62 protein-coding genes, 1 pseudogene and 1 riboswitch (2 of these 64 only partly in view) are annotated in these 57671 nt (G+C 34.5%); of the genes and pseudogenes, 54 read left to right on the top strand and 9 right to left on the bottom strand.

The window, feature by feature from the left end:
• The 3 genes from JK636_RS23995 to JK636_RS04885 all read left to right on the top strand — a co-directional run.
• Positions 1 to 1384, top strand: the 3' portion of a protein-coding gene (locus JK636_RS23995) for an adenine deaminase C-terminal domain-containing protein (protein WP_338025752.1). Its footprint begins 155 nt before the window's first position; 1384 of the gene's 1539 nt are visible here — the last part of the coding sequence; its start codon lies off the left edge, out of view; it ends in the stop codon at positions 1382 to 1384.
• Between the two features lie 29 nt (positions 1385 to 1413).
• Positions 1414 to 2730 (top strand): amidohydrolase, encoded by a 1317-nt coding sequence (locus tag JK636_RS04890; protein WP_202747710.1) that lies wholly within the window; start codon positions 1414 to 1416, stop codon positions 2728 to 2730.
• 507 nt (positions 2731 to 3237) lie between these two features.
• On the top strand, positions 3238 to 4032 hold the full coding sequence (locus JK636_RS04885; RefSeq protein ID WP_202747709.1) for a sugar nucleotide-binding protein: 795 nt from the start codon (positions 3238 to 3240) through the stop codon (positions 4030 to 4032).
• Between the two features lie 421 nt (positions 4033 to 4453).
• On the opposite strand, the gene JK636_RS04880 is transcribed toward JK636_RS04885, so the two are convergent.
• Together JK636_RS04880 and JK636_RS04875 are read right to left on the bottom strand one after the other, a co-directional pair.
• Positions 4454 to 5614: an IS91 family transposase gene (locus JK636_RS04880; protein ID WP_202747708.1), complete on the bottom strand. Its 1161-nt coding sequence runs from the start codon at positions 5612 to 5614 to the stop codon at positions 4454 to 4456.
• Positions 5607 to 6470: a tyrosine-type recombinase/integrase gene (locus JK636_RS04875; protein WP_202747707.1), complete on the bottom strand. Its 864-nt coding sequence runs from the start codon at positions 6468 to 6470 to the stop codon at positions 5607 to 5609. The genes JK636_RS04880 and JK636_RS04875 overlap by 8 nt, the downstream gene beginning before the upstream one ends.
• A 209-nt stretch (positions 6471 to 6679) precedes the next feature.
• On the opposite strand from JK636_RS04875, the gene JK636_RS04870 reads away from it, so the two are divergent.
• Positions 6680 to 7171 (top strand): NUDIX hydrolase, encoded by a 492-nt coding sequence (locus tag JK636_RS04870; protein ID WP_202747706.1) that lies wholly within the window; start codon positions 6680 to 6682, stop codon positions 7169 to 7171.
• A gap of 157 nt (positions 7172 to 7328) precedes the next feature.
• Here the strand turns inward: JK636_RS04870 and JK636_RS04865 are convergent, their stop codons facing one another.
• The 3 genes from JK636_RS04865 to JK636_RS04855 are packed head-to-tail and all read right to left on the bottom strand — an operon-like array spanning position 7329 to position 10080.
• The gene (locus tag JK636_RS04865) at positions 7329 to 8840 is read right to left on the bottom strand and encodes a recombinase family protein (protein ID WP_202747705.1); all 1512 of its coding nucleotides are present in this window, start codon (positions 8838 to 8840) and stop codon (positions 7329 to 7331) included.
• Between the two features lie 59 nt (positions 8841 to 8899).
• Positions 8900 to 9736 carry an ImmA/IrrE family metallo-endopeptidase gene (locus tag JK636_RS04860; RefSeq protein WP_202747704.1) on the bottom strand — a complete coding sequence of 279 codons (837 nt, stop codon included), beginning with the start codon at positions 9734 to 9736 and terminating at the stop codon, positions 8900 to 8902.
• On the bottom strand, positions 9736 to 10080 hold the full coding sequence (locus JK636_RS04855) for a helix-turn-helix domain-containing protein (protein ID WP_202747703.1): 345 nt from the start codon (positions 10078 to 10080) through the stop codon (positions 9736 to 9738). Before JK636_RS04855 ends, JK636_RS04860 begins: the two co-directional genes overlap by 1 nt.
• Positions 10081 to 10399: 319 nt before the next feature.
• On the opposite strand from JK636_RS04855, the gene JK636_RS04850 reads away from it, so the two are divergent.
• The 40 genes from JK636_RS04850 (at position 10400) to mmsB (ending at position 43958) form a co-directional block, all read left to right on the top strand.
• On the top strand, positions 10400 to 10546 hold the full coding sequence (locus JK636_RS04850) for a hypothetical protein (RefSeq protein ID WP_202748819.1): 147 nt from the start codon (positions 10400 to 10402) through the stop codon (positions 10544 to 10546).
• A 100-nt stretch (positions 10547 to 10646) separates the two neighbouring features.
• On the top strand, positions 10647 to 10847 hold the full coding sequence (locus JK636_RS04845; protein ID WP_202747702.1) for a helix-turn-helix transcriptional regulator: 201 nt from the start codon (positions 10647 to 10649) through the stop codon (positions 10845 to 10847).
• 21 nt (positions 10848 to 10868) lie between these two features.
• Positions 10869 to 11015, top strand: a complete 147-nt coding sequence (locus JK636_RS04840; RefSeq protein ID WP_202747701.1) for a hypothetical protein — start codon at positions 10869 to 10871, stop codon at positions 11013 to 11015.
• A gap of 57 nt (positions 11016 to 11072) precedes the next feature.
• Positions 11073 to 11210 carry a hypothetical protein gene (locus JK636_RS04835; RefSeq protein ID WP_202747700.1) on the top strand — a complete coding sequence of 46 codons (138 nt, stop codon included), beginning with the start codon at positions 11073 to 11075 and terminating at the stop codon, positions 11208 to 11210.
• A gap of 208 nt (positions 11211 to 11418) precedes the next feature.
• Complete coding sequence (locus JK636_RS04830; RefSeq protein WP_202747699.1) at positions 11419 to 11949, top strand: hypothetical protein; 531 nt, start codon at positions 11419 to 11421, stop codon at positions 11947 to 11949.
• The gene (locus tag JK636_RS04825) at positions 11949 to 12071 is read left to right on the top strand and encodes a DUF2800 domain-containing protein (RefSeq protein WP_202747698.1); all 123 of its coding nucleotides are present in this window, start codon (positions 11949 to 11951) and stop codon (positions 12069 to 12071) included. The genes JK636_RS04830 and JK636_RS04825 overlap by 1 nt, the downstream gene beginning before the upstream one ends.
• A 10-nt stretch (positions 12072 to 12081) precedes the next feature.
• Positions 12082 to 12303, top strand: a complete 222-nt coding sequence (locus JK636_RS04820) for a DUF2800 domain-containing protein (RefSeq protein ID WP_202747697.1) — start codon at positions 12082 to 12084, stop codon at positions 12301 to 12303.
• A 192-nt stretch (positions 12304 to 12495) separates the two neighbouring features.
• Entirely contained in the window at positions 12496 to 13095 is a 600-nt protein-coding gene (locus JK636_RS04815) for a DUF2815 family protein (RefSeq protein ID WP_207751695.1), read from the top strand.
• Positions 13092 to 15065 (top strand): DNA polymerase, encoded by a 1974-nt coding sequence (locus JK636_RS04810; RefSeq protein ID WP_202747696.1) that lies wholly within the window; start codon positions 13092 to 13094, stop codon positions 15063 to 15065. Before JK636_RS04815 ends, JK636_RS04810 begins: the two co-directional genes overlap by 4 nt.
• 216 nt (positions 15066 to 15281) lie before the next feature.
• The gene (locus JK636_RS04805) at positions 15282 to 15719 is read left to right on the top strand and encodes a DUF5301 domain-containing protein (protein WP_202747695.1); all 438 of its coding nucleotides are present in this window, start codon (positions 15282 to 15284) and stop codon (positions 15717 to 15719) included.
• A gap of 165 nt (positions 15720 to 15884) precedes the next feature.
• The gene (locus JK636_RS04800; RefSeq protein WP_338025728.1) at positions 15885 to 16409 is read left to right on the top strand and encodes a hypothetical protein; all 525 of its coding nucleotides are present in this window, start codon (positions 15885 to 15887) and stop codon (positions 16407 to 16409) included.
• A gap of 81 nt (positions 16410 to 16490) precedes the next feature.
• Positions 16491 to 16904 (top strand): DUF3997 domain-containing protein, encoded by a 414-nt coding sequence (locus tag JK636_RS04795; protein WP_202747694.1) that lies wholly within the window; start codon positions 16491 to 16493, stop codon positions 16902 to 16904.
• 113 nt (positions 16905 to 17017) lie between these two features.
• Positions 17018 to 17329 carry a hypothetical protein gene (locus JK636_RS04790; protein WP_207751694.1) on the top strand — a complete coding sequence of 104 codons (312 nt, stop codon included), beginning with the start codon at positions 17018 to 17020 and terminating at the stop codon, positions 17327 to 17329.
• A gap of 95 nt (positions 17330 to 17424) precedes the next feature.
• Entirely contained in the window at positions 17425 to 17691 is a 267-nt protein-coding gene (locus tag JK636_RS04785) for a hypothetical protein (protein WP_202747693.1), read from the top strand.
• A 139-nt stretch (positions 17692 to 17830) separates the two neighbouring features.
• On the top strand, positions 17831 to 18652 hold the full coding sequence (locus JK636_RS04780) for a GNAT family N-acetyltransferase (protein ID WP_202747692.1): 822 nt from the start codon (positions 17831 to 17833) through the stop codon (positions 18650 to 18652).
• Positions 18653 to 18771: 119 nt separating this feature from the next.
• A complete protein-coding gene (locus JK636_RS04775; RefSeq protein ID WP_202747691.1) occupies positions 18772 to 19101 on the top strand; it encodes a hypothetical protein in 330 nt (109 codons plus the stop codon).
• A gap of 125 nt (positions 19102 to 19226) precedes the next feature.
• Complete coding sequence (locus JK636_RS04770; protein WP_202747690.1) at positions 19227 to 19721, top strand: CBO0543 family protein; 495 nt, start codon at positions 19227 to 19229, stop codon at positions 19719 to 19721.
• A complete protein-coding gene (locus tag JK636_RS24120) occupies positions 19684 to 20172 on the top strand; it encodes a CBO0543 family protein (RefSeq protein ID WP_420839262.1) in 489 nt (162 codons plus the stop codon). Before JK636_RS04770 ends, JK636_RS24120 begins: the two co-directional genes overlap by 38 nt.
• A 1048-nt stretch (positions 20173 to 21220) precedes the next feature.
• Positions 21221 to 21667: a hypothetical protein gene (locus JK636_RS04765; protein WP_202747689.1), complete on the top strand. Its 447-nt coding sequence runs from the start codon at positions 21221 to 21223 to the stop codon at positions 21665 to 21667.
• A gap of 212 nt (positions 21668 to 21879) precedes the next feature.
• A complete protein-coding gene (locus tag JK636_RS04760) occupies positions 21880 to 22020 on the top strand; it encodes a hypothetical protein (RefSeq protein ID WP_202747688.1) in 141 nt (46 codons plus the stop codon).
• Between the two features lie 177 nt (positions 22021 to 22197).
• Complete coding sequence (locus JK636_RS04755) at positions 22198 to 22716, top strand: DUF3888 domain-containing protein (protein ID WP_202747687.1); 519 nt, start codon at positions 22198 to 22200, stop codon at positions 22714 to 22716.
• Positions 22717 to 22975: 259 nt separating this feature from the next.
• The gene (gene dnaN, locus JK636_RS04750; RefSeq protein ID WP_202747686.1) at positions 22976 to 24070 is read left to right on the top strand and encodes a DNA polymerase III subunit beta; all 1095 of its coding nucleotides are present in this window, start codon (positions 22976 to 22978) and stop codon (positions 24068 to 24070) included.
• A 165-nt stretch (positions 24071 to 24235) separates the two neighbouring features.
• On the top strand, positions 24236 to 24583 hold the full coding sequence (locus JK636_RS04745) for a cupin domain-containing protein (RefSeq protein ID WP_202747685.1): 348 nt from the start codon (positions 24236 to 24238) through the stop codon (positions 24581 to 24583).
• Positions 24584 to 24678: 95 nt separating this feature from the next.
• Positions 24679 to 25221 (top strand): NUDIX hydrolase, encoded by a 543-nt coding sequence (locus JK636_RS04740; RefSeq protein ID WP_202747684.1) that lies wholly within the window; start codon positions 24679 to 24681, stop codon positions 25219 to 25221.
• 26 nt (positions 25222 to 25247) lie between these two features.
• Positions 25248 to 25532, top strand: a complete 285-nt coding sequence (locus JK636_RS04735; protein WP_202747683.1) for a hypothetical protein — start codon at positions 25248 to 25250, stop codon at positions 25530 to 25532.
• A gap of 107 nt (positions 25533 to 25639) precedes the next feature.
• A complete protein-coding gene (locus JK636_RS04730; RefSeq protein ID WP_202747682.1) occupies positions 25640 to 26161 on the top strand; it encodes a GyrI-like domain-containing protein in 522 nt (173 codons plus the stop codon).
• Between the two features lie 119 nt (positions 26162 to 26280).
• A complete protein-coding gene (locus tag JK636_RS04725; RefSeq protein WP_202747681.1) occupies positions 26281 to 26712 on the top strand; it encodes a GNAT family N-acetyltransferase in 432 nt (143 codons plus the stop codon).
• A 46-nt stretch (positions 26713 to 26758) separates the two neighbouring features.
• Complete coding sequence (locus tag JK636_RS04720; protein WP_202747680.1) at positions 26759 to 27652, top strand: alpha/beta fold hydrolase; 894 nt, start codon at positions 26759 to 26761, stop codon at positions 27650 to 27652.
• Positions 27653 to 27930: 278 nt separating this feature from the next.
• Entirely contained in the window at positions 27931 to 30351 is a 2421-nt protein-coding gene (locus JK636_RS04715; protein ID WP_202747679.1) for a virulence-associated E family protein, read from the top strand.
• A 537-nt stretch (positions 30352 to 30888) separates the two neighbouring features.
• A riboswitch (FMN riboswitch) is annotated at positions 30889 to 31002 on the top strand.
• A 163-nt stretch (positions 31003 to 31165) separates the two neighbouring features.
• Complete coding sequence (gene ribD, locus JK636_RS04710) at positions 31166 to 32254, top strand: bifunctional diaminohydroxyphosphoribosylaminopyrimidine deaminase/5-amino-6-(5-phosphoribosylamino)uracil reductase RibD (protein ID WP_202747678.1); 1089 nt, start codon at positions 31166 to 31168, stop codon at positions 32252 to 32254.
• 17 nt (positions 32255 to 32271) lie between these two features.
• Positions 32272 to 32922, top strand: coding sequence for a riboflavin synthase (locus JK636_RS04705; protein ID WP_202747677.1), 651 nt, complete (start codon positions 32272 to 32274; stop codon positions 32920 to 32922).
• 13 nt (positions 32923 to 32935) lie between these two features.
• On the top strand, positions 32936 to 34156 hold the full coding sequence (locus JK636_RS04700) for a bifunctional 3,4-dihydroxy-2-butanone-4-phosphate synthase/GTP cyclohydrolase II (RefSeq protein WP_202747676.1): 1221 nt from the start codon (positions 32936 to 32938) through the stop codon (positions 34154 to 34156).
• 38 nt (positions 34157 to 34194) lie between these two features.
• Positions 34195 to 34656 carry a 6,7-dimethyl-8-ribityllumazine synthase gene (gene ribH / locus JK636_RS04695; protein ID WP_202747675.1) on the top strand — a complete coding sequence of 154 codons (462 nt, stop codon included), beginning with the start codon at positions 34195 to 34197 and terminating at the stop codon, positions 34654 to 34656.
• Positions 34604 to 35332 (top strand): HAD family hydrolase, encoded by a 729-nt coding sequence (locus JK636_RS04690; RefSeq protein WP_243428118.1) that lies wholly within the window; start codon positions 34604 to 34606, stop codon positions 35330 to 35332. Before ribH ends, JK636_RS04690 begins: the two co-directional genes overlap by 53 nt.
• A 705-nt stretch (positions 35333 to 36037) precedes the next feature.
• Entirely contained in the window at positions 36038 to 37027 is a 990-nt protein-coding gene (locus tag JK636_RS04685; protein ID WP_202747674.1) for a substrate-binding domain-containing protein, read from the top strand.
• Positions 37014 to 38510: a sensor histidine kinase gene (locus tag JK636_RS04680; RefSeq protein WP_338025727.1), complete on the top strand. Its 1497-nt coding sequence runs from the start codon at positions 37014 to 37016 to the stop codon at positions 38508 to 38510. Before JK636_RS04685 ends, JK636_RS04680 begins: the two co-directional genes overlap by 14 nt.
• Complete coding sequence (locus JK636_RS04675; RefSeq protein WP_202747672.1) at positions 38488 to 39768, top strand: response regulator; 1281 nt, start codon at positions 38488 to 38490, stop codon at positions 39766 to 39768. Before JK636_RS04680 ends, JK636_RS04675 begins: the two co-directional genes overlap by 23 nt.
• A 174-nt stretch (positions 39769 to 39942) precedes the next feature.
• Complete coding sequence (gene chvE / locus JK636_RS04670) at positions 39943 to 41043, top strand: multiple monosaccharide ABC transporter substrate-binding protein (protein WP_202747671.1); 1101 nt, start codon at positions 39943 to 39945, stop codon at positions 41041 to 41043.
• A gap of 156 nt (positions 41044 to 41199) precedes the next feature.
• On the top strand, positions 41200 to 42735 hold the full coding sequence (gene mmsA / locus JK636_RS04665; RefSeq protein WP_202747670.1) for a multiple monosaccharide ABC transporter ATP-binding protein: 1536 nt from the start codon (positions 41200 to 41202) through the stop codon (positions 42733 to 42735).
• A 44-nt stretch (positions 42736 to 42779) separates the two neighbouring features.
• Entirely contained in the window at positions 42780 to 43958 is a 1179-nt protein-coding gene (gene mmsB / locus JK636_RS04660; RefSeq protein WP_243428159.1) for a multiple monosaccharide ABC transporter permease, read from the top strand.
• Positions 43959 to 44084: 126 nt separating this feature from the next.
• Here mmsB and JK636_RS04655 read toward each other — a convergent pair whose 3' ends face one another.
• Positions 44085 to 44612 carry a hypothetical protein gene (locus JK636_RS04655; RefSeq protein ID WP_202747668.1) on the bottom strand — a complete coding sequence of 176 codons (528 nt, stop codon included), beginning with the start codon at positions 44610 to 44612 and terminating at the stop codon, positions 44085 to 44087.
• Positions 44613 to 44816: 204 nt separating this feature from the next.
• Here JK636_RS04655 and JK636_RS04650 point away from each other — a divergent pair, with 204 nt between their 5' ends.
• The gene (locus JK636_RS04650; protein ID WP_202747667.1) at positions 44817 to 46193 is read left to right on the top strand and encodes an MATE family efflux transporter; all 1377 of its coding nucleotides are present in this window, start codon (positions 44817 to 44819) and stop codon (positions 46191 to 46193) included.
• 141 nt (positions 46194 to 46334) lie between these two features.
• Here the strand turns inward: JK636_RS04650 and gatD are convergent, their stop codons facing one another.
• From gatD to JK636_RS04635, 3 genes are all read right to left on the bottom strand, one after another.
• Positions 46335 to 47657, bottom strand: a complete 1323-nt coding sequence (gatD, locus tag JK636_RS04645; protein WP_202747666.1) for a Glu-tRNA(Gln) amidotransferase subunit GatD — start codon at positions 47655 to 47657, stop codon at positions 46335 to 46337.
• 52 nt (positions 47658 to 47709) lie between these two features.
• A complete protein-coding gene (gatE, locus tag JK636_RS04640; protein ID WP_202747665.1) occupies positions 47710 to 49677 on the bottom strand; it encodes a Glu-tRNA(Gln) amidotransferase subunit GatE in 1968 nt (655 codons plus the stop codon).
• Between the two features lie 394 nt (positions 49678 to 50071).
• On the bottom strand, positions 50072 to 50254 hold the full coding sequence (locus JK636_RS04635) for an H-type small acid-soluble spore protein (protein ID WP_202747664.1): 183 nt from the start codon (positions 50252 to 50254) through the stop codon (positions 50072 to 50074).
• A 233-nt stretch (positions 50255 to 50487) separates the two neighbouring features.
• On the opposite strand from JK636_RS04635, the gene JK636_RS04630 reads away from it, so the two are divergent.
• The 9 genes and pseudogenes from JK636_RS04630 to JK636_RS04590 all read left to right on the top strand — a co-directional run.
• Complete coding sequence (locus JK636_RS04630) at positions 50488 to 51099, top strand: HutD/Ves family protein (protein WP_202747663.1); 612 nt, start codon at positions 50488 to 50490, stop codon at positions 51097 to 51099.
• Positions 51100 to 51226: 127 nt separating this feature from the next.
• The gene (locus JK636_RS04625) at positions 51227 to 52147 is read left to right on the top strand and encodes an ABC transporter ATP-binding protein (protein ID WP_202747662.1); all 921 of its coding nucleotides are present in this window, start codon (positions 51227 to 51229) and stop codon (positions 52145 to 52147) included.
• Between the two features lies 1 nt (position 52148).
• On the top strand, positions 52149 to 52985 hold the full coding sequence (locus tag JK636_RS04620; protein WP_202747661.1) for an ABC transporter permease: 837 nt from the start codon (positions 52149 to 52151) through the stop codon (positions 52983 to 52985).
• Between the two features lie 33 nt (positions 52986 to 53018).
• A pseudogene (locus tag JK636_RS04615) lies at positions 53019 to 53129 on the top strand (arginine deiminase family protein); the annotation flags it as partial.
• Positions 53130 to 53140: 11 nt separating this feature from the next.
• On the top strand, positions 53141 to 53458 hold the full coding sequence (locus JK636_RS04610) for a hypothetical protein (RefSeq protein ID WP_338025726.1): 318 nt from the start codon (positions 53141 to 53143) through the stop codon (positions 53456 to 53458).
• A gap of 721 nt (positions 53459 to 54179) precedes the next feature.
• Positions 54180 to 54956 carry an EFR1 family ferrodoxin gene (locus tag JK636_RS04605; RefSeq protein ID WP_202747660.1) on the top strand — a complete coding sequence of 259 codons (777 nt, stop codon included), beginning with the start codon at positions 54180 to 54182 and terminating at the stop codon, positions 54954 to 54956.
• A 92-nt stretch (positions 54957 to 55048) separates the two neighbouring features.
• A complete protein-coding gene (locus tag JK636_RS04600; RefSeq protein ID WP_202747659.1) occupies positions 55049 to 55438 on the top strand; it encodes a MerR family transcriptional regulator in 390 nt (129 codons plus the stop codon).
• Between the two features lie 638 nt (positions 55439 to 56076).
• Positions 56077 to 57045 (top strand): Wadjet anti-phage system protein JetD domain-containing protein, encoded by a 969-nt coding sequence (locus tag JK636_RS04595; protein WP_202747658.1) that lies wholly within the window; start codon positions 56077 to 56079, stop codon positions 57043 to 57045.
• Positions 57035 to 57671 carry the 5' portion of a hypothetical protein gene (locus tag JK636_RS04590; protein WP_202747657.1) on the top strand. Its footprint extends 971 nt past the window's final position, so 637 of the gene's 1608 nt are visible here — the first part of the coding sequence; it begins with the start codon at positions 57035 to 57037; its stop codon lies off the right edge, out of view. The genes JK636_RS04595 and JK636_RS04590 overlap by 11 nt, the downstream gene beginning before the upstream one ends.

Raw genomic sequence — 57671 nt, 5'->3', positions numbered from 1 at the left:
GAATGCCGTAAAATGCAAGGATTTAGTTGATATATTTTACGGCATTCCAAGCTCTGTCCCTTCTACTTCTTTTAGCTTGGAAACCTCAGGTTCCAGCATAGATGTGGAAGATGTGGAGAAACTTCTTCATATGGAGGATATAGTTTGTCTTGGAGAGGTCATGAATTTTAAGGATTTAGTACAGAATAAGAATTCTAAAATTAATAACATAATAAATCTCATAAAAGAAAAGAAACCGAATTTGTTAATAGAGGGGCACTGTCCTAAAATATCAGGTCTGGAGCTTTCAAAATATATTTACAGCGGAGTAGATGCAGACCATACTCAGCAAACTGTTCAATCCTTAGAGGAAAAAATACAAAACGGCATGTTCATGGAAATACAAGAGAAATCCATGACAAAAGAAAATATTGAGTATCTTATTGAAAACAATTTATTCGAGCATTTTTGCTTTGTCACTGACGATACGATGGCAGACAAGCTTTTGCACTCTCAGCTTAACGGCTTTGTAAAGAAAGCTATCAGTATGTGCATGCCTCCTGAAATGGCTGTATATGCAGCTACCTATACTCCGGCAAGAAGAATGGGACTTGCAGACAGAGGAAGCATAGCACCTGGTAAAAAGGCAGATTTTATTTTACTTGGCGATATTAAAGCATTTACTGTTGAGGCAGTATATAAAAATGGTACAGAAATTACTAGGGAAACTATAAACAAGTACAGCAGGTCTATTCATAAATTCCCGTCCCATTTCTACAACAGTGTAAAACTTCAGAGATTATCGGCTTCGGATTTTAATGTTGCTGCTCCTGTAAATGAAAAAAGTGTTATGTGCAGAATAATGAAGGTGCAGTCAGACAGCACCTTTACTGAGGAAATCCATGATAATATACTTGTAGATAATGGCCTTCTCAAGTGGAAGGAATCCGACTACTGCCTTATTTCACTATTTGAAAGATATAATAAAAACAGCAGCAGAGCCTATGGACTGGTTGGCGGAGATATAATAAACAGGGGTGCAGTAGCTTCAACCTATGCACATGACAGTCATAACCTTATGGTTCTTGGAAAGTCCGCTGAAGATATGGCATTGGCAGCCAACTGGGTTATTGAAAATAACGGCGGAATTTGTGTAGCAAATCAAGGCAGGATAATTGCTTCTTTAGAGCTTCCTGTAGGAGGCATACTGTCAGAAGAACCGATAGCTGTATTAGCCGATAAGCTGCAGTCGGTCAGAGATGCCCTTAAAGCTTTAGGCTATAATCATAATAATGAAATAATGTCCTTAAGCACTCTATCTCTTCCAGTGAGTCCTGCATTAAAGATTAGCGATAAAGGTTTAATAAGAGTTAAGGACCAGGAACTAGTGAGTTTGTTTTGCTGATAAACATTAAAAATACGGCAGGTGATCTTATGAATAGGAAAATTATAAAAAATGTAAATATACTTACCATGAATAAGGAAAAGGAAATCATAGAAAATGGTGTTGTAGCTATAAGGGACAATTTAATTGAGGCCGTTGGAGGAGCAGAGATACTTGAGAAATATAAAGCAGAAGAAATAATAGACGGCAGAGATGGCATATTAATGCCTGGAATGATTAATACCCATACTCATGCTGCTATGGTAGTTTTTCGAAGCCTTGGAGATGATGTTGCTGACAGACTTAAAAAGTATATATTTCCTCTGGAAAATATGCTTGTAGACAGTTCTTTGGTGTCTTTAGGCTCCAGATATGGAATAGCAGAAATGCTTCTTTCGGGAGTAACTACCTTTACGGACATGTATTATTTTGAGGACGAAGTAGCAAAGGCTGCCAAGGAGCTTGGAAGCAGAGCTGTACTTGGAGAAACTGTTGTGGATTTCCCCTCTCCGGACTGCGAGGAATCTTATGGCGGGTTAGGCTACGCTGAATGGTTTATAGAGAAGTGGAAAAAGGATGAACTTATTACTCCTGCAGTAGCCCCTCATGCACCTTATACTAACGACAGCCAGCATCTTCAAAATGCCTTTCTGCTCTCTAAAAAATACAATGTTCCTATGATTATGCATGTTGCAGAAATGGACTTTGAAATTGAAAAGTACAAGTCAGAGTATAATATGACACCTGTACAGTACCTGGACAGCATCGGTGTATTGGACAACAACTTTATTGCTGCTCATTTAATACATGTTACAGAGGAGGATATTAATATTATTGAAAAAAGGGATATAGGAATTGCACATAATATAGGCGCCAATTCAAAGGCCGGCAAAGGAGTGCCGCCCCTAAAGGAAATGTACGGAAGAGGACTTAAGGTTGGGCTTGGCAGCGACGGCCCTATGAGCGGGAACACTTTAGATATTATAACTCAAATGTCTCTTGTAGGTAAAATTCACAAGCTGTTTAATAAAGACAGAACCCTCTTCCCTGCCAGAGAAATAGTTGAAATGGCAACCATAGGAGGAGCCAGAGCGCTTAACATGGACAAATATATAGGCTCTATAGAAGTTGGAAAAAAGGCTGATATGGCCATACTTGAAACTTCTTCTGTTAATATGCAGCCTATTTATGATTATTATTCTACCATAGTCTACTCTGCCAATGCGGGCAATGTGGATACAGTCATAGTGAACGGGAAAATTTTGATTAAGGACAAGAATTTCACTGAATTCAATTTTGCTGAAGTCAGAGAAGAATTGAAAAAATTAAGGGAAAAGATTAAAAAAACAGCGGAGAAACTAGTTTAAGCTTCATAATTTTTTCCTCATAAAACAATTCCATTCTATAAAAAAATGTATGACATGGGAGAATATTATATATTCAGAAGTCGGATTATTCTTAAGAGATGCTCCAATCATGGATTAAGGATTGTTGTAACCCTTTAAAATATTATGGATTATCAAATGGGGAAAATAATGGGGAAAGTAAAAAAGGATTAATTGCTCAAATATTGAACTGCCAGTTTTTGAGTTTAGTAGTGAAGAAGAAGCTATAAATGAGGCAAGTAAGGTTTTCAAGGATACGCTTAAGTTTTACGTTCCCGATAGGGAACACTGTTACGGTGAGACATATCACAAGTAGTGTGTCTACCAACATCGCATTAGGCTAATAATGGGAAGTTAAAAGTTAGTAAGTTTTTTTATTCAGTATTGCAATTGTGGTATAATTTTAGATAGATAGAGTTCTTAATTAATACGGAATAGTAAATTATGACGTACAAATGATAGAATTTTTAAAATACGAGGAGAACGTTTATGAAATTATTGATAATAGGAGCAAGTGGATATTTAGGAAATACAATATATAAGAAAATTAGTGAGTATAGTAATGACGACATTTATGGAACTTGCAATACCTCAACTAATCACGAACTTTTACAAATTAATGTATTGGATAAGTTAGATATAGATAAAATACTGTCATTGAAACCAGATATAATTATTTGGAGCATTATGGATACAGAAAAAGAAATGTTATTATCAGAAATAGGTTTGAATGCGATAGTTGATAATATTTCTAAAGATGTACGCTTTATTTACGTTTCTACTACAGTTGGAAAAGGAAAAGACCAGATTGAAGATATAATTCCTCATAAACGTAAATCTGATGAATATTTACATAAATATATTAATGGTAAAATTGAAGGGGAAAACATTGTTAGAAAGCACCCTAATCATGTAATTGTAAGACCTGGGAGTATATATGGGTATGATTATGATGGCAAAATGGATTGTAGAATGAAAGGGTTACTTGAAATTTCAAAAATAGGCAAAAAGTATTCAAGAACAGCAAATATGTATGCCAGTTTTGTTAATGTAGAAGATTTAGCAGACTCAATAATTGAACTTGCATATAATTATTTTACAGGAACAATAAATATATCAGGAGAAAAGCCAGTGAGTCATTATATTTTTAATAAATATTTAGCAAGTCTAATGAATATTGATAACAGTTTTATAATACCTGATTACAAGGAAGAAGCGATATATCATAATTTAAGTAACGATAGAAGAAAACTTCTGCTAAATACCATAATACAAGACATTTGAATGATAATAACAATATAAGTGAATTTTAATACATAATATTCTTATATTGTTCACCAATGAGGTTTTAAATAATGTCAACAATTATATGATTTGTTGAATAACCAAACCAGTAGATATCAAATTTATCAACTTCCCATTATCCTTAGCAAATTATACGAAGTTAGGCTGAAAAAAGCTCAAACCCTGAATAAGAGTTTGAGTATAAAAGATAGAATAATCGCCTAACTTTGGATAATTCAGATAGCGCGAAACCGCTGAATTACAAGAGAATCTATGGGAATTGAATAGTTCTATGCCTCGCTAATTCAATAGTTTTCTGAGATTTTAGTTAAAGGTCAAGAGATAAATACACAAAAATATCAATGAAATTTTAATTAAAAACATAACTTCCCCCTCCCCAGGATAGGGTATTGTTACTTTTTTATACAGTTTGTAAAGATGAAGGGGGAGACTTAGAAAAGCAACTACGTCGTATAAGTTTGTCTGATCCACAGTTAGGACACTTAGATAGATCTCTGCCAGTAAGTTTTTGAATTAACTTGATGGTAGAGATTTTTTCTTTTAGTAAGATTGGGGTATTCGTAAGTTGCTTGCAAGTCTTTAGTTTAGTGTTCTTATTTCGATTTCCAAGTAAGCCATAATGCCTGATTTTCATGAATCCATTTGGCAGTATATGAACAAGAAACCTACGGATGAATTCTTCTGCAGAAATAGTCATTAGCTTACATTTACTATTATCCTTGTAGTCGTGCCACTTAAACGTAACACTATTATTTTCAATACTAACAATACGTTTGTTTGATATAGCAACTCTATGAGTGTATCTACCCAAATATTCAACCACACAGGCTGCGCCTTTAAAAGGTGGCTTGCAGTATACAATCCACTCTTTGGAATAGACAAAGGAAAGCAGAGTTTCAAATTTAATGGTATCAGAAAGATACGCTTCGCTGCCATGAAATTCAAGCTTATTTTGCAAATAGAGTTGTTTAAGATAATACAGAAATTTACCTCTAAATTTGTGCGATAGCACTTTAACTGGGATAAAGAATTTCTTTCTACTGTTTACCCATTTCCCTGTTGAAGAAAGTCCGCCGCCAGGCACAATGCAATGGATATGTGGATGATGCATAAGGTTTTGGCCCCAGGTGTGCAAAACAGAGGTAAACCCTAGTTTAGCACCGAGATATTTTTTATCGGATGCTAATTCTGTAAGAGTTTCGGCAACAGCTTTAAACATCAGAGTATACAGTTCTCTTTGATTCTGATATACCATTAGATTCAGGGTGTCTGGAATAGTGAAAACTATATGAAAGTATCCGATATCAAGCAAATTGGCTCTTTGGTTTTCTATCCATCGCTCTTTAGCAAGTGTTTGACACTTTGGACAATGCCTATTCCGGCAGGAATTGTAGGATATTCGGGTATCTCCACAGTTTTCACATATATCTATATGTCCGCCTAACTGGGAAGTTCTGCACTTTTGAATTGCAGACATGGCTTTATGCTGGATATATGAGAGTTTATGTTTTTCTACATAGGCTACGCCATATCTTAAAAAGATATCTTGAACCTCAGCCATTAGTTTTCTCCAGTTTAGTAAAAGTATCGAGAGGGCTCGTTGCGTTTAAAGATTCAATCTTAAGTAAATGCAAATAAAAACAAGTTGTACTGATATCTGAATGCCCAAGTAATTGCTTAATGTGAAATATGCTTGTACCTGATTCGAGAAGGTGAGTAGCGAAACTATGTCTTAAACTATGAATTGTGACTTTCTTAGTTATTTTGGCTTTGTCTATGTATTTGTGGAACATGTTCTGAACAGCTTTAGGAGTAATGTGTGTTCCGGTATTTACTCTACTGTAGAAAAGCCACTCTTTTGGACGGTACACCTTCCAGTAATCCCTCAATATTTCGAGGGTAGCTTGAGAAAGTAGTGCATATCTATCTTTTGATCCTTTTCCGGATCGTATAAGCAGCTGCATTTTTTTACTGTCAATATCCGAAACTTTTAAACAAGCGACTTCATTAAGTCTAAGTCCTGAACCGTAGGTTGTCATTAAGATACTTTTATCTCTCAAATTATCGCAGGCATCAAGAAGAGTTTGAATCTCCACTCGAGAGAGTATTTCAGGAAACTCACGTTTCTTCCGATGCCGAGGTATTTGTTTGCAGTTTAAGTTAATATTTAATGTTACTCCGTATAAAAAGCGAAGTCCACTATTGTAGGAGTTTACACTTCCAGAAGTAAGCTTTCTTTCAGTTGAGAGATAGTGAAGAAACTCTCTTATATCCCTTTCACCTAGTTCAGTTGCAGGCTTATCATAGTAATCTTGAAAGATTTTAGCTTTAGTGTAGTACTCGTCTTGTGTATTTTTGCTTAGCCCCCTAAGTTCAATATCAAATTTTAATTTTTCTAAAACTTGTTCTTTTGTCATAAAAAATCATCTCCTCTAGTGACAGATTATTTCCACTTAAAGAAGATGCATACAAAAGAAATTAAAGTATATTATGGAGTTGAGAAAACCACCGCGCCAGCGGTTTAGTGCTATCCATATTATAGGAAGTTACTAAAGTTTTTAATTCGGCAAATAATGTGAATTTAAGGTTTATTTATATAAATAGTAATTTAAAGAGGTAATAGATAATGGAAATATGGGATGCATATAAAGAAGATGGAACACTTGCAGGATGTGAATTAATTCGAGGAGAAGAAATTCCTAAAGGGTTATTTCACTTGATAAGTGAAATAATAGTTAAACATAAAGGTGGGATGTATCTGCTTATGCAGAGAGAGTGGAAAAAACCTAATTATCCAGGTTTATATGAGGCAGGTGCTAGTGGTAGTTCACTAAAAGGCGAAGAACCATATGATGCAGCGGTTAGAGAACTTAAAGAAGAAACAGGAGTTGAAGCTGAAAAATTAGAAAGTATATACAAATATATTAGCAACGATACTTTATACTACGGATACTTGTGTGAAACTGATTGCGATAAAGAGTCTATTATACTTCAAGAAGGAGAAACAATATCATATTTGTGGCTGACTAGGGAAGAATTCTTAAAATTTGTTGAAACTGATATGTATGTACAGCCATATAAAATAAGAATGAGTGAATATTTAGATTCTATTAGATAAATTTCAACTTATTACTGATATTATCAATATAATCTTTACTACACAATTTTATTTTGTCCCAATTTATTCACTAAATCTAACATTACAAAATCATAATTAGAAACTGCTGCATCATCGTCTTTTTAAAACAACCAAATGCGTTAGGCCCACCATCTGCCTAACGCATTAATTTCGGAAACAACTTCACCTCAAAATCATCATTCTTCTGATGCTTTTCTTTTTTATATTCAGCCTTAATCAAAACACTTTTAAGCAGCTCATTTTTATATTGCACATTTTTAGAAGCTTTATAAGCAAATACAACCTCTCGAAGCCTTTGACTGTATTCGGTTCGGTCTATTCTTTTTTCTTGTTCAATAAGGTTATTTAGTCCTTCTATGCCTGACATAATTTTAGAGACTTTATCCGCTAGAAGATTGGACCTTTCAAGAAAGGTGGCATTGTCATAAACTCCTTGTTCCAGCAAATCGAATAATTTTAGTTTTTGATTATTGCAGGTTTCAAGTTCTTTCTTTAGATTTACAAGCTGTAATTCATAGACTTTTATATTGTTTTTTTCTTCTTTTTTTACTTCTGCTTTGTAATTTTTTAAATAACCTTCAAGAGCATCTATAATTGTTTTCTCCACATATTCAAATCTGGCGCTTTTGTTGCCGCACTTTTTAAGGCAGATTAGATGGGGGGGACTCGTGCCGTATTTTCTCATAACCATCTTAGAGCCGCAGACAGCGCATATAACTAAGCCTGCAATTGGATTAGCCGGTCCGTTTGCTATTTGATAGGGAATATGATACTTGCCTTTACCTATTTGCTGTACTTTATTCCAGGTCTCCATATCAATGATAGCCTCATGTTTGCCATCAGCGATTATCCACTCACTTTTATCCCTTGTTCTTGTATCCTTAACTTTATCAGGATTTTTAGATTTCTTTATTTCTTTCTTCTTCCAGGTGACTTTTCCAATGTAGATGGGATTCTTAAGTATGGCAAGAACACTGCTGGAGGAGAAGTTATTTTTAAATTTAGTTTTATAGCCAAAGCTGTTCATAGTATTTGCTATGCTGCCTGCGCCATTGCCTTCGCTGTAAAGCTTGAAAATCATTTTAACTATTTCTGCTTCTTCAGGATTTATTATTAAGGTTCTGCTTCTTTTAACCCACTGAATCTCATAACCAAGCGGGGGATTGGTAGCTATGTAATTACCATCCTCAACACTTCTTACTCTGCCGCCCTGCATACGTTTTGTAATCATCTTGAGTTCCTTTCTGCTCATGAAGGCCTCAAATTCGCTGTATTCTTCATCAAAATCATTATTGAGATCATAAACTTTATTTGGAGTAATTATCTTAGTGTTTGACTGTTTGAAGGTGTTTAATATTATACCCTGATCCTGCATGTCACCTCTGCCAAGACGCTGCATATCCATAACCAGAACACCGTCGTACTTTTTTTCCTCCACTTCCTTTAAAAGCTCCAGCATTTTAGGTCTGAAGAAGAGGCTTTCACCAGAGACAATTTCTTCTTTTATCTGAGCAATGTTATAATTTCTCTCTTTGGCAAACTTTAATAATGCTTTCCGATGCTTAGAAAGGGTTTCGCCTTCACCTAAAGTTTTTTCAAGTTCCTCATCTGCACGAGATTTTCTAAGATACATGCAAATTCTATCCATTTAGGACTTTAACCTCCCATTAGTCGGATATATATTCATTCCCTCTAATATACTACCGGCTAAAGGCACTTTAGAACATTTGGATGCTTTTCTATAAACATTATATCTTCATACCAGGGTCTTAAAAAATTAAATAACATGGAGGCAGATCCGCAGTGCCTGCAGTATCTTGCGTTTCTATCTAAATACTTTTTACATTCAGGACATCTGTTTTCATCAGCAGGTACATCGGAATAAACTGACCACTTATAACTGGTACCAAAAGAAAACATGTCATTTCCGCATATCTTGCAGTAATTATCAACATGCTCAATCTCTAAGTTCCCGCATACTAAGCAGTGATGAGCTTTCTTGCTTTTATATAAGAGGCCTCGCAGTTTTGAAGGCGGGAACAGATTTAAATTCTTAATTCTATATTCAACAGCTGTTTTACTTACTATAAAATGATCTGATAACTTATTAGTATCTCCACTAAAATATATGTACATTTGCTTAAAAAGCTTTTCCGGCATCAAGGCCTGAGCTGCACCTTCATTAGCCTGCCATTCGATGCCTTTGTTCTGAAAGATAAAGTTACTGTCATAACAGAGATGTTCGCCGGCATCATGAAGCCAATAGTGGCATAACTCATGCATAACATCAAAGTTTTGAGATTTCCTTGACTTTAAAGAATTAATGGCCATAAAACTCATTACATTATCTGGATCCTTATATAATAAACCGCCAAGCAAAGGATTCGGAAAGGGCTGTAATTCTATTTTAAGCTTATCTTTGTAAGCTTCTGCTACTTTGAAGGAATCAAGAGGGTAGCTGTCTTCAGTAATATTAAGGCTTAATAGTTTATCATTAATAATCTCATATAATTTATCTTTTCCCACATACCCATTTAAGACCACTATTTATCTTTCTCCTTTTTAAAATTATTACTTCTTTTCTTAGCTTCTATGAGCCAATCTATAGCAAACTTAACATCATCAGGAGTTAAGCCATTCTTTTGAGCTTCTCTGGCAATATGTAAAAAGCCTATGGGGACCTCTTCTTGTTGTTCTTCTCCGAGCAGCGTACTAACAGGCACATTCAAGCTTTCAGAAATCTTATTCAGTAATTCTGATTTTATATTTGTTCTCTGATTATTTTCGATTAAGCTTAGGTATGATCTCGATATACCAATTCTTTCTGCTAATTCTGATAATGATATATTTGAGTCTTCTCGTATCTTTTTTATATTATCTCCAATCACTGTTTTCACCTCCTCAATAACCATAGCTCCATATAATTTCTTAATTTATGTTCTGTAGTTTACACCCAGTAAAATATCATTAACAATATTATATACCAGTTGTAAACAAAAGTTCAAGAGAATTAATGTAAATAATAGGTATTTGCTGATAGATTAATATAAATATGTAAAATGGTTACAACCAGTAAAATATGAACATTGCTGTTTACTGGATGAAACTGTAATATATACTTATGGTTACTGATTGAAAACTTATGAAGGGTATTGAGGGGCATAAAGATTAATAATCTTTATGTACAGTATAAGAAGGGGGTACAACATGGTAAAAGAATGGTTTATTTGTCCGGTCTGCGGTAAGAAGCTCTTATTAATTGACAAGACAAAGTCCATCGAGGGTGTCTATGCCTGGTGTAAAAAGCACAAAGGAAATATAGAAATTAAAAATGAGCCAGAGCCGAATGCATAAGCATTATATGAGCCAGAGCCTAGCAAAAATATTTAAAATATCTAAAGGATATTTTAGTAATTTTGCTAGGCTCTTATTTTATTGAAAGGAGGTGCAGTTATTGGTACAAAATAAGATAAAAACTATCAGATTAAAAAAGAGATTGACTTTAACAGAACTTTCAAGGAAAAGCGGATTATCGAGAGCTTATATTAGTCTCCTTGAAAATGGCATAAGAAATAATCCATCTCATGAGGCAATGGAAAAAATAGCAGAAGGTTTGGGAAAAAGTGTACAAGTAGTATTTTTCTCTAAGAATTAACTTAAAGAGGAGGTGAAGTCTATGAAAATAGTAATTATTCCAGATATAAGAGTTATAACTCTAGAGCACTGCCTGGAGTGCCAAAGAGCTCATCTTGATATTTATGTGGATGAGGGCTGTGTAATCACAGTTAAAAAAGCAGATTCATGTAAAAATTTAAAAAACTAATATAGTTTATGAATGTAAAGGTTGTTCACGTAATAGACTATATTGAGGTGGTTGGATATGGCAAAAGTTATAATAGTAGAACCTGACATCACACCTGAGGAGAATGAGCGCAACTGGAGAAGAACCGAGGAAATAATAAATCTAATTATTAATGAAGTTAGAATGCAGGATGAAAAAGATGTTTATGAAGGATAAAGAAGGCTTATAGCCTTTTTAAAAAAACTTTTTTAACTGGGTGGACAAACACTTCTCCAATATATTTTATTACTCATAACTTAATAATATTCTTATAATTCAACATTTTTTAAAGAGGTTAAAGTCCTAAATGGACTTTAACGGGTAATTTACGAGCGGAGCGAGTGGGCTAAATTACCCAGTGTTCCGACTAAAAGGAGGAAAACAAATGTTAAATATAACATTAACACTAACAGCTGCACCGGAATTAATTGCAGCGATATCAAATATGACAAATGCTTTAAAATATCAAAATGTTAAGGCTTTAGAAAATGCTAATTCTGACTCCACATCAAGAAAGATTGATGCAGGACATAATTTTCAGCAAGTGACAAATGTACAAAATGCACCTGCTTCTGCAGCTTCACAGGCGGCAAAGACAGAACAATATGTTCAGACTGTACTGCCAATTGATATACTGGGATCATCTATGAAGCAAGGTGGGGCTTCAGGTGCACAACTGCAAAATCAGGGACAGACAGATGCTTTTCAGTCTAACGCTCAGGCAGTACCAACAACTGTGCAAAGCTATACTATGGAGCAGTTGTCAGTAGCTGGAACTCAACTAGTAGATGCAGGTCGTCGAGCTGAGCTTGTGAGCCTATTGAGCTCCTTTGGGGTAAAAGCCTTAACTGCATTACCTAAGGAGCAGTACGGTGCCTTTGCAACTTCTCTTAGAGCGTTAGGGGCGAAGATATAATGGAATCTAATGCATTACTTTCAGCAAGTTCTTCTCATAGGTGGCTTCACTGCACTCCTTCAGCAAGACTGGAGGAGAAGCTTCCTGAAAGCAGCAGTGAGACAGTTTATAAATCAAGATGAGGCTTTCAAAGTGCTTAAGGATAATGGCTTTGAGGATACTATGCTTTATGAGAGAAAGCATTTAACACTTTCTGAAACTGAAAAGCTTGTTGGCAAGGCAAAGTTTAAGGAACTTCTAAGTTCACATATACATACTCCACCGGGCAAGCCCACTCTTGCAGTTAGCGAAGATAAAAGAGAAGCATTTAAAAGAATGACAGCAGCTCAGGTTTTTGCAGATGCAGGCAACTAAATTGCTTTAGGAATATAACAATAAAAGAATTTAAGAATTTAAGAATATAAGAACTTAAGAATAAAAGAAGATAACTTCTTAACTTCTTATATTCTTGCTAAGTTTTAATGCGAGTGAGCATTTGAATGAATTAAACAGCAAAGCCGCAACAAGCTTTGAAAAATAAAATATATAGAAAGACGAGGGAATGATATGGCAAACATAAATATTCAAGACGTAGTAACAGGAAAGGTAAGACTGAGCTTTGTGCATTTATTTACCCCCTATGCAAGAGAGCAAGGAGGAGAGCCTAAGTACAGCACCACAATCCTTTTACCTAAAACAGATATAATAACCAAGCAGAGAATAGATGCAGCTATAAGTGCTGCAATACAGGAAGGTGTAGCTTCAAAATGGAACGGAGTTAGACCTCCAGTGCTTGCAATACCAGTTTATGATGGAGATGGAGTAAGACCTTCCGATGGAATTCCTTTTGGAGAAGAATGCAAACGACACTGGGTTTTCACAGCTTCTTCAAAACAGGCTCCAGAGATAGTTGACCTCACAATGCAGAGAATATTTAATCAGGCAGAGATATATTCAGGAATTTATGCCAGGGTATCAGTTAGATTTTTTCCTTATGCTTCAAACGGCAAGAAGGGAATAGGTTGCGGCTTAGGTCCAGTGCAAAAGATTGAAGATGGAGAGCCGCTGGGGGGAAGAGTTTCAGCAGCCACAGCCTTTGGCAATCATCCACTGCAGATTGATCCAATAACAGGAGCACCAGTTAATAGCGGTGTGATGGGGCTATGAGGCATCTATCTATAGACATTGAAACCTTCTCAAGTGTTGACATAAAAAAGAGCGGACTGTACAAATATGTACAGTCCCTTGATTTCCAGATACTGCTCTTTGCATATTCCACAGACTACGAGCCAGTAAAAATAATTGATTTGGCTCAGGGGGAAACACTTCCTATGGAGATTGTAGAAGCTCTGCAGAATCCTGATATAATTAAACATGCTTATAATGCATCTTTTGAGTGGTATGCACTGAACAAGCTTTACTACTCACCACTGGAGCAGTGGAGATGCACCATGCTTCATGGACTTTACTGCGGATATACTGCAGGTCTTGCTGCTACGGCTGTAGCTTTAGGGCTTCACGAGGATAAAAGAAAATTAGGAGTAGGCTCGGCACTAATTAAAACCTTCTGTGTGCCAGTAAAACCTACAGGCAAAAACGGTCAGAGAATAAGAAATCTTCCTCATCACGAGATAGAAAAGTGGAATTTATTTACGGAATATTGTAAGCAGGATGTTGCTGTAGAGATGGAGATTGAAAGAAGATTATCAGCTTTTCCGGTTCCTGAAGCAGAGCAGAAGTTATGGGAGCTGGATCAGAGGATTAATGCCTATGGAGTAAAGGTGGACAAGAACCTTATTGAAGGAGCACTATACTGCAGTGAGAAGATAAATGCAGAGCTTATGCAGGAAGCAATAAAGCTTTCAGGACTTCAAAATCCTAAGAGTGTAAAGCAGCTAACTAAGTGGCTTGAAAAGGAAACTGGAGAGGAAATAGCAGATCTTCAAAAGGGAACGGTTAAAGAGCTTATTGAAACTACAAACAGTGAAGCAGCAAAACGAATGCTTGAGATAAGGCAGGAGTTTTCAAAGACCAGTGTAAAGAAATATACTGCTATGGCTGAAGTCGTAAATTACGACGGCAGAGTGAGAGGACTACTGCAGTTTTATGGAGCTAACAGAACAGGCCGCTGGGCAGGAAGACTTGTGCAGGTGCAGAATCTCCCTAAGAATTATCTTGAAACACTTTCCCATGCAAGGGATTGTGTTAAAGAAAAGAAAGTGGATGCACTAAAGCTTGTTTACGGCAATGTGCCTGACACACTCTCACAGCTTATAAGAACAGCCTTTGTGCCTTCAGAGAATAACGTATTTCTAGTAGCAGACTTCTCAGCCATAGAGGCAAGAGTCATAGCTTATCTTGCAGGGGAGCAGTGGAGGCAACAGGTATTTGCTTCACACGGAAAGATCTATGAATCCTCAGCTTCTCAGATGTTTGGAGTACCCATTGAAAGAATAGCAAAGGGTAACCCAGAATATGAGCTTAGGCAAAAGGGCAAAGTAGCAGAACTTGCGCTGGGCTATCAAGGCTCCACAGGTGCACTAATTGCCATGGGAGCTTTAAAGATGGGACTAAAAGAAGAAGAGCTAAAAGATTTAGTAAAGAGGTGGAGAGCTTCAAACAAAAGAATCGTGGATCTTTGGTACAGCATAGAAAATGCTGCTCTTGAGGTAATGAGAACAGGGCAGGCAGTAGGAATTAAAGGGCTTATTATAGCTCGCGAAATAGATTTTAATAATAATCAGGACTTTTTAACTATAAAGCTACCTAGTGAAAGAAAGCTGTTTTATGCAAAGCCCTTTCTTCAGACTAATGAAATGGGAAGAGAAGCAATTTACTACAGAGGAATGAACCAAGAAACAAAGAAGTGGGAGAACATACCTACCTATGGAGGCAAGTTAACAGAAAACATTGTACAGGCAATAGCAAGAGACTGCCTGGCAGAAAGTCTTAAAAGGCTTGAGGCGGCGGGGTATCAGACCTGTTTTCATGTGCATGATGAAGTTATACTGGATGTGCCTAAGGATAAAGCTGACTTAAAAGCTGTAACTGACATATTGGGACAGCCAATTGCCTGGGCTTCGGGACTGATTTTAAAGGCAGAGGGGTATGAGACTGGGTTTTACAAGAAAGAGTAAGGGATTTAATAAAAGAAAAACTGATCTTTGAAAAGTGAATAATACGGTGTTTAAAATATATGACATTAAATCCAATGGTAAGTATATTAGTGTAATTACTTCAAATATATGGTACAATTTAGTTAGAATTTAATTCAAAATTGTAAAATATGGCGACCTAATAGATGTTTCTCAACGTATAGTAATAGTAAGGAGATAAAAATATGGAGGTGTGTCATGGATAAGAAACTATTTAAAATACTAATACCAGCACTTTTGCTAATTGGCATAATTTCATTTTGCCTTATTAGGTATTATGGATATTCTCCCAAAAGTTTTGATGACCTTTTGGGGGCTGATGAAGCGAATATAACAAAAGTGTTAATGAGAAATGGTAACAACGGAAGTTATGTTGAAACTACAGATAAAGAGAAAATCAAGGAGCTTATTAATTTAGTAAACGACAGATATTATAAGAAATCGTCTAATCAGGAACCAAGAAGTGGATACAGTTACTATTATGATTTCTATTCAGGGGATAAACATACTATGACAATAACTGGTAATGGTGATAATGTAGATGTAAATGGAACTTATTATGACGTGAGCAGTTCGATATCTGTTGATTCGCTTACTAATTGGTTTAACTCACTTCCTGTTCATGCCCTAAAATAATAAACCTAAACTATCTATAACATTTTTCTGAACACAGTTTATTTAAAATTAATTCGGACTTTTTAAAAATGGTTCGCTAATCATGCAAATGCAATAAATGAATAATGGTAAACTATTGTACCTTTAATAATTCTGTTTCTTATTTATTTATAGATATATAAAGAGGTGATTATAACGAGGCTATTTAAGAAAGTTATGTGTTTATGTTTATTTTTCATTACACTTTCATTTGTCGGTTGCAATTCAGCAAACACTGAAAATCAGTTACCAGAATTAAAACCAAAGGATTTTAACTTTATCTTTAATTATGGTGTCAATGCTAAAAATCAGTTAGATACTACAAAGGGACAATTCACTAAAGATATGGTTTTAGAGCCATCAATTACAACAAACTTAAAATTATCTGATGATGAAATGAATACTATATATTTAGAAATGAAGAAGATTAATATTTTAAATTATTCTGATAAGTTTAATCCTAAAAGTAATACAATCCAAACACCATTTTCTACTTATTCCATTAAGATAATTGTGGATGGTAAAGAAAAAAGTATATACTGGAAAGATGAAAATGTATCCCAATCTAAAGAGGCTACTCAATTAAGAAACCTATTTAAAAAAATTCAAGAGATAATAGTTAATAAGGAAGAATTTAAGAAATTGCCTGAACCTAAAAGCGCTTATCAATAGTTTCGCAATCTTCTTATAAAGCGTCGCAACGGTAGATTATCACGAATTAATAAAAGGAAATTATATGGGGGATTGAATTACATGAAAAAATACATTCTTTTGATTAGTATTCTTATGGTTTCTTTATACATGTATGGTTGTAAAGGAGAATTTTTGGGTCCAGGGATGGCTGATTTTGATTATAAGTTGTCAGGAGACTATAAGTTATTTCATGCAGGTGAGACTGATATATGGACAGATAATGGCATGTCAAAGGCTATAGAACGGAATGTAACTGGAATAGCATGGGATAATGATTTCATATTAGTTGAACAGGAAAAGAATAAAAGCATAAGTTACTGGGTTATCGATGTAAAAGGGAAGAAAATATATGGTGCATTTAATAAGAGTGAATTTGAAGATGAGAAACAAGAACTAAAAATTAATGCTCAGTTGAAGTTGGAAAAACCAGAAAAGTACAAGCATTTAGATGAGGCAAATGAGAATATGAAATGATTTTATAATGTTAATTTATTTCGTAAATTTCTTATAAGTTGTAGTAATTAAGTTTTTATGATTACAGCGACCCCGTAAAACATGATTCATTAAACTATAAAAGGGGGATAAAGTTGAAAAGGAAAGGGCATAAAATAATCTTATTATGCATTCTTTTATTGGCGTTTTATACAGGATTTGATATTTATAGGCATTCAACTATTGAAAGAGTTATAAGAACAGACCTGTTTTTGAATGGCTATTTTGTAAAAGCATTTAAAACAGAGATTTTTGAACGACCAATTACTGATACTCAATATGGAACACAATACTTTTGTAATAATCCTGCTATCGGTCCAGATTCTTATGACATAGACTATAAGTATAGTTACTTTGGTAAAGTTAAGTATTGGTATATTAATTGGGCTGGAACTGGTGGAGGCTAAAAACTGATACACAATTTTCATATATGATTTGCTAGTTCAATACATAGATTAGGGAATAATTGTAAACTAAGACGAATTAATAAAGGGGGATAAGTATGGATGATAAAATTCAAAAGACTGAAAACCAAGAAACACTCATAGGTGATAAATTTATTAATTGGGGGATATTTTTAATTGTGTTAGGTCCTATTATAGGGGTGCTATCTATTTTTGTTTCTTCAGCATTTGTAGGAAAGTTAATATCAACTGACGGCGGAGTAGAAGCACTAATGATGTTAGGTGGAATATCAACTGTAGGATTAGGTATATCATTAGTTATAGTTGGTTGCACAAAGAACATAATTCAGAAGATAACAAAGTAAAGTTACAAATAGTTAAGTATATTTTAATTCGCAACTTTCTTTAATGCTTAGCTAATCATGCAAATGCAATAAATGAATAATTGTAGAATAAGACGAAGATGCCTGTAAATAGTATAATTGGAGTGGAAGGATTGATATAATGACACAAGAAGAAATATTAAAGTTGATTGAAAAGATATCCCCTCATGCAAAGGATTATGTATATAATTCATTTGAAAATGTTGAGATATTATACTATATATTCACATTACATAATAAAGGTGTATTTATAAAAGTTGATAACGAAGATTGTTGTATTTTTTACGCTTCTTTTGTTAATGATGATAGCATAGAAGATGTTTTAGAATTAATTAAATATAAAACCAATGAATATATTTCAAAAATGAATTCAAAAGAGTTGTGTTTTAATGTAAATGGGAATAATTCTAAAATAATTAATTTAGTGAGAGAATTAGGTTTTAAATTAGATATGGAGGGATACCACCTTGAATATAGGGGTAAAGAATTCCCACAATTAAAGAATTCTGATCTAACTGATAAGGGCTTTGAGAACAGTATGTTAAAGGAATTGGTTGATTTATTTGATAGTGCATATCATAAGTTGAATATAGATAATGGTTGGGAAACAAAGAGTCATGCTGTAAATGAAGAACAATTTCATCAAGAACTCAATACTTTGAATAAACTGAATCAATTTTGTTCATTCTGGTTAAATGATGAATTGATAGGTGCATACATTTTTCAACAGAATTACATTACTGATATTGTTGTAAGACCAATTTATCAAAATAACGGCTACGGAAATTATATATTAGCACATTGCATTAGAAATATGAATGTATATAAATCTATTAACAACATAAGGCTTCGAGTTGCAAAATCAAATATTGGTGCGAAAAAGTTGTATGAAAGAAATGGTTTCATTGAGATTGCTTGTTTTGCAGAACATACCTATAAATAAGTGGCGTAAAATTATTAATTGTCTATTCGCAATCTTCTCATATGATTCGCTAGTTCAATACATAGGTTAGGGAATCATTGTTAACTATTGTGCTGCATTAAAAGGGAGAAAGTTATATTATGAAAAAGAAAATAGGAATATTTATAGCTTTTCTTGTTATAGCTGTTTTGTTGATTACTTCTTTTAAACAATACGGAGTTAAAAAAGCAAATGACTATGCTAAATTTTTAGCAAGTGCAATACCTAAATCTATTCCTAATCCAGGAATAACAGAAGATGTACAAGTTGAAAAAATTCTAAAACAAACGCCAATAAATTTAGTTATGCTCGTAAAGTGGGGAGATAATGAAAGGGCATATATTAGCATAAAGCATTGGATGACTAAAGCTCATGATTTTATTGAGATACATGCTGTAGACAAGAAGAAAAGTATGACAATGCAAGAATAAAGATAAATAGCGTGTATTCGTGTAATTGCGAACAATCTTCTTCTATGCTTTAGCACAAACATAGCCTGAATAATTTTATAACTATTAAGCAATATAGTTATATATTATAAAGGGATGTGATAACCATGAGTAGAGATTACATGGTGATGATTTTTATTACAGCAGGTGCTTTATTATCAATTTTAATGTTAGTTAGTAAAAAGAATATGAAAAAAGCATTTCTTGCATTCTTGGTGACTCAAGTATTCACCTGGCCGCTTGGACTTTTGTTTGTCGCTTTGGGAAAAATTCAATATCCAGTAAGACTTTTCCCCAAGGCCATTGATAATTCATTCTTAGGAGGGTTTATATTAAATCCAATAGTTTTTGCTATATATTATATTCATTATCCAAGGCATATAAAATTAAAATGGAGATGCTTGTGTACACTACTTGTTGTCGCAATACCTGCGTGTATTGAATTCGCTGAAAGCAAGTTCACAAATTTAGTTAGATATAAAAACTGGAGTCCATTTTATACTTGGTTGTTGGGTATACCAATATATTTTATCATGATTAAGTATCTCGATTGGTTTTTCAATAATGTCTCCAATCAAGGAGTGTCTAAAAATGAAACTTGAAGCGGTTATACTAATAGCGGTACCAATTATTTCGCTTTTATCCTTGATATTTGTTCCTAAGAATATGGCGTTTAGAGCTCAGTTTATCATGGCTTTTGTGCAATTTCCAGCATGGATTTTAGGTGTTTTAGTAGTACAATTTGGTTTGATAAAATACCCGTATCGTGAGTTATGGACAGTTAATAGGACTAGTTTTATTTTCGAATATCTTGTATTGCCAATAATGTGTGTTCACTTCTATGTTCATTTTCCTAAATACTCTTCAAGGCTAACTAAGTTAATTTATTACATTGTTGTTACTTTGATGTTTACGATCGTAGAGTATTTTGTAGAGAGATATACGTTAATCTTGAACTATACTGGATGGAAATTGCATTGGACTTTTATAAGCGTATGCTTTATTTTCTGGCTTTCAAATAACGTCGCCAGGTGTTTTTTTAGGCAAGAGTAGTTTCAGATGATTAAAAGTTTTTAACCTTAACATACATTAGTGGTTTATGATATTTTTACAATATTTAAAACGGAATCTTCAAATATCCCGATACAACCACAAAAACAAAATAATTATTAAAACACCGTATTATTCAACTTCGAATTTTATGGTGTTTTTTTATTAATTCAAATTTACAAAAAGGAGGCCAAAGTCCTAAATGGACTTTTACGGGTAACTTGTGAGGATAAAGCTCTAAATGAGCTTTGTCGAGTAACTTGTGAGTGGAAGCGAACATCTTAAGTTACTCAGTGTCCGAAGGAAAGTGAACATCTTAAGTTACACAGTGACCAAAGAGAAGCACTTTACTACAGAGGAATGATCCAAGAAACAAAGAAGTGGGAGAACATACCCCCCTATGGAGGAAAACTAACAGAAAATATTGTGTAGGCAATGGCAAGAGACTGTATTGCAGAAAGCCTCAAAAGACTTGAAGCAGAGGGGTATGAGACTGTGTTTTACAAGAAAGAATAAGGGATTTAATAAAAGAAAAAATGTTCTTTGAAAAGTGAATAATACGGTGTTGAAAAATATGACTTCAAATGCAATTGTAAGTATATTAGTGTAATTGCTTCAAATATATGGTACAATTAGTTGGAATTAATTCGGAATTGTAGATTATGTTGAATAAATAGGGGGAGAGTTTAATGGATAAGAAATTGCCAAAACCAAATTTATGGTCTTTGATAAATTTAACACTATGTATTTTAATTTTTATTACTCTAACAATTGTTGCACTATTTCAAAGAAAATATATTATTGGGATTATAACCCTGTGCTTTAGTATATTTTTTATAAGAGAAATTATCCGCATTTATAAGGTATATAACTCTAATAAACATGTGTCTTCTAATAAATGACTATTTCACTATATTCAAATATGATTCGCTAGTTCAATACATAGGTTAGGGAATTATTGTAAAGTTATGTGAAACTAACTTGTTCTTGTAAAGGGGGGTATTATGGATAAGTATAAAAAGTTATCTAAGTGTATGAGAGGAGATATAATATGAATAAAAAAAGAAAAAATATTATTTTGTTTCTTATGATGATGGTGATTGCTATTATTGGATTTGTTGTTATGTCATACGTAACCATAGATCCTATGCGTATATATAATAATTATTACAATAAAATTAATAATATTCCAGGTCAAGACTATAACCACTTTTATGCAAGCAGCTACTTTGTTTTCGCTGTTTTATCACTATTTTTTCATAATATAAGTCAAATAAAAAAGAAAAATAAAACATTTAAAGTTCTCTTTATATTTTGCTTAATGGTTACGATAATTTTTGCAGTTATCGGTATACAAAAATATTATTTTATTTCTCAATTCTTAGCTCTTTTTAATTACTCAACATTTTCTGTGTTGTTGATTTATTCCATTAATATTATCCTACGAAAAGAAAAGAGAGCCTCCAACTTTTCCGACGAAACCCACACTAAGTCATAAAATGGATAAATATCGCATAACGCACCCACTTTAAAAAGCAGTAAGTTATAGTATAATTTTTTAAAAGTTATTGCGTAATATTCTTAAATGGTTCGATAATCATGCAAATGCAATAAATGAATAATTGTAAAAAAGGATGCTCTAGTCATGGGTTATAGATTGAGCATCATCGTATACTGTGACAAATAAAATAAATTTTTAGGGGGTATATAATGGATACATTAGTTATGGTATTTTGGGGTATTTCAAAAGATATTTTAGGAGTTTTAGCAGATGTATCAATCATAATTTTAGCAATTAAATTACTACGGGCATTAGATATATATATCAAGAAGAACGAACAAACGAAGTAAAGTATTACGTCTTTTTCTCATATGATTCGCTAGTTCAATATATAGGTTAGGGAATCATTGTAAACAATGACGAAATAAATTAAGGGAGGATTGTTATAAAACCTTATTAGTTTTCAAGTATCTATTATTTTGATTATGCAAATAATAGGTAAAGAAGATTTTTAAGGGGGTAACTAAATGAGGCGAATTTCTGCTATTTTATTAATCGTTTTAACTATTGCAAGTTTAGGTGGTTGCGATAATATTAATGCTACAAAACAAAGCAATTCACCTATAGAAATTAATGAATCTATGATAGATAAAGAAATCTTGTTTGCTAACAGTTATCAGAACTCTATTTTCCAAGAGCAAAGTACAAAAGAACAGGTTATAGGATGGTTAATAATAAATTATTTATCACCTTATATGCAAAAGTCTCTGAAGGATTATTATGGAGGGAGTGTTCCATATTGGTTAACTGATCCTACTTCGAAGGTTTTGGAGGCTAATTTTATACAAGAAGAATCATATTTTATTATTAAACTACAAGTAGAGCCTTATCTTGGAGCACACAACCCTATAGGATTAGATAATTTTACTTTTAAGATAGACCTATCTGATGATAATAAGATTACACTTGTAAAGTATGAGCACGTTAAAAGTTTTAAAGTACCTGACCATGTAAAGAAACAGCATTTAGATTTAAATTTGCAATAATGTTTAATTTAATAAAATTATATTGGTACGCCATCTTCTTTTATAACGCAACAGTACTTATGGTTCATCAGTGAATGATTTAAGTAATTTTCAAAATCTGATGAACCTCGATCAATTAATGAACATATGAATATTTTGACTTGTATATAAAATTCCGAATATATACAAGATGTTGGAATTTTATATCTTTCCATTGTTATACAAATAAACTATAATTTATTATGAAAATATATTTTGCATTGTTCGAGGAGCTATAATTATGAAATTTATTATTAACAAAAACGAATTTCAACAAGCGGTACAAGAAATACAAAGAGTAAGCACTGGAAGATTTGGAGTAACAATATTACAAGGGATATTAATACAATGTAGTGATAGTCATATTATATTAACTGGTGGAGACAAGAATTTATGCATAGAAACAAGGATTAGTGCAAAGGTTCTTGAAACTGGAAAAATCCTCATAGACTCTAAACTATTAGGAGACATAGTAAGAAAATTACCTGATTCTCAGATAGAATTAAGTACGATAGACAGAAATACTATTAGGCTAATCTGTGAGAAAGATGTAATAAACTTAGGCTGTCAAAGCACTGAAAATTTCCCTATACTACCGACAATAAAAGAGAATTTAGCAGTATCAGTTTCAAAAGAAGCATTTAGAAGTATGGTCAAAAGAACAATAATTGCAACAGATCAAAATGGTATTAGGCCAGTATTCTCTGGAATATTATTTGACCTGAAGACGGACATGCTTGTTATGGTAGCTTTAGATAATACTAGAGCTGCCATTTGCCGCCATGAAAGTAATAGTGCAAATTCGATACGAGTAGTTATCCCTGGACGAACCTTGATTGAAGTTACTAAAATTGTTGAATGGGAAGAAGAGGACGTAGAAATATCATTTACATCAAATCAAATTTTATTTACAATTGGCAATACAAAAGTAATATCAACCTTACTTGATGGAGACTTTGGCAATTATGAATCCTTTATTCCAAATGAATATACTTTAGAGATTATTGTTAACAAGGAAAAGCTTATTGGGCATTTGGAACGAGCATCAATAATAGGTAAAGAATCTAATTTTTGCGCTGTAATACTTGATATTTCAGATAATACAATGATGATAACTTCTAAATCTTCAATTGGCGATATAACAGGCGAAGTGGATATAATATCCCGCGGTATGCCAATGAGAATGAAGTGTAATTCGAAATTTCTTATAGAAGCTCTTAACACTCTTGAAGACGAAGAAGTAATGATAAAATTTACAACTAGTCAGTCTGTACTTGTTATAACTAATAAGAATAATACAAATACTCTACATATAATTGCGCCTGTAAGGATGTAATAAGATAACCTTTCATAATATGTTGCGATTTTTCAGCATAATCACATAATAGTAAAAAATTGTGAAATAAAATTATTTACATACTCTACTGATCACAATATATTTTTTTATCAACAACATTTAAAAATTTTAAATAAATAAGATTTAAATTATAGGGGTGGTATTATGTTAGAAAAAGTAAATTTGAAATCAGCGGTAAATTCGGTTGATAAGTTATATGTATATGATAAGATAGGTCAATTAAATGGGCATATTCTTAGTGTTGTCAATGTAGAAAATCGTACATTGGATTTTCATATTCATGAATGTTCAGATGAATTGTTCTATGTAATTGAAGGCGGTTTTCATTTGGAAACCGATGAAGGATTGATTGAAGTAAATGAAGGAGAATTTATTATAGTCCCTAAAGGAATTAGACATAGACCTGTAGTTAAGAGTCTAACAAGATTCTTGATGATTGAGTTAGACGGTACACTTAACAAAGAAAATAGTGGAGATTTATATGAGGATTAACTCAGTATTATAAGCATGATTTACAGTAACTTTTGAGTCTTATTAAAGCAAGAATGGTTTAAGATATTTTTATAATATTTAAAAGGGGAAAACAAATGTTTAAATTTGAAATTACAGATAAAGAAGTGGTTGGAGGGATACCACAATATTATGATAACTTTAATCGTATTAGTTCAAGAGGAATTATAATCAGTAACAATAAGCAAGTTGCAATGTTGTATTTACAATCAAATGGATGTTATGTATTCCCAGGTGGAGGAATAGAAGAAGGTGAAGATGCAACAGATGCTTTAATAAGAGAAGTCTTGGAAGAGTGTGGGTTTAGCTGTAGGATAATAGATGAACTTGGATGTACTATAGAACATAAAAAAGAAGTTTCTTATTGTCATAAGGCAAATTGGTTTATTGGCGAATTAGTTGAAGATACTTTCAAAATAAAATTATCCGAAAATGAAATAAAACTTGGTGTAACACCAGTTATGATAGACATTGAAAAAGTTTCAAACTTGTTAGATCAATCACTAGAAAAATGCAATGATTATAAGAGAAAGTTTATTCAACTACGAGATAAAATGGTTTGGGATTATGTTTATAAAAACAACTATTTTAAAACGGAATTTTCTTATGAGGTGCATTAATCAAGTTTAATGAGAGGGGAATTATTATGAAATCAATATTATATAGAAATCCTGTAATATCAACAATTGCTATCAATTTCATGACTATGATTTTATTTATATATTCAATAAATCAAAGAATAACTGCACTTACAATATCGTTAATGGTAACAGGAGTTGTGAATAGAAGGATTCTTGATAATGGTATTAATTTAAATAAACAGAAGAAAACAATCATCTTTTTAAGCTTTTTCATTTCTATTGGCATAGCAATGTTATACAATGTATATATTCACAAAATTAGATTAAATCAAATTATTAATGGAGTATAGTTCGCATTCTTCTTATATGATTCGCTAGTTCAATACATAGATTCGGGAATCATTGTTGCTTATGACGAATAACATAAAGAGTTAAAAATCAAAAAGGAGGAGAAAAAATGGGGGAACTTATAAAATTGGAAGTTAAGAAATTGCCAAGACTTAAACTCATAGGTAAGGAACTAAGGTATAATATGGAAGTACATATGAAAGGTGATAACCGTATTCCAAGTTTTTGGGATAAGTGTTTTGCTGACAATACATTTTCACCACTTGAAAATCAGCCTGATTTTGTTTACGATAACTCATACGTTGGAGTAATGCTTGATTGGGACAAAGGTGATGGAGATTTCTCTTATATTGTTGCCATGTTGATGAAAGATGGTGTATCTGTCCCAGATGGTTACTTTTGCAGAGATATTGAAGAAACGGATGTGGCGATTGGATGGATCAAAGGTAAAAATACAGCTGATGTTTGTTCAATAGCTCATTCCCTGACAGAACAAGCCCTAAAGAAAAAGGGGTACAAGTGTGACAAAATGAAATGGTTTACGGAGTTGTATAATTGTCCAAGGTTTACTACGCCTGATGAGAATGGTGATATTATCTTGGATTACTATATCCCTATAGACGCTTATTAATGAGGATGATTTTTAGAAAACTTTTTTAATTAGTTGGGCATCCTTTTCTTATATTGTACAACAGTAGAATATTGCGTACGAATGGCTCTATTAAAATAATTTTTAAGGGGGAGCAAGGTATGGAAATAAGATTAATGTCCATTGAGGACTATGACAAAGTAAATCAATTATGGAAAAGTACACAAGGGATGGGTATGCGTAGTTTAGATGACTCTTTAGAAGGTATTAAAAAATTTTTAAAAAGAAATCCTACTACGAATTTTGTTGCACAAGTAGAAAATAACATAGTTGGTGTAATATTATGTGGACATGATGGTAGAAGAGGGTATATCTATCACACAGCTGTTAATATTGCTTACCGTGGAAGAGGAATAGGAAGAACGCTCGTCAATACAGTGGTTAAGGCTTTAAAAAAGGAAGAAATAAACAAAGTTAGTCTTGTTGTATTTTCTTCTAATGATTTAGGAAATAATTTTTGGCAAGCACTTGGGTTTGATAAACGGGATGATTTAATTTACAGAAACTTGATCATAAATGAAAGAAATATCTAATATGTCCTAATAGATTTATATAAAAATACTAAGGAGGATATATGTTATGGCACATGTAAAGGCAAATGGCGTACAAATTGAATATGAAATTTTTGGACAGAAGACAAATCCTACAATAGTGCTTATTGCAGGAAATGGTGCTCAGCTAAATTTTTGGGAACCAGATTTTTGTGAAATGCTTGCAAAGAATAATTTACAAGTTATACGCTTTGATAACCGAGATGCAGGATTGTCTACAAAATTTGATGCGGCTGGTATTCCTGATATGAAAAGAATATACCAGGCGGCACAAGATGGAAAACCAATTAAGACAGCATATACATTGGAAGATATGGCTGATGATGTGGCTGGCTTGCTAGATGCGTTGGAAATAAAGAAGGCTCACATTTGTGGTGCTTCTATGGGAGGCACTATTGCTCAGGTTTTTGCCTATAGGCATCCTTCACGTATATGTAGTTTAATTTCTATTATGTCATCTACAGGTAATCCGAATAATCCGCAAATATCACCGGAAACATTGGCGATTGTTACAGCAACACCTCCATCTGGACGAGATGCATATATTGATTATACTTTACGTATGTGGAGAAATATTTGGAGTAAGGGATTTCCTTTTGAAGAAGAACGTGCAAGACGGTATTGTGAAGAAAGCTATGATCGTTCTTACTATCCACAAGGAGCTGTACGCCAAAATGCAGCGTTAGTTGCTAATGGTGATAGGAGACAACAACTTTCAACATTAACAATTCCAACTCTAGTAATTCATGGAACCGAAGATGTATTGTTTCATGTTGAAGCAGGAAAAGATACAGCACGCACAATACCAAATGCTAAATTACTTTTGATCGAAGGAATGGGACATGATATGCCTAAGGGAACATGGAAATGCATAGTCGAAGCTATTGCTGGTCAGGTAAACGATACGTCCCATTCATGTTAATGTGGAAGATGTAACCCTGTTTATTATGTGCGCAGAAAATAGATTGATTATTATCTCAAATTCCAATTTGTAGTAAGAGTTATTTCATATTTTCTTATATCCCGATACAACCACAAAAACAAAATAACTATTAAAACACCGTATTATTCACCCCTGAATTTTACGGTGTTTTTTATTTAAATAAAGGTTAAAGTCCTAAATGGACTTTAACGAGTAGTTTGCGAGCGGAAGCGAGTGGGTTTAAACTACTCAGTGTTCCGACTGAAAGGAGGGCGACCATGCTAATAAATGACAAACAAATCATCATATCAGCTGCAGGCAGCCGAAAAGCTGCCTTCTGGCCACAGCAGAAGCTTTATTGGTCAGAGCTTGTGGAGAGGCTGAAGACACCTGCCAGAAGTACAGAAACCTTGGCAGAATATCTAAACTACCCTAAGAGTAAACAGGACGAGCTTAAGGATGTAGGCGGTTTTGTGGCTGGAATGCTTAAAGACAATAGAAGAAAAGCAAGCAATGTGATGACAAGAGATGTTATAACTTTAGATTTAGATAATATACAGTCTGGAGGCACACAGGATGTACTTAAAAGAATTGAAGGCTTAGGTTGTGCCTATGCAGTCTATTCTACAAGGAAACATGAAGAGGTAAAGCCAAGGCTGCGTGTGCTTGTACCTTTAAATAGGACGGCTACAGCAGATGAGTATGAGCCCATAGCAAGAAAACTGGCTCAAATAATTGGAATAGAGCTCTGCGATCCAACCACTTTTGAAGCTTCAAGGCTTATGTATTGGCCAAGCTGTTGCCTAGACAGTAACTATGTTTATGCCTATAGTGACAACCCTTTTCTTGATACAGATGGAATGCTTTCAATGTACAAGGACTGGAGAAATGTTTTAGAATGGCCAGAGGTTCCAGGAGTTCAGCAAACCCATATAAGGCAGGCAGCCAAGCAAGGGAATCCAATTGAGAAGACTGGGGTAGTAGGAGCCTTTTGCAGAACCTATGACATATACAGAGCTATGGAAGTTTTTCTTCCCGGAGTTTATATACCTTGCGCAGACGGCTCAGGAAGATACACCTTTTCAGGTGGCTCAACTACAGGAGGAACAGTAGTTTATGAAAATGGCAATTTCCTATATTCACACCACTCTACAGATCCTGCAGGTGGGAAGCTCTGCAACTCCTTTGACCTTGTAAGGCTTCATAAATTCAGTGAAATGGATGATGAAGCAAAGATGGATACACCTGTTGTTAAGCTTCTTTCCTATACAGCCATGTGTGAGCTTGCGGTTAGTGATGCTAGTGTATCATCTCTATTAAATAAGGAAAGATACGAAAAGGCAGTGCAGGATTTTACATTAGCTCAGGAATCTGAGGGTAAGGATGATTTTTCATGGATAGCAAAGCTAAAGATAATGCCGGCCACAGGCGGCATAGCAAAGACCACAAACAACCTTCTCATTATCTTTGAAAATGATCCACTTTTAAAAGGAAAAATAGCATTTGATGAATTTGCTGGGAGAGCTGTGGTTATGGGAGCTGTGCCTTGGGATAAAACTACAGAAAACAGGCAGTGGGGAGACCTAGACGATAAAGGAATCCGCTGGTACGTTGAAAACGCCTATGACATAGTAAGTCCAAGTAAAGTTGATGATGCTCTTGGACTGTGTGCCAACAACCATTCCTTTAATCGTGTGAAGGATTACCTTACAAAGCTTCAATGGGATGGCATAAAGAGGCTGGATACCCTCTTAACTGATTATCTTGGAGCAGTTGATTCCGCCTATACAAGAGCAGTTATGCGAAAGTCCTTAGCTGCAGCTGTGGCACGTGCCATGACACCGGGCTGTAAGTACGACTATATGCCCATACTTGCAGGACCTCAGGGCATAGGCAAAAGTACCTTCTTAAGAATACTAGGACAAAGCTTTTATTCAGACAGCCTTCAGACCTTTGAAGGCAAGGAAGCTTCCGAGATGATCCAGGGAATATGGATAAATGAAATAGGTGAGCTCAGCGGCTTTAATCGTTCAGAGACCAATGCAGTAAAGCAGTTTCTAAGCAGAACTGAGGATATTTACAGAGAGCCCTTTGGAAAGAGAACAAAGGCTTATCCAAGAAGATGCGTATTCTTCGGAACTACCAATGACAGCGAATTTTTAAAGGATAGGACAGGCAACAGACGTTTTTGGCCTGTGGATGTGGGAATAAAGCCTGCAATTAAAAATGTATGGAGCAACTTGCCCGAGGAAGTGGACCAAATCTGGGCTGAAGCTTATCTATACTGGCAATTGGGCGAAACTCTCTACCTTACTGGTGAAGCTGAAACAGAGGGAAAGCGGGAACAGGAAGCGCACGCTGAAAGCAATGCTAAGGAGGGCATCATACGTGAGTTTGTGAGTAAGCCTATTCCGAAAAATTGGGAGAAGCGCAGTTTAAATGAAAGGCGGCTTTATTGGGCTTCGGAGTATGAAAATAGCAATGTTGAAACTGCACAAAGAGACAGAATATGTACTGCTGAGATCTGGTGCGAATGCTTTGGAGGGGATTTGAAGTATATGAAAAGAGTTGATGCATTAGAAATAAACAGCATTTTAGAAAAGCAGCCAGGGTGGAAAAAGCACGAAAGTAATTTTCGGGTAGGTTGTTATGGAACGCAAAAAGGGTTTATAAAATTGTCAACTTACTCTGTCAACTAACAAAAATTTGTCAACTTTCTATTGTCAACCTTGTCAACTTACTATTTTATAAAGTTGACAACAAAGTTGACAGCTTGAGGCCTTGGTATTGCTAGTATTATTACTATTTGTTAACTATGTCAACTTAAATCTATATATAAATAATAAATAGAGAATATATAGATATATAAGGTATATATAAAATGCTTAATATACATAAATAAGTATATATAGTAAGAGTATAAAAGAAAGACGACAAATTCAATATAAAGGAGAAAGAAGGTAGTTTGTGAGTGGAAATGAGCAATCTAAACTACCCAGTGTTCCGACTAAAAGGAGGTGATGCCGCATGAAGTTCATACCCCATGATTACCAGAGATACTGCAAGAAGTGTCGTGCTTTTGCCCGGCGGGGTATAAATATGAGATTGAGAAGGATTTGGAGTTAGTGCATCAGTAGAGATTAACTGGGCAAACCTCTACTAAGAGTTATTAAGCGCCAAATTTATTCCTTGACACAAATATAACAATAGTGTTATAGTAAACCCATAAAAATTAAATAAATCTTCAGGGCAGGGTGTAATTCCCTACCGGCGGTATAGCCCGCGAGCCGTAAGGCAGATTCGGTGAAACTCCGAAGCCGACAGTAAAGTCTGGATGGAAGAAGATTGAATGATAAGTTTATAGTTGAAATCTATGCTTTTTAGTGAAGGAGTAGATTTGCTATAGCCAAAAATGCTTTGCAAAGCCCTGAAATTTTTTCAGGGCTTTTAATTTTTAAAAAATCGAAAAAGTTATTTTTTATTGGTAACAATATACTCAGAGGTGTTGATTATATGGATATTAAGTATATGGAAAGAGCTTTGGAGTTGGCAAAAAAAGGTATTGGGTTTACAAATCCCAATCCGCTTGTTGGGGCAGTAATAGTTAAAGATGGAAGAATAATAGGCGAAGGCTATCATGAGGTTTATGGACAAGGACATGCAGAGGTAAATGCTTTTAAAAATGCCACAGAAGATGTAAGAGGAGCAACTATGTATGTAACCTTGGAGCCATGCTCTCATTATGGCAAAACTCCTCCTTGTGCCAAGGGGATAGTTGAAAAGGGAATAAGAAAGGTTGTTATAGCGTTAGGAGACCCAAATCCTGAAGTAGCAGGAAGAGGTATACAAATCTTGAGAGATAATGGCATTGAGGTTGTAACAGGGGTTTTGGAGGAAGAGAGCAGAAAACTTAACGAAATATTCTTAAAGTACATAACAACAAAAATGCCCTTCTGCATTTTAAAGATTGCAATGACTTTAGATGGAAAGATAGCGTCTAGAACCGGTGACTCCAAATGGATTACAAATGAGGAATCCCGAAAATATGTGCACATGCTAAGGAATAGAGTTGCAGCAATAATGGTTGGAATTGGCACTGTACTTCAGGATGATCCTTATCTAAATACCAGACTTGAGGAAGGCAAAAGCAGCGATCCCATAAGAGTTATTGTGGACACCTATGCCAGAATACCTCTTGAGGCAAATGTGTTGAGTATAAAATCTGAAGCAAGAACAATTGTTGCAGTAACAGAGCTGGCATCGGAAGAAAATTTAAAGAAGCTTAAAAGTAAGGGTGCAGAGATCATTATATGTAGAGCAAACAATGGAAAAGTAGATTTGAATTACCTGATGAAAGCATTAGGTGAAAGAAAAATTGACAGTGTTTTAATAGAAGGTGGCAGTGAGTTAAATTATTCCACCATAGAAGCAGGCATTGTTGATAAAGCTAATGTCTTTATTGCCCCTAAGTTTATAGGAGGAAGTGAAGCAAAAACTCCTGTTGGGGGGCTAGGAAAAGTTTTAATGAAGGAGGCTGAACATTTAAAGAACATTGAGATTTACAGATTCGGTGACGACATAATGGTAGAAGGCTATTTTTAGAAGGAGGTGTATAGTAAATGTTCACAGGACTTGTAGAGGAAATAGGAAGAGTTCAATCCATAGTTAAGGGAACTAAGTCTGCAAAATTACTAATTAATGTCGGCAAAGTTTTGGAAGAGGTAAGGCTTGGTGACAGTATAAGTACTAATGGGGTTTGTCTTACAGTTACAGAGTTTAACTCTAAGAGCTTTGCAGTTGATGTTATGGCAGAAACTATGAGAAGAAGCAATCTACATTTATTGTCTCCAGGAGATGAAGTTAATCTTGAAAGAGCTTTAAAAGTTGGCGATAGGCTAGGTGGACATATGGTAAGCGGCCACATAGATGGTATGGGTACTATAGCTAACTATGAAAAGGAAGATAATGCAATATGGGTAACTATTGCTGCAGATGCAGAAATTTTGAGATATATAGTTCAAAAGGGCTCCATTGCCATAGATGGAATAAGCTTAACTGTAGCTTATGTAGATGAAAGCGTATTTAAGGTTTCAATTATTCCGCATACTAAGGATGTTACAACACTGATTAGGAAGAAGGTTGGAGATGTAGTAAACCTAGAATGCGATATGGTTGGAAAATATATTGAAAAGCTGCTTTTGTCTAAAGAGCAGGCACCAGTTAAGCAAGGGATAGATATGAATTTTTTAAGTAAGCATGGATTTGCATAGTAGGAGGTAGAGTATGTATAAGTTTAATACTATAGATGATGCTATAGAGGATATCAAGGCTGGTAAAATTATAATTGTTGTGGATGATGAGGACAGAGAAAATGAAGGGGATTTGCTTATGGCAGCGGAGAGAGTTACTCCAGAAGCTATTAACTTCATGGCTAAGTATGGCAGAGGATTAATATGTATGCCTGTTGTAGAGGAGAGACTTAAAGAGCTTAACATTGATTATATGGTGGAGAGAAATACAGATTCTCACCAAACTGCATTTACAGTATCTATTGATTCCATAGAGACCACTACGGGAATATCTGCTTATGAGAGAGCACTCACAGTCCAAAAGGTTCTTGATTCAAAATCTACAGGAGAAGACTTTAATAGGCCTGGGCATGTTTTTCCGCTAGTTGCAAAGAAGGGAGGAGTACTAAAAAGAGCTGGTCACACAGAAGCTGCAGTAGATTTAGCTGATTTGGCAGGGTTCTATCCTGCAGGTGTCATATGCGAAATAATGAATGAAGATGGAACAATGGCTAGAGTTCCAGAACTTATGGAATATTCTAAGGAACATAACCTAAAAATAATAACAATTGCAGATTTAATTGCCTACCGCAGAAACAAGGAAATTTATATAAAAAGAGCAGCAGAGGCAAAGATGCCAACAAGATATGGTGAATTTAAAATGGTTGGCTATGAAAATACCTTAAATGGTGAGCACCATGTTGCTTTAGTAAAAGGCGATGTATCCGATGGTGAGCCAGTGCTGGTTAGAGTTCATTCAGAATGCCTTACAGGTGATGCCTTTGGCTCCCTAAGATGCGACTGCGGAGAACAATATGCTGAAGCCATGAGAAAAATTGAAGAGGAAGGAAGAGGAATACTTCTATATATGCGTCAGGAAGGAAGAGGTATTGGGCTTATAAATAAAATAAAAGCCTATGCGCTTCAAGATCAGGGAATGGATACAGTAGAAGCAAATCTAGCACTTGGATTTCCTGAGGATATGAGAGACTATGGAATTGGTGCTCAAATACTGGCAGACCTGGGAGCAAAAAAAGTAAAACTTATGACAAACAATCCTAGAAAGATTAAGGGGCTTTCAGGCTATGGAATAGAAATTGTTGATAGAGTTCCAATCCAGATGAATCACAATGAAAGAAATGAATACTATCTAAAAACTAAGAAAGCAAAGCTTGGTCATATGTTAACCTTTAGTGATAGCAATAAAATAAAATAATAAAACAATAACCTAGAAGAAAATGGAGGAATAATAAAATGAGAACAATTGAAGGAGATTTAATTGCACAAGGACTAAAGTTTGGAATTATTGTAGGAAGATTTAATGAATTTATTGGTGGTAAGCTTGTTTCTGGGGCTTTAGATGCCTTAAAGAGACACGGCGTTAAGGAAGAGAACATTGATTTAACTTGGGTGCCAGGAGCTTTTGAAATACCGCTAATTGCTAAGAAAATGGCTAAAACAAATAAATATGATGGAGTAATATGCCTAGGTGCTGTTATAAGAGGAGCTACATCACACTTTGATTATGTATCAAGTGAAGTATCGAAAGGTATTGCAAGCGTGTCCCTAGAAACAGAAGTACCTGTAATATTTGGAGTTTTAACAACAGATACTATTGAGCAGGCAATTGAAAGAGCTGGAACCAAGGCAGGAAACAAGGGCTATGATGCAGCTGTTACTGCTATTGAAATGGCAAACCTACTTAAACAATTTTAGTCCAGTTGGTGATAACTTGAAATTATTTAAAGATATAAAAACAATATTTTTTGACTATGATGGAACACTTCATAATAGTATAGCTATCTACGCTCCAGCTTTTAGAAAGGCTTATGAGTATCTTGTAGAAGAAGGCTATGTTCAGCAAAGGGATTGGTCAAACAGTGAGATAAGCTATTGGCTTGGTTTTAACCCACAGGACATGTGGAAAAGATTTATACCTGATCTTAGCGAGGAGCTGAGACAGCACTGCAGCAGCATTATAGGAGAAGAAATGAAGCGCCTTATTGAACAGGGAAAACCTGTACTTTATGAAGGGGCAATAGAAACATTGAATTACCTTAAAAATAAAGGATATCACCTTGTTTTTATAAGTAACTGCAAAAACTATTACAAGGAGTCTCACAGCAAGCTATTTAAGCTGGATAGGTATTTTGAAGCCTTGATTTGTTCCGATGAATATAATTTTATTCCAAAGCATGAGATATTAAGCATAATTAAAAATAACTACCCTGAAGCTATGGTGATAGTAGGAGATAGAAATCAGGATATAGAAGCTGGAAAGAAAAATAATATTCATACTATAGGCTGTAGTTATGGATTTGCACTTGAGAAAGAGCTTGATGATGCTGATATTTTAATAGGTGATATTAGAGAATTAGTTAAATATTTATAACTTAAAAGAGAGTTTGTCTACACAAAGGATGTGGAGACAGACTCTCATTTTATTTGACTTACAAGCTTTGATAAATATAATTGCATCAAGTAGTTTATAGCACTTAAATGAGGTACCGCTCGGCAACTCTTCAGTTATCAAGCATGAAATAGAAAAGTTTCTAGGGATAGTAAGTTAATTAATTATTAAAGGAATATAGAGGCTGGTTAAGAACTGATGTAGAGTTTTTGGCCGGTCTTTTATATTTATTTGATATAAAAATTAATATTCTGGAGGAATTTGGACTAGATTGTAGGATAATGAAGTAAGTTAAAATATTTGATGAGACATTATGTTTATAACGGGAAGTTTGGTGCGAGGTATTAATTTTAGAATGGATTAAGCAAATTTAGAATATAATGCAGTGAACCGTACCATAAGTAAATGAGGTTTATGCCTTAACCATTAAAATTGCTTGGTTAGGGATTTTTTATGGGAAAAATAGCCTATAATAATTACTAAAATATAGTAAGCCTAGCTATGGATTTTTACAAAATATGTTATAATTAAAAGAGCTGAAATATTAGATGAAGCTTGTGAAAAGCTTATAAAGTTTACAGCTTCAGTTGAACCAATTCTAGCGAACGTTCTAAAATACAATAAGGTTTACAGTGCATATATAATATTACTTGAGTGAGTCTAGAATTTTACAGGGGGATAAGGGAAATGAAACGTTTTTTGAGATATTCAGGGTATGCTGCAGTTATTTCAATATTTGTAGTTTTTAACTTTATAATGTTAAACAGCTTAAGGCAGGATAAAACAGTTGAAGGCCCTATAAAACCGAAAATAGTCCTCATTTCTCACGTGTATTCAAATCCTTACTGGCAATATGTGAAGGCAGGAGCTGAGATGGCAGCTAAGGAAAGAGGTGCAGTGGTGGAATATCAAGGCCCTGACAGCGCCAGTGCAGAAGAAGGAATAAAACTTATAAACATGGCGTATGCAGCAAGGGCTAGCGGAATAATTGCCTATGTTCAGGACGAAGACAAATACAATCCTATAATAAATAAGGTTATTCAGGGTGATGTACCTTTAGTAACCATAGACTCAGACGCGGAAAAGAGTAAACGATTAGCCTATGTAGGCACTGACAATGTGAATGCAGGAAAAGTTGGAGCAAAGGAGCTTATAAATCAAGTAGGAATAGATGGACATATAGGTATAATCATGGGCGGGAAAAATGTTAAAAACCAGATTGAGAGAGTTGAAGGGTTTAAAGAATATATTAAAACTAATTCAAAGCTTAGCATAACGGATATTGAATCCTCTGATTCATACCTTTTAGAGGCAGAACTTGCAGCTGAAAAGATAATTTTGAATAATAATGATATTAAAGCACTATTTTGCACCTCTGCTTTAGACGGAGTAGGAGCAGCCAAGGCCGTGAGTAAGCTTGGACTTTCAGGCAAGGTTAAAATAATATGTTTTGATGATTTGCCTGAAACTATTGAAGCAATAAAAAATGGAATCATTACTTCTGTTGTTGTGCAAAGACCTTACTTAATGGGATATAACGCAGTTAATATAATAATGGATAATATTCAAGGAAAAGAAACTAAAGGTACCTTCCTCACAGATGTATTCATACTTAAGAAGGACAACCTTCAACAATACGAAAAGGATCAAGGAGGGTATAATAGTGAAACCAAATAGTCTTAAAAGCAAATTTATAATTTTTGCCATAATTATAATAACTCCTATTGCAACCTGTAGTATTATATCCTTGGTAATGAGCAAGAGAATAAACGATCACTATAATATTATGATGAACAAAATGAGCACTACAAATCAAATTAAAAGTTATCTTACAGATTCTTTTAATAACTTTAATAAATATATACAAACCAATACTCTTGAAAGTAAACGAATTTATGAGGACAGCTATAATAAGGCCACGCTAAATCTTAATTATCTTAAAGCAAACACAGACCTTGAGAGCAGGTATATTCTAAGAGATTTGGAAAATTCCTTAGGGAGCTATAAGGCTTCCGCAGACGAAACAATCAAGATTCATGACAATCAAAATAATATAGATGCGTACTATAGTGGATATGTTAATACCAAGGATATTGCAAGCTATTGCAACGTGTTTATAGGCAAGCTTAGCGACAGTTATCTTAACTATAATAACGAGATTTACAATAAGCTAAAAGAAAAAGAGAAGTTTATTTATAAGGTTTTAATAGCCTACATTGTGGTAGCCCTTCTCATAAGTATTTTCTATACTTTACTTTTCTTAAGGAATATATTGAGTAAGCTTAGAGAGCTTGTTGATACGTCTGAAAAGGTTTCCAGTGGAGATTTTACCTATTATGAAGTCAGGAAGATTGATATTTATGAATTGGATATATTATCTGCTGCTTTTAGCACAATGATAAGCAATATTAAAGATCATATTAATACCTTGAAAGAAACCGCAGAACTTCAAAAGAAGATAAGTGATGACGAGATGAAGCTTTTAAAATATGAAAATGCCCTTAAGCTTTCACAGTTGAAGGTGCTTCAATCTCAAATAAATCCCCATTTTCTATTTAATACTCTTAACTGTATAAATCAGACAGCTATCAAGGAAAATGCTTTGGATACTGAAAGCCTTATTAGGTCAGTTTCAGGAATTTTAAGATACAGCTTAAGCATGATGAATAGAAACGCTACATTAGAGCAGGAAATTGAAATAATCAAGCAGTATATGTTTATTCAGCAGCTAAGATATGGGGACAGAGTCTCCTTCGTACTAGACATAGATGCAGACCTGTCAAAAGTTAAAATTCCAGGAATGACCCTTCAGCCCTTTGTAGAAAATGCCTTTATTCATGGGATTGAGCCAAAGGAAGAAGGGGGAACCATTACAATTGATATTCATGAGGAAGAGAGCAGCTGTATAATAATTGTAGAAGACAATGGATGCGGCATAGATGAAGAAACCTTAAGCAAGATAACCTCGGAAGATTTTACACAGGAACATATTGGCCATACCACAGGAATGGGGATAAAGAGTGTTGTGGAAAGGCTGGAACTGATGTATGAAGAAAAAAACATGTTTGAAATAGAGAGCCATAAGGGTGTTGGTACAAAAATCTATTTAAAAATTCCAATAAAGGGGTTGGGGGAAGATGCTAAAGCTTCTAATAGCTGATGACGAGCAATATGAGAGAGACTCTATAATAAGCATACTTAATGGAACTTTTAAGGATGAACTGGAAATAACCGAGGCAAGAAACGGAAGGGAAGCCATTGAGGTTTCAGAGAGACTAAGACCAGAAATAATTATAATGGACATAAAAATGCCTGGAATTAATGGTCTTCAGGCAATACATGAGATTAGAAAATTTCTTCCGAGTGTCTATATTATAATACTTACTGCCTATGATTATTTTGATTTTGCAGTTGAGGCTGTGAAAAGCAATGTAAAAGAATACATTTTAAAGCCCTTCAGCAGAGAAGATATAACTCAAAAGATAAAATCTGCTGCTGACTTTGCAAACAGAGAAAAGGAAAAAAGGAAAAAAGAAATCGAGAATCAGGAACGACTATACAATCTTATGCCAATTCTTGAAAACGAGTTAAGCTACTCAATAATTAATAATTCTATAAATTCTATAGACTACGAAACTTATCTCAACTATTTAGGCATGGATTTTTATAATGCCTGCTCATTGGTGGTTAAGTTTAAAGAAGAGGGCAAATCTCAGAAGCTTAAGATTAGAATTGGCGAGTATGTAAAGGAATACATTAACAGAAGATATAAGGCCATCGCAAGTTATAGATTTACAAAGAACTTAGTATATTTTATTCAATTGAATCAACACGTTCAGGAGTATGACGCAAGATTTGATATAATAAATCTTGCTGCTGATGTTAGAAGAGAGGTAAAAAGGGTTTTTGATATATCCATTAAAATAGGAATTGGAAAGTTTTATAACGGCTTGGAACAAATTCATGAATCCTATAAAGAGGCATGCAGTTCATTGGAATTTATAACAGAGAGTATCAATGTAGTTCACTTTGAAGATATAGAGAGCAGCATGGCAGCTAAAGAGATAGTTTTCACAGGACAAATAAATGCATATAAGGAAAAAAATGTTCTTTTTAAAAAAGTAGAGCAATATATTTCAGATAATTTAAAGGAAGAACTGGACCTTGAAAAGACAGCGGCAAAATTTAACCTAAGCTCCTATTACTTTAGCAGAAGCTTCAAGGAAGCATTGGGGTATAATTTCTCGGATTACATTAATATGCTTAGGATTAAAAGAGCTAAGGAAATGTTAAAGGCTGAGTCATTAAGTATCAAGGAAGTTGGATATTCCGTAGGCTATAGTGATCCTAATTACTTCAGTAAAGTATTTAAGAAATATGAGGGAGTAACACCAACTGAATTTAAAGCTAAGCTTTAAAATGCTATACAGCAGTTTGCTGTATAGCATTTTTTTGCTTTTAAACCTAGTAATTTTATGCTGTAAAGTCAGCATTTTTTTAAAGGAAACAGACAAGTAATTACGTTGAGATAAACGTTTACAAAATATATGATGAAGGTGTAAATAAAATAATTTTACATAGGGGGAATTAAAATGAAAAAAGTAATTGCTTCAGTTTTAACTGCAGTACTCGCTCTTGGATTAGCTGGATGTTCATCTTCAGCAACACCAACTAATACTGGAAGCTCAGGCGGAGATTCCAAGGCTAAAGTAATTGGGGTGGCTATGCCAACACAATCTCTTCAACGCTGGAACCAAGACGGCGACAACATGAAGAAACAGCTTGAAGCTAAGGGCTACAAGGTTGATTTGCAATATGCAAACAATGATGTAAACACACAAACACAACAAGTAGAAAATATGATTACCAAGGGTTCAAAAGTGCTTGTAATAGCCTCAATTGACGGATCTGCTATGTCAGATGTTCTTAAAAAGGCTGCAGACAGCGGAGTTAAGGTAATTGCCTATGACAGATTAATAATGAAGAGTCCTAATGTAGACTACTATGCAACCTTTGATAACTTCAAGGTTGGAGTAACACAAGGAAAATACATTGAAGATAAGCTTGGTCTAAAGGATGGAAAAGGCCCATTCAACATTGAATTATTTGGCGGTTCTCCAGACGATAATAATGCAACCTTCTTCTTTAATGGTGCAATGAGCATACTTCAGCCATATATAGACAATGGCAAGTTAGTTGTAGTAAGTGGACAAAAGGAATTTACAAAGATTGCTATTCAAGGCTGGGATTCTGCAAAGGCTCAGGCAAGAATGGATAACCTTATAACTGGTAACTATGCAAGCGGAAAGAAGCTTGATGTAGTTCTTTCTCCAAACGACAGCTTAGCTATAGGTATAATCGCATCCCTTAAGAACGCTGGTTATGGAACTGGTGATAAGCCATATCCAATAATCACTGGTCAAGATTGTGACAAGCCAAATGTATTAGCCATGATAAATGGACAACAATCAATGTCAATATTCAAGGATACAAGAACTCTTGCTGTTAAAGTTGTTGAAATGGTTGACGCTGTTCTTCAAGGAAAAGAAGCAGCAGTTAATGATACAAAGACTTATAACAACGGAAGCAAAGTTGTTCCATCCTTCCTTTGCGATCCTGTTTACGCTGATAAGAACAATTACAAGCAAATCCTTATAGACAGCGGATACTATAAGGAATCAGATTTAAAATAGTTGAAAGTTCATAATTAACAATTGAAAGTTAATGTTTCCCTTTCTTTCATAAAAATGTTTTGCCGGTAAAACTTGAGGTTTTACTGTGCAAAACATTCTTTGTTACTTAAGTTAATTGTTAATTACTTTACAGGCAAAATCGGTGGGGGTGAAATAATGGCTGAATTTATACTGGAAATGAGAAATATTACGAAGCTTTTTCCTGGAGTTAAAGCTCTTGATAATGTAAATTTAAAAGTTAAATCTGGCGAAATTCATGCACTAGTAGGAGAAAACGGAGCGGGAAAATCCACTCTTATGAGTGTGCTAAGTGGAATTTATCCATATGGTTCATATAGTGGAGACATTATTTTTGAAGGAAATGTATGTAGTTTTAAGGATATAAAGGACAGCGAGAAAATAGGCATAGCCATAATTCATCAGGAACTTGCACTTATACCTTATCTTTCAATTGGCGAAAACATTTTTCTCGGCAATGAAAGAGCTAAAAATGGCATTATTAATTGGAATACAACTCACATAAAGGCAACTGAATATTTAAATAGAGTTGGACTTAAAGAAAGTTCGCAAACCCTTATAAAGGACATTGGAGTTGGCAAGCAGCAGCTTGTTGAAATAGCTAAGGCCCTTGCTAAAGATGTAAAACTGCTTATATTGGATGAACCGACAGCAGCTTTAAATGAAGAGGATTCAGATAATCTTCTTGGATTAATATTAGAATTAAAAAAGCACGGAATTACCTCAATAATTATTTCCCATAAGCTTAATGAAGTAATTAAAGTTGCAGACACAATAACCGTACTTCGTGACGGAGCTACAATAGAAACTATGGTAAAGGATGCAACTGTAAGTGAAGACAGGATTATTAAAGGTATGGTAGGCCGTGATTTAGTAAATAGATTTCCAAAGCGTGAAGTGAGTATTGGAGAGATTTATTTCGAGATTAATGATTGGAATGTTTTCGATCCAGTTGTTGATGGAAAAAAGATAATCAAGAACGTGAACCTTAAAGTTCACAGAGGAGAAGTTGTTGGAATATCAGGTCTAATGGGGTCGGGAAGAACAGAGCTTGCCATGAGTGTTTTTGGAAGGGCTTACGGCAAACATATCACAGGAAAAGTAAAGAAGGATGGAAAAGAGCTCCTTCTAAAGAATGTTAGACAAGCAATAGAAAATGGCTTGGCTTACGTTACAGAGGACAGAAAAACAGCAGGCTTAGTCCTTATAGATAATATAAAGAAAAACATATCTATAGCTAAGCTCACTAAATTAAGTAAAAATCAAATTATAGATGAGAATAAGGAAATTCAGGTTGCTGAGGAATTAAGAAGAAAACTAAACATTAAGTCTTCAAGCATTCTACAAAGGACAGGAAACTTATCAGGTGGAAATCAGCAAAAGGTAGTTCTTAGTAAATGGATATTTACAGACCCGGATGTATTAATATTGGATGAACCTACTCGTGGAATAGATGTAGGTGCAAAGTATGAGATTTATACTATTATTAACAAGCTTGCAGAAGAAGGCAAGTCCATAATAATTATCTCATCTGAACTTCCTGAAATCTTAGGAATGTGCGATAGAATTTATGTCATGAATGAAGGAAGAATTGTTGGAGAGCTTGATCAGAAGAATGCATCACAAGAAAGCATAATGAAGTGCATAATGCAGAGCAATAGGGAGGTAGTATAATGGAACCAGTTAGAAAGATTTCCAGTAGTAAAGCAGAAAACAGTATGATAGATGTTATAAAAAATGTGGCAAAAAGCAATGTAAGACAATACGCAATGCTTGTTGCATTAGTAGCTATAGTAATTTTATTTCAGATTTTAACTAATGGGGTACTTCTTTTGCCTATGAACGTAACAAATTTAGTACTGCAAAACAGCTACGTAATAATACTTGCAATTGGTATGACTCTTTGTATCTTAACAGGTGGAAACATAGACCTGTCTGTAGGTTCTGTATGTGCCTTTATTGGTGCTATTGCAGGTATAATGATAATAAATATGAAGATGAATATAGCTCTTGCTATAGTTGCCTGCCTGTTAATTGGATTGGTAATCGGAATTTGGCAGGGATTTTGGATTGCTTATGTAAGAATTCCAGCCTTTATAGTTACCCTTGCAGGCATGCTTTTATTTAGGGGACTTACCATTACAATGTTAAAAGGACTAACTCTATCACCATTCCCCGAAAAATTTCAGCTTATAAGTGCTGGTTTCATTCCCGACCTATTTAAAGGCCTAGGCATTAATTTAAATGTTACCGCTTTATTGCTTGGCCTTATAATCTCTCTTCTATATTTATATCTGCAAGTAAAAGGAAGAGCAGAAAGACAAAAATATAATTTGGAAGATGTACCATTTGGACTATTCGTTATTCAGTTAGTTGTAATCCTTGCTGCCGTGAATGTATTTACTTACTGGCTGGCTGCTTACAAAGGTATTCCTGTTATACTAGTGCTAATAGGAACACTTACTGCAGTATATTCCTTCTTTACTACAAGGACAATTTCGGGAAGATATATATATGCAATGGGTGGAAACGAGAAAGCAGCTAAGCTTTCCGGTATTAATACAAACAAAGTTCTTTTCTTAACTTATGTAAACATGGCCGTATTAGGAGCTGTAGCAGGTATAGCCTTTAGCTCACGTCTTAATGCGGCATCCCCCCAAACAGGAGTCAACTTCGAGCTTGATGCAATAGCAGCCTGTTTTATAGGTGGAGCATCAGCTTATGGTGGTGTAGGAACAATTGTAGGAGCAATAATTGGAGCCTTAGTTATGGGAGTTCTTAACAACGGTATGTCCATACTTGGTGTAGGCAGCGATATGCAAATGACAATAAAAGGCTTTGTACTTTTAATGGCTGTAGCTTTTGATGTGCTTTCAAAAAACAAATCGAAATCATAACTGTGGTGAAATAATACGGAAGTAAAAACTTTATAAATAATTTTTTAAGCAAAGAAGCTAGCTAACCATTTAACTATATTTATGGTTAACTAGCTCTTTTCTTTTTTCATTTCTATCTTTGAGAGATTATAACATTTGATCCTTATGCCCTTCGCGAATCAAGTGATATTCTCCGGTCTCAGTGTTTAAATCATAGATATTAAAATTTGTTCGGATATCGAAGCCTTCATGGTGAACAGCCAAATTTATAGAAGCTGACCCATCTTCTCCGCTGACAATTCGATGAAAGACACCTGCAGGCCAGACAAGCATTGCCCCGCCATTGTATAGGAGTTCACCATTTTTTAAGATTTTGTCGGGATATACAGTAAAGTGTTCCACCTTACCATGTGCTTTGTTGTAAATGTCAACCTCACGTCTGCCGTGAAGAACTAGAAGATTATCGTCCTGATGAGGATGCAAGTACCATGGATGTGAGACTGAGCCAACTGGTCCGGGAGAAACTGCACTGTGTTCATGAAGCACGCGATCTATAGAATCAATATGTGCAATACTGTCCATTGGGAAAAGATCAAAAATTACACCTTCTGTTTTTCTAAATGGCTTGAGTTCAATGATGCTGTATAGATTTTTAACTTCTTCGATTATATTCATAGTAACCTCCTTTATAAAGAACGGATAATTGTGAATTCATTATAAATATAACATAAGTATAACCCAAGTATTACCTGAATATCAAGTTTAGCACCGATAAGTTTTTCATTTAAAGAAATAGGTATATCTTATTAAATATGCTATAATTGAATAAGCATTTTAATCTGAATTTATTTTGAGTGTACTTAAGGGAGATATTAAATTTTGAATACGAATTTGACAGAGGGAAAGATTTTAAAAAAATTAATAATTTTAGCACTGCCTATTATGGGAACATCATTTATACAAATGGCTTATAATTTGGCGGACATGCTATGGGTTGGAATTTTAGGCTCAAGAGCTGTTACAGCTGTTGGAACTTCGGGTTTTTTTACCTGGTTTGCCTTTGCTTTCATAACCATTCCGCAAATAGGTGCTGCAGTTGGAATAGCACAAGCAGTAGGAAAGAAGGATACAGAGGAAACTAAAAGCTATATAAGACATTCATTGCAGTTAGATGTGATTTTAGCACTGCTTTATGGTGCTACCATATTCATATTTAGAAGACAGTTTATAGGTTTTTTTAATCTCAAGGGTGATGATATTATTAACAATGCTTCAAGTTTTCTAGGCATAATATCACTGGGTATGGTGTTTTTCTTTTTGCCTCCTGTACTTACAGCCATTTTTAATGGACATGGAGACAGCAAGACGCCTTTTATAATCAACACTATAGGGCTGGTTATTGCTATAACACTGGACCCCTTACTAATATTAGGAATAGGGCCTTTCCCAAGGCTTGAGGTTGCCGGAGCTGCTATTGCAACTATATTTGCCCAATTTGTTGCAACATCAATCTATATTTTTGTTATATTGAAAAAAACCAATTACCTTAAAGGTATTAATTTTCTGCAAAAACCTGACTGGAAGCACATGAGAAAGATAGTGAGATTTGGTTTGCCTGTATCGCTTCAAAGTGGAGCCTTTACGTTAATAGCTATGGTAATTGCCAGAATACTTTCAAACTGGGGGCCAACACCCATTGCGGTACAAAGTGTGGGATCACAAATAGAGTCCTTATCCTGGATGACCGCAGGAGGCTTTCAAACAGCTTTAGCCGCTTTTGTGGGCCAAAACTTTGGTGCGAAAAAGTGGGATAGAATTTATAAGGGATATTTTACAGCCTTAGGCATTATTTCTGTTATAGGATTAATAACGTCAAGTCTCTTAATATTCTTGCCGGGACCAATTTTCTCGATTTTTATACGGGAGAAGGATGTTGTAAAAGAAGGAATAGTATATCTTAGAATACTTGGGGTTTCACAATTTTTCATGTGTATAGAAATAACCACTACAGGAGCTTTTAATGGACTTGGAAGAACAGTACCGCCTTCTCTGAATGGTATTGTTTTTAATACCTTGAGAATTCCAGGTGCATTACTATTATCAGCAGGATTGGGTTTGTCCGGGGTTTGGTGGAGCATAAGCCTCAGCAGTATAATGAAAGGTATCATACTAACAAGTTGGTTTATTATTTTTCTCAGCAGGCATCCTGAAATAGGGGAAAGAAAGATTTTTCCTTTTAAAAGATTGAGAACTTGATGAAGTAATGTAGTGGTGCGATAATATAATCAATATAATTGCTTATTTAGAATTCAAGAAAGCAGCACAAACCCCTATACTTAAAATTGTATAGGGGTTTGTGCTGCTATAATCTTCTTTAAAATTGTTATATAGAATATATTACTTATGAAACTTTTTAATAAATTCTTCTACTTCAGGAATACCACCTTGATAAATTAGATATCCATTGTATGGTTCTCTCTCTGTAATTTCCCCGCATACAGGAGTAAGCATTATTTCTTTAACTTTTGATAAATCCGAAGTTTGCCCTAGTGCCCAGCCTAGTTTAATATAAGCAACTTCCGGCAGCATATTTTCTGCAGGTATTATGCCCATAGTCATTAAATCTCTACCTGTATCGTAGACGAACATATTAACATAGCCCCATAGAGTTTGCACTGTCATATAGATGGCTACTCCTTTTTCAGCAGCACGTTTAATTGCAGGGTAGAGCAGCTTATTAATATGACCTAGACCTGTACCTGCTATAACAATCCCTTTATAACCCAGGTCAATCATAGCATCTATTATATCCGGATTCATATTTGGATAATAATAAAGCAGAGATACACGTTCTTCAAACACAGGAGTTATAATTGCGTTTCTGTCACTACGGCGGTGATTGTAATCAGTGCGAAGAGGTGTTATTTTCTGCCGATTCACCATTGCTAGTGGAATATCTCCGATAGTACGAAATGTTGAACGGTAGGAGGAATGCATTTTTCGTACTCGAGTACCGCGGTGTAATAAGCCGTATTCGTCGGAGGTTGGTCCAAACATACAAACCATTACTTCAGCAATATCTGAATCTGAGGCTGTTTTTGCTGCATGAATCAGGTTTAGGGCTGCATCAGAAGATGGTCTATCTGATGAGCGCTGCGACCCAACCATAACAATGGGAATTGGTGAGTTTTGCACCATAAAAGATAGAGCTGCTGCTGTATGACTCATTGTGTCAGTACCATGACCTATGATAATGCCATGGGTACCTTTTTTAATTTCTTCTCCAATAGATTGAGCCAGAACTTTATACTCTGCAGGCCCCATATTTTCTGAAAATACAGCAAAAAGTTTCTCAGTACTTAGATTACAAATATCTGCAAGTTCAGGTACAGCACCATATAATTCACCTGGTGAGAATGCAGGAATAACAGCTCCAGTACGATAATCAAGACGGGAGGCTATGGTGCCGCCTGTACCCAGCAGTTTCACATTACGTTTTTCTTTAGACACCGGAAACTCCCTTTCTGGAATTTTATATTGAATTTCTTTAAAATTAAATTCCTTCATATCCAAAATTGTATCTACAGCAATTCCTATATTGTATCCAGTGGCCAGCTTGATTACTATATGTTTATCATCGTCGTTTTCAGAACGTGGAAGTAAAACTCCCTTAAATTCCCCGCGAGTAGTCTTTATAACGGCCTCACTCCAGACGCGCATATTAAAGCTTTTTAAAACTTCTAAGGCCGTGCCTTTATATCCCTTTAAACTATCACTCATTATCGCATTCCACCTTTGCTATAATATCAGCAAGTTCATTAAGAGGGATGTTCCCAAGGGCTATTTTACGTAATTCTTTCATCATCCACCTGAATTTTGTTTTATTATCCTTTGAGGTATTAATTTCATAGAACTTTTTACTCATAGATGGAATCATTGAAAGAATGCTGTTTCTGCTGCGTCTAGTAAAGTTTATACTCTTTAATACAGACATCATTTCCATTTCAGGATGTGTATATATTACAGGCAGCATGTCATAAGCAATATCATACTCTAAATTATGTTCTTTCATGAAGACAAAAAGGTCATATATTTTTTCGAAATTAAAGGATAAATTGGTGCTAAATTTTCCTTGTATGTGCTTAAGTCTGTGAGCTAGTAAAGCTGCAACAATAATGGGCTTTATCTTAAAATCATTAGAAATCCTCTCCATAAGGGGAACTAGATTATTCTTTAAAAGATAGAAGAAAGTGTCCCTAGGTATTTCCCAGCTTTCAAGCTGAGCTATACTCTCATTTAGAGCTTTGGGAAGCATACTGCGCGCATTACTTATTAAATCCTCGCTGATAGAAATAGGCGCAGAGTCAGTATCTGGATACATACGGTCAGCTCCTGGCAAAACTCGTTCAAACATAGTGGTACCATTTTCTAAAGACTTTCTTGTTTCATTAGGTACTCCAATAAAGGCCATTCTACAGCGTTCTTCGATGGTTTCTAGTGCTGTGGGTATATCAGCTTCAGGACCCCATATAAGTATTTGAGCATCCTCATCCTTGGCATTAAGCAGTTTAGAAATATATCTAAAGTCAATAGACTTACTATCACTGTCCAAGCTTTCTGAATGCGTCATATTGGGTTTTTCAATACAAGAAATTACTTTTAATCTGTCAGAGATTTCATCTGCGAACATTCGGCCAGGTTGAGTAAAAAACGAGAGAATGCCTTTAAAGCCTGGCAGGTTTACTGCTACTATTGCATAGCTTTTATTTAAAGCTTCAAAAACTTGATTCGATGAGGCAGCAACATTGTTCTCACTTATAACTGCATGACTAATTCTCCATTCTTGGAAGAAGGGTATTCTTGTTAATAAATCACTTTTGATTTCTAAAAGGCTCTTCTGGCGAAAGGCTTCATTGTGTACTAATTCTGGTATGGAGTTAATACGAGACACTCCCTTAATTTCCACTCTAGTGCCCCCAGCAATACTAACATTAACATCCTCACGTGCAGCCCCAATGCCTGTCCTTACATTACCGGTGCTGCGGTTTAGAAAACGTATATACTGGGCAGCTTCGTAAGCTTCATCAGGAGTTTTCATATCTGGATAGGTAACAGTCTCTATAAGCGGCATGCCTAACCTATCTGTTGTATATACTCTCACGTGAGCAATGTCTGAAATTTCACGACAAGAATCCTCTTCTATACTAAGCTGAATTATTCGAACGACCTTGTTTCTTAAGGGTATCTGCCCTTCAATGCTAACTATACCTGTTCGCTGAAAACCAGTAGGAATACTGCCATCTAGATATTGCTTGCGTGTGATATGCAGCTCACCTACAATATTAGTTTTAAGAAGCAATGCTATCTCTAATGCAATTTGCAGTGCTTGCTTGTTTATCTTAAAAGGAGGTGTGTCATCAACATCATAGGTGCAGGTGGTCTCGTTGGCAATACGGTATATAATAGTTTTTTTTGTTTTAAACTCCATAAGTGCAGTACCGTCGTATCCACCCATTTCGCTTAAGGTAGGCCTCATATGTCTTATGACTTCTGCATGAAATTTACCTTTTTCCTGAAAAACACCTGCAGGGCAATGACAAAAGAGCTTCTTATCTGTTTTCAGCTGTTGATGAACTTCTAGACCACACATAAATCCTAATTTTTCATATGTCTCAGGTTGAGCTTGTTTACGAGGGGTGTAACCAATGCGCTTTTGAGTTTCTATATAGTTATTTTCCATTTTTGTTAATCCTCCTAGATTAATATTTCAAAAGCATTTATACAAGTCCGAGAAGTATTTCTTAAAGCTTGGACATAACTTTAAAATAATAAATTTATAATAAATATTACTAATAGGTACTAATGAGCAGCTTGTAAGGTTTTATTAGAAAAATATTGTATCTAATCTTTATAAGAAGTATATGATTTATTATTTTAAATTATGAAGTATAACTTTTTAGTTAATATATGAGAGCTATAATATAATACAATGAGGTTATTTATAAATAAGCAGGGAAGTTTTTATGGAGAAAAGAATGAAAATTAGAGTATTTGAAAAGTTGAGAGTTAAAGGTTAATAAAGAAAAGCTCGGCAAATGCCGGGCTTAAAGATTCTTTCAACAGAATCGTCTAATCTACTTGTGTTCTATTAAGTTTGTTACAGGAACCTTAATTTGATCTTTAGGTTCACTTAGTAAGTGGATATAAGCTGTATTATTGATTTCATTAACTTTTTCTATATATACTGGGGAACCATTATATTCTACATTAGCCATATCCGGGGAAGTAGCGATTTCTCTTGCACGTTCGGTCTTCATAAAAACACCTCCATTAGTTATTTAGACAATTATATTATTCACGTGCAATGTTTTAATTATTCTTTAGTATAATGGTGTTGAATTTTTTCTCTGAAATCTAATAGAAGGATGGTAAAATAGAGATAAAGGTCATGAACAAATCTTAACAAAATCAAATGATTGTACTAAAGAGAGCAGGCTCTCTAGATTTAGCAGCTAGAGTAGAAAGATTTAAAAGATAGGGGATGTAGTATATGAATCTTAAAATATTAAAGAAAGCTGATTTTACAACAACTAAGTGGTCTGGCGGCGATACAACGCAGCTTTATATCTACCCCGAAGATGGTAGTTATACAGAAAGAAACTTTTTATTTCGATTAAGTTCGGCTACAGTAACTGATGAAAAATCAACCTTTACAAAGCTTGATGGTGTATCTAGAAAATTAATGGTTTTAGCTGGGGAGATGAAACTAGAACACTTAGGAAGATATAGTAAAGTACTAAGAGAATTTGAACAGGATAGCTTTATGGGAGACTGGGATACTGCAAGCTATGGAAAGGTTATAGACTTTAATCTAATGACTAAAGAGGGGTGCATAGGCATGCTTGAAAATATCAAGGTCGCATCAGATTCTAAAGTGACACTAGAGTTTACTGGTAATAAATTAAGTAATGTGATAATATCATTATACCCTGTTAGAAATAGTATGAAGTTATTGTTTGGAGAAGAGGAAATAGTTGTTGAAGAAAAGAACTTACTGTTAATTGAGCAAGCTAAACCGGGAGAGGGCAGCACAATTACTATTTCTAATGAGAATAAGGAAGGCATATTAAATGTTGTAATGGCAGAAGTAGTTTTTGGATAACAGCAGCACCAATAATCCTTAAGTTGTTTTATAAATAAATTTATTTATAATCTTGTAAAGTGATTAAAATTGTGGACTATCAGAGATAATTGATATAGAACTTAAAACAAATGAAGGGGATGATGATATGAATCCTATAATTGAGGTTAAAAATTTTACTAAAAAATATGGTGATTTTACAGCAGTAAATGATATTTCTTTTACTGTGGAAGAAGGGAGCATTTTCGCTTTTTTAGGACCCAATGGTGCAGGTAAGAGCACTACCATAAATACGCTATGTACAATATTTGAAAAGACGTCAGGGACCCTTTTAATAGATGGAAAGGATGTTACTGCACAAAAGGGTGAAGTTAGATCAGCAATTGGAGTTGTGTTTCAGGAGTCAACCTTAGATTCAAAAATGACAGTTGAAGAGAATCTTAAACTACACTGTGTGTTTTATCATGTTCCTAAAAGGGAAGTTGAGGAGCGTATTAAGTTTGTTTTAAATTTAGTTGATTTATTAGGTGAAAGAAAGAAATTAGTAGGTGCTTTATCAGGCGGAATGAAACGCCGTGTAGAAATTGCCCGCGGGTTAATTCACTACCCAAAGGTATTATTTTTAGATGAGCCTACCACAGGGCTTGATCCACAAACCAGAGCTCATATTTGGGAGTATATTGTGAAGCTTCAAAAGGAAAGGAATATAACTATCTTTCTAACCACTCATTACATGGAGGAAGCAGAAATCTGTAATAAGATTGCAATTATAGACGACGGCAAAATAGTTGCCCATGATACACCCTATGCACTCAAAAAAGAGTATACAAGGGATAAGGCCTTTATCACTACAAAGGATGATCCTGAGCTTGAGCAGATACTTACGCAATATAAAATGAACTATGTGAAAAAGGATGGCTATTACAAGGTTGACGCTGAAAACATAAATCTCCTACTTAAGGTTTTAAGTCTGCAAAAGGAAGTAATTACTGACATTGAAATAAAAAAAGGCACCTTTAATGATGTATTTCTAGAAATAACCGGCAGAAAAATTAGGGAGGAAGCATAGTATGAATACGATATTTGCATTGTGGAAGAGAGGCCTTAAAGCCTTCATAAGAAATAAAACCGGTTTAATTTTTTCACTGGTCTTTCCTTTTTTCTTTGTATATGTGTTTGGAGCTATTTTTAAGATTGATTCAATAGAAAATCCCATTGCATATATGCTCTCAGGGGTCATTATAACTACAGTGTTTGAGAATTCCCTGAATCTTGCCTCATCAACCGTTGATGATATGGTAAGCGGCTTTATGAAAGAGGTTTTAGTCTCGCCGGCTAAAAGGATAACTGTTGCTATAGGGCAACTATTGTCTGCAGCAACGGTATCAACAATACAGGGATGTATGATTTTAATTCTTGGATTATTTATAGGTATTAAATTTACTTCCTGGATAACACCGCTGTGGGTGCTTTTAGCTATGATTAGTGTTGGAGTTGTTTTTTCCGGTGTTGGGCTATATTTGGCCACAATCGTACGCAGCGGTCAAACCTTCCAAATAGTTAAGACAGCTATAACCATGCCATTAACCTTTATATCCGGCGCATATATTCCATTATCCATGCTGCCTGAGACTCTTAGATACGTTGGTTATTTTAATCCAATGACCTATGCCACCGCTTTTTTTCGAATGGTGGTTTTGGAGAAAACAAGCTTACCAAAAGAGGCCCTTGTTCAGCAGGGCTTGGCCATTGAGATTCATGGATTTATTGTTACTCCAATAATGTCTTTTGCTATTATTATGGCTATTGGTTTTATATTCCTGATATTATCAACTAATTCCTTTGTTAAAACAGATTTCTCTCGCTTAAGCAGAAGTTCAACTGATGCCAGTGCAATATGGGGTTAAATAAAGAATTCCCAGAACATAAAATTAAAGAAAAACGGAACACTAAGGAAAAATAATATAGAAGTGTTAGAGTTTGATTCCTATGAATTATCTAGAGGTCGAGGAGGCCCAAGATGTATGAGCATGCCTTTAATTAGGCTGTAGGTGACAGGCACATGAGTTATGAGGTTTTGCTCTGCGCATTAGCAAATAAAAAAGAAAGAGAGCTAAAAATGGAACAGTTTTTTAAATCAATAGAAGAAAAGATAAGAAAATCAGGATATCCGGGAGAAGTCATTGGGGAAGTAATCTACAATGAAATAAGTGATGAGGCCGAGGGTCAAGAAAAAGGAAGCTACTTATTGATGAAGAAGCAAAATGACGATATAATGTTCGAATACAGAGTGGATATTTTAGAGGACAATATCAATTTGTCGACACTCACGATACATGCACCAGAGAGAAAGTACTTTATTGATTTTGATGCAGAATAATATTTAACTTAATATTTGATTCAAGAAAAAAAGCACTAATCATTGTGACTGCATCCTGTCTAATTGGCATGGTACAGTTCATGAAAGACGGGTGCTTTTCTCTTTGATATCAATTTTTATGTGATTGGTAAATCCTCACTTAGGGTGGTTACGGTGAGCCGTATCATAAATGACGTAGACTTTTTTGAATATGAGTATAAAAAGAATTATTGAGAATGAAAAATAAATAAGAAAGTAGAGTTTATTTCATACTGTTTTATTTGACAACTGTGTTTCTTTAATTTAATGATGAAAGAGTTATAGAGAGGTTTAAACGTGATAAGACCTCTGCCTCGAATAAAGCAAGCATGAAATTTATAGATTGTTACAGCAATTACAAACCAGCTATAGAGCCAGAGTATTTCGATGTATGTCAAATTCTTTTAACACAACCAGCATTGGATTAGATGCATGATGCAATTTTACAACTCATTTCATAAGGTTATGTTTGATTAGGAAATAAGGACAAATGATTAAGATATAAGACAGTAAACTAATTCTTTTATTTTAGATATTATGTGATAATATCTAAACAAAGGAAGGTTCGTGTACTACTGAAGTATAAGGTGGGTCCGGAGTGTGGTTAGGAAATCTATAAAATAAGAAAAGTAAAAAAACATCTTGACCTTGTACTTAGGTACAGGTGCTATAATTAGATAAAATTAAACAAAGAGGTGCGATTATGAATTTAAAGATATATTATTTTTCAGGTACAGGAAATTCTTTAGCAGTTTCAAGAAAGTTAGAGGAATTATTGATAGAAAAAGGTGAAATAGTACACATATCTAATTTTGAAAATGAAAACAGTGTAGAGGTGGATGTAGATGTAGTAGGCTTTGTATTTCCAGTGTATTTTGCAACTATACCGGACGTAGTTAAGGCTTTTATAGAAAAACTCTATTTTAAAACAAACCCATATATTTTTGCAATTGTTACTTGTAATGGAGTTCCAAGCCATAGTTTGTTTACATTGAATAAATGCTTAAATGCTAAAGGAAAATCATTATCTTCAGGTTTTGTAGTTGATATGCCAGGTAACGCATTAACAACTCCAGATGAAATTATAAAAGAAAGATTAAAGAATTCAAAAAATAAAGTAGAACAAATTGCAGAGTATGTTAATAATCGTAGAACAAAAGAGCTAGAAGGCGAAAACAATATTAAGCGTCATATAGAAAGCTTTGTTGTTAGCACTGTTGCTAAAAAACTTCAATTTTCACCTAAAAAATATTCATCAACATCAGAATGTATAGGCTGTGGAATATGTGAAAAAGTATGCCCTGTACAAAATATTAAAATGGTTGATAAAAAACCACAATGGGAAAATAATTGTACTGCATGCTTAGCTTGCTTCCATTGGTGTCCTAAAAAAGCCGTTAAGATAAATAAATTAATATCTAAAAGAGATAAGTATCATCATCCAGAAGTATCAATAAGTGATATGTGTTTAAGAAAGTAATTTTAATAGTAGTTTTAGGCAATATTAACTTAAATAATAAGTAGACTAGAAATTTAAACTCGAAAATTATTCATATGAATGGAGAGATACATATGGAATACTTTCTAAGAGGTCAGATTGCTAAAATGGCTAATCTTAGTGTAGAAACACTAAGATATTATGAAAAAATTAAATTAATTCCGATGCCAACTAGGACAGAGAAGGGCTATAGACTTTATTCTAAAGATGTATTACTTACTCTAGATTTTATTAAGAGTGCTAAGAATTCAGGATTTACGCTTGAACAAATAAGAACATTATTTTCTGCAGGAGATAAGGATGTAAATTTAGAGTATATAGAAGAACTGCTTACCCAAAAACTTGTGGAAATAGGCGAAAAAATTGTAGAATTACAAATGATGCAAGGTGAGCTTAATAGGATTAAGGAATATTTGCGTCTACCACATGAATGTCCGATATTTAATTCATTTATTAATAAGTAGGAAAAATTCACCGACCTGGATGCTAAAAAGGAAATGTGGCATGGGGACAGACTAATCCTTTGAGTGGTCAGGAAGACCCAAATTATTATGTTTTGAGCTTCAAAAACCAGCTCTATTATCTTCTGGTTGATTGGAAAGCAGTAGGAATAGTATAAGTATAGGCAAACTAAATTATGATTTTTATAGCTTTCTCCGTGAAAGCTTTTTACCCTCAAAGAGTATAAGCCTATTAGTAAATAATATAGAAAAAAGTCTACATTATACAGGTTACGGTGAAGAATATCATAGGTAATGTGAGGTTTTTTGAGTAGTATTGAACTTCCCATCATCAACATAACCTCCTCATAAAAGTATATATCTATATTTAAAAAGTGTCGTCATTCCATTCAAATGACGACACTTTTTCCTTCCATAGTTATACGGCTGTGCTAGAACTTAAAAATATAAATGTCATCTTCAATAGCTTTCACACCCCCCCCTAGAAGAGCTGCAAACTACAAATTTCGAAATTTTTATGTTATAATTAGTAGTAATTTGTTTTAAGTGCAGGGGGGATAAACATAGATACAATCAAGATAAAAGAAAAATTACTTGTACATAAAAATAAAGTAAAGAGAAACACAATAAAACTTGAAGAGTTGAAAAATATCATTGATGATGAATATAAAAATATAGTTAAGGTTGTACAGGAGCTTGTAGATGAAAAGTTTCTTGTACCGATAGAGTCCAGCGGACTTAACAGCATGGCAGATCCTCTCTATAAAAGGTATAGAATAGTATACGAGGAAAACAGCGACACTCTAGAAGAAAATGTAGAGCTTATGGATGAGCTGAACGGCCATCTGTATTTTAAAATAAACATAGATGTCTACAAACAGGACTTGAAACTTTACAAGAAGCACAGGTATTATGTAAGGCTTTTCAGTGACTTCATGAAGAAGAACTCAAATCTTTTAAAAATCCAGTGTTCCATAAATGAAAGATCCTTCGAGGTCTTTGGGGACGAGAAATTCCTCAAGGAAGATTCGCTTGCAAAAGAGATGTTCAAGGCTATGGATCTGGATATGAATATACTGAACTTCTATATGGCTCCGGAGCCTTTCTTTTTTTATAAGTCAACTGAAAAAACTCCGCAGAACATACTTATAGTAGAGAATAAGGACACTTTTTATACTGTAAGAAAACTTATGCTTGAAGGAAAGCAGATTTTTGACATGGAGTTCTCAACGGTTATATATGGGGAAGGTAAAAAGATACTAAGAAGTCTGGAAGATATATATTACAATGACAATGTAAGCTATATAAACAATGCAGAAAATAACTTCTATTATTGGGGAGACATAGATAAAGAAGGAATCTGGATTTATCAAAGTCTGAAAGAAGCATATAGTAGCTTTAATTTTAAGCTTCTAAAAGAGGCTTATAAAAAGATGCTGGAGCTGTCTAAGATTTATGGGATACACAAAAACAAGAAGTCCCAGAAGGTTAAAATAGATAGAATTACAGAACTTGACAGTGAAACTGAAAAGGCTGTGCTTGATATAGCACTAAAGGATAACTATATACCGCAGGAAATAATATCATATCGGAGGCTAATTGAAAAATAATATGGATAATTTAAAGATGCTTGAAGGATACAGGCGAAGGATGAATCTTCTCTCCAGCACATACTTCCTGTCTGAGTTTGTTGTAAACAGGAGAGACGGAAAAGAGTTTGACAATCACGAATTTTACAATCTGTTAATTCAGATTCTTTGTTTTATAATGGACAAATCCCTTAAGGGAGAAAACTGCACCAGGGAAGACATAGTAAATTTTATGGATGATATAAACAGGCTCTGCTACAAGAAGACACTGACAAGAGAACGAATTGGAGAACTTGTCTACTATATCCTCAGAAAGGGCCTGAGAAACGAAGGCTATGCATACAGCTTCAGCTATTATGACTATGATAATGAAAAGAGCTCACACATAAATGTACAGCTTATAAACGATGAAATCATAGATATTGACGGTGAAACAAAAACAACCTACTTTCTTACAGAAGATGGGTACAAGCTCCTGTTCTCAACAAAGGAATACGACGACATATACGAAATTGAGATAACAAAAATGATTGCTGAATTCAAGATTAAAAACGGGGACTACAAGAGTGCAAGGGAAGACATAGACAAGCTAGTGAACCTTCTTGAGATTCAGTGCCAGAACATAGACAATTATATCCAAAAGACAA

Source organism: Clostridium rhizosphaerae (assembly GCF_016765585.1).
Taxonomy (GTDB): domain Bacteria; phylum Bacillota; class Clostridia; order Clostridiales; family Clostridiaceae; genus Clostridium_AT; species Clostridium_AT rhizosphaerae.
Note: the sequence above shows the minus strand (reverse complement) of the source record. Positions and strands in the feature narration are given on the sequence as shown.

What these genes read in the sequence shown, in the direction of transcription:
- ribD (WP_202747678.1), top strand. Translation starts at nt 31,166, where the DNA reads ATGGATATTAAGTATATGGAAAGAGCTTTGGAGTTGGCAAAAAAAGGT.
- JK636_RS04720 (WP_202747680.1), top strand. Translation starts at nt 26,759, where the DNA reads ATGGCACATGTAAAGGCAAATGGCGTACAAATTGAATATGAAATTTTT.
- mmsA (WP_202747670.1), top strand. Translation starts at nt 41,200, where the DNA reads ATGGCTGAATTTATACTGGAAATGAGAAATATTACGAAGCTTTTTCCT.
- JK636_RS04885 (WP_202747709.1), top strand. Translation starts at nt 3,238, where the DNA reads ATGAAATTATTGATAATAGGAGCAAGTGGATATTTAGGAAATACAATA.
- JK636_RS04830 (WP_202747699.1), top strand. Translation starts at nt 11,419, where the DNA reads ATGTTAAATATAACATTAACACTAACAGCTGCACCGGAATTAATTGCA.
- JK636_RS04725 (WP_202747681.1), top strand. Translation starts at nt 26,281, where the DNA reads ATGGAAATAAGATTAATGTCCATTGAGGACTATGACAAAGTAAATCAA.
- JK636_RS04815 (WP_207751695.1), top strand. Translation starts at nt 12,496, where the DNA reads ATGGCAAACATAAATATTCAAGACGTAGTAACAGGAAAGGTAAGACTG.
- dnaN (WP_202747686.1), top strand. Translation starts at nt 22,976, where the DNA reads ATGAAATTTATTATTAACAAAAACGAATTTCAACAAGCGGTACAAGAA.
- gatD (WP_202747666.1), bottom strand. Translation starts at nt 47,657, where the DNA reads ATGCGCGTCTGGAGTGAGGCCGTTATAAAGACTACTCGCGGGGAATTT.
- JK636_RS04735 (WP_202747683.1), top strand. Translation starts at nt 25,248, where the DNA reads ATGAAATCAATATTATATAGAAATCCTGTAATATCAACAATTGCTATC.
- JK636_RS04635 (WP_202747664.1), bottom strand. Translation starts at nt 50,254, where the DNA reads ATGAAGACCGAACGTGCAAGAGAAATCGCTACTTCCCCGGATATGGCT.
- JK636_RS04675 (WP_202747672.1), top strand. Translation starts at nt 38,488, where the DNA reads ATGCTAAAGCTTCTAATAGCTGATGACGAGCAATATGAGAGAGACTCT.
- JK636_RS04890 (WP_202747710.1), top strand. Translation starts at nt 1,414, where the DNA reads ATGAATAGGAAAATTATAAAAAATGTAAATATACTTACCATGAATAAG.
- JK636_RS04865 (WP_202747705.1), bottom strand. Translation starts at nt 8,840, where the DNA reads ATGGATAGAATTTGCATGTATCTTAGAAAATCTCGTGCAGATGAGGAA.
- JK636_RS04870 (WP_202747706.1), top strand. Translation starts at nt 6,680, where the DNA reads ATGGAAATATGGGATGCATATAAAGAAGATGGAACACTTGCAGGATGT.
- JK636_RS04690 (WP_243428118.1), top strand. Translation starts at nt 34,604, where the DNA reads ATGATGCAGCTGTTACTGCTATTGAAATGGCAAACCTACTTAAACAAT.
- gatE (WP_202747665.1), bottom strand. Translation starts at nt 49,677, where the DNA reads ATGGAAAATAACTATATAGAAACTCAAAAGCGCATTGGTTACACCCCT.
- JK636_RS04740 (WP_202747684.1), top strand. Translation starts at nt 24,679, where the DNA reads ATGTTTAAATTTGAAATTACAGATAAAGAAGTGGTTGGAGGGATACCA.
- JK636_RS04655 (WP_202747668.1), bottom strand. Translation starts at nt 44,612, where the DNA reads ATGAATATAATCGAAGAAGTTAAAAATCTATACAGCATCATTGAACTC.
- mmsB (WP_243428159.1), top strand. Translation starts at nt 42,780, where the DNA reads ATGATAGATGTTATAAAAAATGTGGCAAAAAGCAATGTAAGACAATAC.
- JK636_RS24120 (WP_420839262.1), top strand. Translation starts at nt 19,684, where the DNA reads ATGTCTCCAATCAAGGAGTGTCTAAAAATGAAACTTGAAGCGGTTATA.
- JK636_RS04705 (WP_202747677.1), top strand. Translation starts at nt 32,272, where the DNA reads ATGTTCACAGGACTTGTAGAGGAAATAGGAAGAGTTCAATCCATAGTT.
- JK636_RS04770 (WP_202747690.1), top strand. Translation starts at nt 19,227, where the DNA reads ATGAGTAGAGATTACATGGTGATGATTTTTATTACAGCAGGTGCTTTA.
- JK636_RS04780 (WP_202747692.1), top strand. Translation starts at nt 17,831, where the DNA reads ATGACACAAGAAGAAATATTAAAGTTGATTGAAAAGATATCCCCTCAT.
- JK636_RS04835 (WP_202747700.1), top strand. Translation starts at nt 11,073, where the DNA reads ATGGCAAAAGTTATAATAGTAGAACCTGACATCACACCTGAGGAGAAT.
- JK636_RS04785 (WP_202747693.1), top strand. Translation starts at nt 17,425, where the DNA reads ATGGATGATAAAATTCAAAAGACTGAAAACCAAGAAACACTCATAGGT.
- JK636_RS04775 (WP_202747691.1), top strand. Translation starts at nt 18,772, where the DNA reads ATGAAAAAGAAAATAGGAATATTTATAGCTTTTCTTGTTATAGCTGTT.
- chvE (WP_202747671.1), top strand. Translation starts at nt 39,943, where the DNA reads ATGAAAAAAGTAATTGCTTCAGTTTTAACTGCAGTACTCGCTCTTGGA.
- JK636_RS04700 (WP_202747676.1), top strand. Translation starts at nt 32,936, where the DNA reads ATGTATAAGTTTAATACTATAGATGATGCTATAGAGGATATCAAGGCT.
- JK636_RS04625 (WP_202747662.1), top strand. Translation starts at nt 51,227, where the DNA reads ATGAATCCTATAATTGAGGTTAAAAATTTTACTAAAAAATATGGTGAT.
- JK636_RS04605 (WP_202747660.1), top strand. Translation starts at nt 54,180, where the DNA reads ATGAATTTAAAGATATATTATTTTTCAGGTACAGGAAATTCTTTAGCA.
- JK636_RS04715 (WP_202747679.1), top strand. Translation starts at nt 27,931, where the DNA reads ATGCTAATAAATGACAAACAAATCATCATATCAGCTGCAGGCAGCCGA.
- JK636_RS04875 (WP_202747707.1), bottom strand. Translation starts at nt 6,470, where the DNA reads ATGACAAAAGAACAAGTTTTAGAAAAATTAAAATTTGATATTGAACTT.
- JK636_RS04730 (WP_202747682.1), top strand. Translation starts at nt 25,640, where the DNA reads ATGGGGGAACTTATAAAATTGGAAGTTAAGAAATTGCCAAGACTTAAA.
- JK636_RS04810 (WP_202747696.1), top strand. Translation starts at nt 13,092, where the DNA reads ATGAGGCATCTATCTATAGACATTGAAACCTTCTCAAGTGTTGACATA.
- JK636_RS04745 (WP_202747685.1), top strand. Translation starts at nt 24,236, where the DNA reads ATGTTAGAAAAAGTAAATTTGAAATCAGCGGTAAATTCGGTTGATAAG.
- JK636_RS04825 (WP_202747698.1), top strand. Translation starts at nt 11,949, where the DNA reads ATGGAATCTAATGCATTACTTTCAGCAAGTTCTTCTCATAGGTGGCTT.
- ribH (WP_202747675.1), top strand. Translation starts at nt 34,195, where the DNA reads ATGAGAACAATTGAAGGAGATTTAATTGCACAAGGACTAAAGTTTGGA.
- JK636_RS04880 (WP_202747708.1), bottom strand. Translation starts at nt 5,614, where the DNA reads ATGGCTGAGGTTCAAGATATCTTTTTAAGATATGGCGTAGCCTATGTA.
- JK636_RS04610 (WP_338025726.1), top strand. Translation starts at nt 53,141, where the DNA reads ATGAGTTATGAGGTTTTGCTCTGCGCATTAGCAAATAAAAAAGAAAGA.
- JK636_RS04795 (WP_202747694.1), top strand. Translation starts at nt 16,491, where the DNA reads ATGAAAAAATACATTCTTTTGATTAGTATTCTTATGGTTTCTTTATAC.
- JK636_RS04620 (WP_202747661.1), top strand. Translation starts at nt 52,149, where the DNA reads ATGAATACGATATTTGCATTGTGGAAGAGAGGCCTTAAAGCCTTCATA.
- JK636_RS04765 (WP_202747689.1), top strand. Translation starts at nt 21,221, where the DNA reads ATGAATAAAAAAAGAAAAAATATTATTTTGTTTCTTATGATGATGGTG.
- JK636_RS04840 (WP_202747701.1), top strand. Translation starts at nt 10,869, where the DNA reads ATGAAAATAGTAATTATTCCAGATATAAGAGTTATAACTCTAGAGCAC.
- JK636_RS04755 (WP_202747687.1), top strand. Translation starts at nt 22,198, where the DNA reads ATGAGGCGAATTTCTGCTATTTTATTAATCGTTTTAACTATTGCAAGT.
- JK636_RS04685 (WP_202747674.1), top strand. Translation starts at nt 36,038, where the DNA reads ATGAAACGTTTTTTGAGATATTCAGGGTATGCTGCAGTTATTTCAATA.
- JK636_RS04600 (WP_202747659.1), top strand. Translation starts at nt 55,049, where the DNA reads ATGGAATACTTTCTAAGAGGTCAGATTGCTAAAATGGCTAATCTTAGT.
- JK636_RS04760 (WP_202747688.1), top strand. Translation starts at nt 21,880, where the DNA reads ATGGATACATTAGTTATGGTATTTTGGGGTATTTCAAAAGATATTTTA.
- JK636_RS04805 (WP_202747695.1), top strand. Translation starts at nt 15,282, where the DNA reads ATGGATAAGAAACTATTTAAAATACTAATACCAGCACTTTTGCTAATT.
- JK636_RS04630 (WP_202747663.1), top strand. Translation starts at nt 50,488, where the DNA reads ATGAATCTTAAAATATTAAAGAAAGCTGATTTTACAACAACTAAGTGG.
- JK636_RS04850 (WP_202748819.1), top strand. Translation starts at nt 10,400, where the DNA reads ATGGTAAAAGAATGGTTTATTTGTCCGGTCTGCGGTAAGAAGCTCTTA.